Raw genomic sequence first — 57,508 nt, forward strand, 5'->3', positions numbered from 1 at the left:
CCCCCCCCCCCGACTGCCCGCTGGCCGGAGACAACCGGCACGAGCACATCGGAGGGCAGTACCTCGTTCAGGATTTCGACAAGAGCCAGCACACTCAGCGGCGTGTATTCGCTGGGCTTTACGACGACGGTGTTACCCATCCGCAGCGACGGCGCGATTTGCCAGATGGCGATCATCAACGGCCAGTTCCACGGACCGATCGCCGCGACGACACCGACGGCTCGGTAGGCCAGCACGGCGTAGTCGGTGCCGTCATCGATGAGCACCTGGGGTTCGAGCACCGTGGTCGCCGTGTCGCGCAGCCATGCCGCGCAAGCGCCTACTTCGAAGCGCGCGTTCGGGCCCGCGAGTGGCTTGCCTTGCTCGCGGGAGAGCAACCGCGCCAGCGCCTCGGAGTTCGCTTCGACGGCGTCGGCAGCGGCGAGCAGCAGTGCGGAGCGCTCCTCGTGACCTAGTTCTTCCCAGGCGGGCTGCGCCGCCTTCGCCCTGGCTACGGCCGTGTCGACATCGGCGACGGCATGCTCCGGGGCGTAACCGATAGTCTCGCCGGTGGCGGCGTCGGGGATGGCGCGGCCCGTCTCGGGCGTGGCCTGCACACGTGCGAGCAGGGCGTCGTCGGCGGTATGGACGTCGGGCATCACAATCTCCTTGGCTCCGCACGGTCTGTCGGCTGGGGCTATCGGCCGGCGCGTCACGATTCGTGACTGAGCGGACTGACAAGGAGAATGCAACAGGTCACGCGCGAATGAGTGTGACTATCGCGCACTCGGATATCACGGTCGCGCACGATTGTCGCGCCACTGTCCCGGCGTCATCCCGTAGGTGCGCTTGAAGACCCGTCCGAAGTAGCCCGCATCCAGAAAACCATATCGGCGCGCGACCTCGGCGACAGTCTGATCGATCCGAGCGGAGTCAGCGAGTTCGCTGCGCGTGTGTTCGAGCCGGCGCTGCCGGATCCAGTGACCGACACTCACGCCGGTCGGTTCGAACAGCTTGTGCAGGTACCGCACCGAGATGTGATGCGCTTCGGCGATTCGCGCCGGATCGAGCTCCGGATCGGCGAGATGATCATCGATGTAGCGCAAGATCATCATGGTGAGCGTGCTCAGGTCGGTGCGTGCCGGTCCGCTCCGCCGGTTCAGTTGCTCGCCGAGGAACGTGGTGACCAGCTCGAGGAACAGGCGGCTGACGCGCCCCGCGGACGGCCCGGCGAGCATATCGAGGTTGTCCGCGAGACTGTGCAAATAGGAGGCCACGAGTGGGGCGGTCCCCTCGCTCGAGGCGAGCGGGGCGCCCATAAGGTCGGCCGCGACGCCACCGGGCAATCCGAGCGCGCGCTTGGGGACCAGTGCGATCAGGAACCGGGTGTCGCCTTCGAAAACGAGGTCGTAGGGCTGCGCGAGGTCGTAGATCACGATCGATCCCGGCCGTAGCCGGGTCTCGTTGCCGGCCTGTCGCACGGACCCGCTACCTTCGAGTTGCACGTTGAGTTTGAAGAACTCGCCGTCCGAGGGGCGGCGGCCGATGGGGCGGCGCGCGACCTGGTGCGATGTGCCAGAGATTTCGGTGACCTGCAGGTCGGTAGTGCGGGCACCGCTGATCGTTCCAGCGAATCGGGTATCGAGCGCGTCGATCCGCAGCGGCGGAAAGAAGTCCTCGATCCCGGCGCGCCAAGCCAGGAGCGAGTCACCACCTCGATCGGGACCGCAGTCGTAGCGTACCGGCGCCAGATCTCTCGGGCTCATCCTGCACATCCTCGGGTGACAGCGCTCGGCGCGGCCGATGATCGAATAGCGAGTACGACATTTTACTATCGAGCGTCACCGCGCGTGTCGATAGGGGCAGAATGAATAGGAAGACGCGGCGGTAGCGCCCTGGCAAACCAGGGACACCTTTGAGCCGCGGTACCCGGCTGATCGAGATCCTCACCGCGGGCTGGAGCATGACGATCAACGACGGCTACCGAACAAGCCGTTCTCAGCCGGGTCGACACTCCCGCACGATTCGGCGCGTCGGTGTAGACGATGGCTTCGGGCGGCGGATCATGCACGGGGCCGCGGTGTCACTGTCCCGTCGGCGCGTTGTGTGCTGAAACGGGCTGCCCCAAGGCCTGAGCCTTCAGCTGTTCGAATTCCACGTCGGTGATGACACCGGAGTCGCGGAGTGCCTTGGCGTCGGCGATGTTCTCGGCGGGAGACTTGCCCGCGACCTGCCGGATGTACTGATCGGTGGCCTGCTTCGCCTCGGCCTGCGCCTGTTGGGTGCGCAGGGCCATGCCCCGCCCGCGGGCAATCAGGTACACCACCGCCGTCAGGTACGGCAACACCACCAGGGCGATCACCCACACGGCTTTGGCGACGCCGGAGACGGAGTGGTCGCGGAAGAGATCTACGATAATTTGGAACAGCACGATCAGGTACGCCACGAAGGCGAAGACGAGGATCGTGTACCACAGATAATCCCAGAACGTATTCATGTTGTGACCTCCTCGGGCGATGTTTCCCGTGTCATTGCCAGCCGTCGAGTCCGACTGCCGAGTGCAGCGGACTTCTGGTCGGCCCTTCGGCTGAAAACAAACCTTTGTTTTCTTGCGGTGCGACGATCCCGCTCACTTTTCGACCAAATGCTCAGAGGTGCGATTCAAAAATAAGCAAGCAACGCCGTCTACGCCAGGGCTCGACGAAAAATTGCCGAATGTGGTGCACGATATGCCCCGGGCTGAAACAGTGGGTTCATTCGCCGGGCCATGGTGACCGCGTCGACGTCGAGAACCCGGCCCAGCTCAGACCAGGAAGCGCTCAGCCGAGCTGCCGGGGCGTCGATGAGTTCGAACTCTTCCTCGGTTGGCAGTACGGCTGAATCCCGCGTTTGATACCGTTCTCGGCAGCGAAATTCTGCATATTCTTGTTCAGATATCGTCCTGAGTGCAGCCTCGTAGACGGGTCACCAAGCAGTCCCTTACGTCGAGAGGGTAGAGCTGTGGCATTCGCCGATTTCCAGAACGAGATCTACGTCGCCGGTCTGCTGGGGACCCAGCCGTCCTTGCCGATGAGTTTCGCCGGGTGGGAGGAGCGGGCGCAGCAGGCGCTGCCACCGTCGGTGTGGTCCTACGTCTCCAGCGCCGCCGGCGACGAGCGCACCCAGCGCGCTAATGTCGCCGCGTTCGAGCGGTGGGGGTTGGTGCCGCGGATGTTCGTCGGCGCGGCCGACCGTGACATGTCGATCGACCTGCTCGGGATGAGACTGCCCTCGCCGGTGTTCATGGCACCGGTGGGTGTCATCGGACTGTGCACCCAGGACGGTCACGGCGATCTGGCCACCGCGCGCGCTGCCGCCCGCACCGGCGTCCCGATGATCGCTTCCACCCTGAGTGTGGACCCCATGGAACAGGTTGCCGCCGAATTCGGTGACACCCCGGGGTTCTTCCAGCTCTACACCCCGACCGACCGCGACCTCGCCGCCAGCCTGGTGAACCGTGCCGAAAAGGCCGGGTTCAAGGGCATCGTCGTCACCCTCGACACCTGGATCACCGGCTGGCGGCCCCGCGAGCTGAACACCGGCAACTTCCCGCAGCTGCGGGGACACTGCCTGGCCAACTACACCTGCGACCCAGTCTTCCTGGCCGGCCTGGACCGCAGCCCCGAGCAGGACCCCCGCGCCGTCGCGCTTCGCTGGGCACAAGTCTTCGGTAACCCTCTGACCTGGAACGACTTGCCCTGGCTGCGGTCGCTCACCGACCTGCCCCTGATCGTGAAGGGCATCTGCCACCCCGACGACGCCCGCCGCGCCATAGATAACGGCGTCGACGCGATCTACTGCTCCAACCACGGCGGCCGCCAAGCCAACGGCGGCCAGCCCGCCCTCGACGCCCTCTGCGAGGTGGCCGCCGCCGCCGACGGCCTGCCGGTGCTGTTCGACTCCGGTATCCGCGGCGGCTCCGACATCATCAAAGCGCTCGCCCTCGGCGCCACCGCCGTCGGCATCGGTCGCCCCTACGCCTACGGCGCCGCACTCGCCGGTGCCGACGGCATCGTCCACGTACTGCGCTCCCTGCTCGCCGAAGCCGACCTCCTCATGGCCGTCGACGGCTACCCCACCCTTGCCGACCTCACCCCCGCCGCGCTGCGGCCCGTCCGATGAGTCACGCCTCCGAATTCATTCCGCGAATGCCCGTCCCGGATCGCGCACAGGAACAACTCGCCCCACCGCAGGTGAGATAGGTGTCGAGGCGGCGGACCGCGGCGCCCTACCAGCCTTTCGGCTGCTGGGTTGGGTTATCAGCATGATTGACATCACAATGCGAAGGCAATTAGTGTCTCGTTTCGTCATTGCGTTAACACCCGTGCTGGGCAGTCTGTTGTGGATTGTGTGCCATACGGCTGGAGAAAACGGCCGCCGGCCGGATTTCTATACGCACACGATGACAGCTTGCCCGAGGTGCCGGCGCCTGCCGGCGAAGGGAGCTGTTGAGCACCATGACCGAGAAATCGACCGTGCACAGCGTGACATACGATTTGTTGAGGTCGCTGCGGCTGACGACCGTCTTCGGTAATCCGGGCTCCACCGAGGAGACGTTCCTCAAGAACTTCCCTGACGACTTCACATATGTGCTGGGTCTGCAAGAAGCATCCGTTATCGCGATGGCGGATGCGTTCGCCCAGACCACCCGCCGCCCAGCGCTGGTGAACCTGCACTCGTCCGCGGGGGTCGGCAACAGCATCGGCAATCTGGTCGCGGCCTACCACGGGCACACTCCCCTGATCGTCACGGCTGGTCAGCAGCACCGCGAACTGCTGATCGGTGAGCCCTACCTGGGCAACCGCGACGCGGCGAACATGCCGAGGCCGTGGGTGAAGTGGTCCTACGAGCCCGCGCGCGCCGAGTCCGTGCCCGAAGCGTTCATGCGTGCCTACGCGATGGCCGTGCAACCGCCCGCCGGGCCGGTGTTTCTGTCCATTCCGCTCGACGACTGGAACCACCCGCTGGAAGGGCCCGCTGTCGTGCGCGATGTCAGCACGGTCTATGCGCCCGATCCCGAGCGCCTGCGGCGCTTCGCGGCGCGCATCACCGCGAGTCATCGGCCGGCCCTGATCTTGGGGCCGGACGTCGACCGCGCCCGTGGATGGCAGGCCGGCATCGCGCTGGCGGAGAAACTGAATGCCGCGGTCTACAGCCCGCCCCTTCCGGACCGCGCCTCGTTCCCCGAGGACCACCCCCTGTACCAGGGCTCGGTCGGCATGTCGGTCAAGACGGTCGGCGAGCGACTGGCCGGACACGATCTCGTCGTGGTTATCGGGGCCGAGGTCTTCCGCTACTACCCCTACGTGCCCGGCGACATCCTCCCCGCCGGGACGGAACTGCTGCAGATCACCGACGACCCAGCGGTCGCCGCAGCTGCCCGGGCCGGTGACAGCCTGCTCGGCGATGCCCGGCTGTCGATCGAACTGCTCACCGAATTGGTGGGTGACGGCAGCGGCCGCGTGCAGCCGAAGGCCTTGCCACGTCCCAGGGAATTGCCGGAAAACCCGAGCAGTCCGCTGACCCCGGCCGAGGTCTACGCGGCGCTGAACATGGCCCGGCCCGACCACGCCGTCTTCGTCAACGAGTCCACCTCGACGATGGCCCAACATGCCGAGTGGCTGCCCACCGTCGAGCCCGACTCGTTCTTCGCCACCGCCAGTGGTGGTATCGGCTGGGCCGTGCCTGCGGCCGTCGGCGTCGCGCTCGGCGACCGGGACCGTGGGGTGAGTCGTCCGGTGATCGGCTTGATCGGGGACGGGTCGTTCCAGTACTCGGTCCAGGCTCTGTGGACCGCAGTGCAGCAAAACCTGCCGATCGTGTATGTCGTGATGCGCAATCACGAATACTCGATCCTCAAATCCTTCGCCGACCTGGAACAGACGCCAGGTGTGCCCGGGCTGGACCTACCCGGGCTGGACATCGCCTCGGTGTCACGGGGGCTGGGCTGCCACGCCGTCGACGTCACCTCCACCGGAGACCTCGAAAAAGAGCTCGAGCTCGCACTGGAATCCGGCACCACCACAGTCATCGTGGTGACCACCCAACCGGAAAAGGCCACGCTTTGACATGCCCGTCTATACCTGCACCACTGCACAGGGAACGCTGATAGCTGAAGCCAAGGCCGCACTGGCCGCCGAGATCACCAGGATTCACGCGGCTGCCAATCGTGTGCCACCCGCCTATGTCAACGTGGTGTTCTCCGAGCTGCCGGTGGACTGCGTATTCGTCGGTGGGGAGCCGGGGGCGCCCCTGCTGATCAGCGGTTGGGCGCGACAAGGCCATCCGCAGCAGATGACAACCCAACTGGCGTTGAAACTTTCAGCGGCCGCCGCTGAGATTTCCGGGGTGGACCAGGAGCACGTTCTGGTAGTGATCCAGGACAGCCCGGCGCGGTCGGCCGTCGAAGGCGGTCGGGTACTGCCGGAGCCCGGTGCGGAGACACAGTGGCTGGACAAGAAGGGAAGGTGAGGCGCCCGAAATAGCGGATTTCGGTATGGCGCAGGACAAATCGGCTTGTGCGGCCGAGGTGCTGCGTGCCTTTCGTGTTCAGCTTCGGTTGTTGCCGGTATCGGCCGGCCAGCCGATGGCGTCGAAGACCGCCAGCGGGTCGAGGTAGTCGCGCCAGTGCACGATCTTGCGGTTGGCGATTGTCAACACCGAGATGTAGCGGTTGGCGTATGCGGCGCCGGTCGCGACGGTGTGGCCTTGGGATGCGTATTCGAGAACGACCACGCCGGTGTCCTTGTCGTGGTGGACGGCCAGGTCGTGGCAGCGGTCGAGGACGAATACCTCGCCGTAGGGTCGGTACAGATCGGCGACGGCTTGCCGGCCGACCACGCGGCGCGGATAACCCGGCACCGTGATCACGTATTCGATGACGATGTCGTCGGCGAGCATGTCGAAGAAGTGGTCACCGTCCACGAGGCCGGCCACCCCCTGCTCGATGATCCGGAAGAACGGGTCCAAGGCGCGGAAGTCACCGAGATCGCCGATCGGTGTCATCGGGCAGCCTCGGCAGCGGCTCGAGCGGCGGTGCGCACCGCGATCCCAGCCGCGCGCAGTCTGCTCGCGACGCGCGAGCCGGTCTTTTCGGTAGCACCCGGGACGAGCGTAAGAGTGGTCGAAGTCGTCATTCATTCATCCTTCCGCCGTAAACCGAGCCGATCAATGCGCGATAAGCTCTGGCCGCCCCTGCAGCGGGTCCGAAGTGGCCCCCACCAGACGGAGAGCGAATTCGCTGTACTGCCAAACGACGGCGTCCTCGCTGAGATCGCCGTCCGGCCGATACCACGCGGCAAGGCCCATGCCCAGATCGAGGATGGCGTAGGAAGCCAAGCGCGCCGAGACAACCTGGAACCGGCCCTGCTCGACTCCGGCGTCGATGAGGCCGCGGAAGCCGGTCTCGTACTTGTCGCGCAGCGACAAGACCCGGGTGCGATGCGGTTCGGCCAGGCTGCGCAGTTCACGGTTTCCGACGAAGGCCTCGAGCCGGTGCCGCGCGTGATAGCGCACGTGGGCCTCGGTGGCGCGGCGCAGACGTTCGGTGGTGTCGCCGGTGGTGGCGATGGCGCAGTCGTATCCAGCGAGCAATGCCCGCATGGTGTCGATCATGATATCGGCGAGCAGGTCCTGCTTCGACGCCACGTGTTTGTACAGGCTCGGACCGCGGATACCGACAGCGTCCCCGATGTCGGCCATGGTTGTGGCTTCGTAGCCCTGCTCGGTGAACAGGTTCAACGCTGCTGTCCGAATCTCGTCGAATCGACTCACTACTCCTCCAGTCCGGCTAGCGCATTGTAGCCGATTGATCCGAGAAATCCGATCTACAGATCAGATATTGCCTACTGCCAGCAAGGCCAGATATCGTCCTGGCTAATAGTCATTAGCCAATGAGGAGTTGTCATGGCAGTCGACCTGGCGCCGGATCCGGAGGTCGCCGAACTCGCCCAGCGCACCGCAGAGTTCGTTCGCACCGTGGTGGTCCCCGTCGAGAACCGCGAACGCGGCGTCGCCCCCTCCGAGCAAGTGCGGATCGACCTGCAGCGCGAGGCCAAACGCGCCGGCGTGTTCGCCCCACACGTCAGCGTGGAGTTCGGTGGGCACGGGCTGGATATGTGCGGCCGGGCCGCGGTGTTCGAGGAGGCCGGCTACTCGCTGTTGGGACCGCTCGCGCTCAACATCGCCGCACCGGACGAGGGCAACATGCACATGCTGGAAGCCATCGCCACCGACAAGCAGAAGCAGCGATACCTGCGCCCGCTCGCCCAGGGGGAGCTTCGCTCCTGCTTCGCGATGACCGAGCCGGCGCCGGGTGCCGGATCGGATCCCAGCGCGCTGAGCACCCGGGCGCAGCGGGTACCCGGCGGGTGGCGTATCGACGGCCGGAAGTGGTTCATCACCGGCGCCGACGGCGCCGGGTTCGCGATCTGCTTCGCGCGTACTGCCGGGGCGCCGGGCGACCCCGGCGGCGCGACCATGTTTCTGGTAGACGCCGACAATCCCGGTATGAAGACGGTTCGCCATATCGAGACCCTCGACGAGAGTCTGTACGGCGGACACATCGAGTTGCTGTTCGACAACTGTGTCGTTCCGGACGAGGCAGTACTCGGCGAGGTCGACCAGGGCTTCCGTTACGCCCAGGTCCGGCTGGGACCGGCCCGGATGACCCATTGCATGCGGTGGCTCGGGATCGCCCGCCGTGCGCAGGACATCGCCGTCGATCGTGCGGCGCAACGGCGCCTGTTCGGTTCCCGGCTGGGTGAGCTGGGCATGGCGCAACAGATGATCGCCGACAACGAGATCGACATCGCCGCCGCCCGCGGGCTCACCCTGCAGGCATGCTGGGAACTCGACCAGGGCCGCTCTGCGTCACAGGCGACGTCGATCGCCAAGACCTTCACCGCCGAGGCGGTCTGGCGGGTCGTCGACCGCTCCTTCCAGATCTGTGGAGCGCTCGGCGTATCCGGCGACATCCTGCTCGGCCGGTTCCTGCGTGAGGTGCGCCCGTTCCGGATTTACGACGGGCCCTCCGAGACGCACCGCTGGGCTATCGCACGCCGAGTGCTGCGCCGCCATGACGCACAGGCGAACCAATGAGCGCGGCGCAGGCCACAACCGATGGGCTGGACCTGCCCGCCCTGCAGCGTTTCTTCACGGAGCGAGTACCGGAATTCCGTGGCCGGCTCACTGCCGAATTGCTGCAGGGCGGCCGATCCAACCTGACTTACCGACTCTCCGACGGGCACAGCACCTGGGTGTTGCGCCGTCCACCACTCGGGAACCTCACCCCGTCGGCCCACGACATGCAACGCGAATACCGGGTGGTGGCCGCGCTGCAGGGCACCCATGTTCCGGTCGCGCGCGCCACCGCACTGGCGGACGCCGACGTGCTCGGTGTCCCATTCACGGTGATGGAGTTCGTCGCAGGCAAGGTGGTGCGTACGCTCGACGATCTGCACTCCCTGCCGCAGGCCGAGATCGACAGCTGTGCCTACAGCCTGATCGACGTGCTCGCCACGTTGCACGCGGTGAACCCCGTCGAGGTCGGGTTGACCGAATTCGGGCGTCCCGAGGGCTATCTGCGTCGGCAGGTGCAACGGTGGTACGACCAATGGCAGCGCGTTCGCACCCGCGAACTCGGCGATATCGACCGGCTGCACACGCGGCTCGCCGCCGAATGCCCAGCGGAACTGGGCAGTTCGATCGTGCACGGTGATTACCGCATCGACAATGCGATTCTGGACCCGAACGATGCGAGCCGAGTGCTGGCAGTGCTCGACTGGGAGATGGCGACCCTCGGCGACCCGCTCGCCGACCTCGGCCTGCACCTGGTCTACACCGATCCGACCTTCGCGCCGGTCCTGGCGGGCTCGGCCGCCTCGACCAGCCCGCGGCTGCCGAGCGTCACCGATCTCGCCGAGCGGTACGCCCGATCCAGCGGACGCGACCTGGACAATCTGCGGTTCTACCTCACACTCGGCTACTTCAAGATCGCCGTGATCGCCGAGGGCATCCACGCCCGCTTTCAGCAGGGGATGACCCGCGGCGACGGGTTCGACAAGGTCGGCGACGCCGTCGCGCCGCTCGCCGCCGCAGGACTGCGAACCCTGACGGGCACCCGATGACGGGAGATCCAGGGACGATGGCGGGTGGCGCCGACCGCGCCGATCCCGTCATCGTCCCGGCGAACCGCACGCTCATCCCCGTCGACTCTCAGCGGGGCAGCGGACTGTCCGATGCAGGGCCGGCTCTCAGTCGGCGAAGCCGGTCAGGGGCCATCCACCTGCGGCGAGTTTCGCGGCCACCTGCCGCAGTTCCTCTTCGCTCGGCTGGTTCTGGGTCACCATGATGATGGCGGCCTCGACATGGGCGCGGTCGACGGTGTCCGGGCGCTCGGCCAGCAATCGACCGATCACCTGGTGCAGTTCGTCATCGGTCAGCGACTTCTTCAGCAACGCCAACAGCGGGAAGTAGTCCTTCGGCGGCACGCCTTCGGGATAGCCTGCCCGCAGCCAGTCGAGGATCTGGGTCATGACGCTGTCGCTGTTGTTTCTCTGGTTCATCTGCGATCCTCTACTTCTCGACCAGAGTCGGATAAATGTGCTCGAAGCTGACTTTCATCCCGAAGCCCGACGCGACGATAATGGTGATTCCGAGGGCGATCGCGGCGATCACGACCAGGAACGAGACTGCCGCCAGCACATTGCCGAGCAGGTTCGGTTTGTGGACCACGCCGTCGGTGGATTCGTGGCCGTTACCGATCGCCAGGCCCCGCACGCCGATGGCGAACAGGGCGGGCAGACCGGCGCCGAGCACGAGCCCGACGAGCAGGATTTTCCAGACGGAATCCAGGACGAGCTTGATGGTTTCCATGTGCTAGACCTTCGCGATCGCGTCAGCCGGGGTGACAGCGTTGCTCTCGTCGTCCCATTCGGCATTGACATTGTTGTGGTCGACCTTCTGCTGCTGTGCGCGCCAGTACATGTAACCCGACAATCCGCACAGAATTGCGAACGCGACCAGCGGCCCGGCCAACGTCGGGATCTTGGCGGCAACGACCCACATGACTCCTCCCACCACGGCCGCGGCGGGCAATGTGATGACCCACGCCGCGACCATGCGCAACGCGATGCTCCAGCGAACCGTGGCACCAGGCTTGCCGACACCGGAACCGAGGATCGAACCGGTTGCCACATGTGTAGTGGACAACGCGAATCCGAGATGACTCGAAGCGAGGATGATCGTCGCCGAGGACGCCTCCGCAGCCATGCCCTGTGGTGAGCTGATCTCGATCAAACCCTTACCGAGGGTCCGGATGATGCGCCAACCCCCGATGTAGGTGCCCAGAGCGATGGCCGCCGCGCACGCGATCTTGACCCAGAGCGGCACGTTATGGGTGTCGTGCCAGGCGAAGATGCCGGTCGAATCCGGCGTGGCGGCGCTGTATCCGATAAGAGCCAGCGTGATGATGCCCATCGTCTTCTGTGCATCGTTGGTGCCGTGCGCGAGCGAAACCAGCGACGCCGTGCCGATCTGGCCCCACCGAAAGCCCGCCTCGGTGAATCGTTCTGCGACACCGGCAACGAACTTGAAGATGAGGAACGTACCGACCGCGGCGACGATGCCGGCGATCACCGGCGAGAACAGCGCGGGCATGATCACCTTGCCGACCACACCATCGATCTTGCCGTGTCCGATCCACACCACTCCGGCGCCGGAAACCAAGGCAGCCCCGATCATTCCGCCGAACAGGGCATGTGAGCTGGAACTCGGCAGGCCGAGCAGCCAGGTCAGCAGGTTCCAGATGATGCCGCCGATGAGACCGGCCATCACGATGATCAACAACGCTCGGCCGTGATCGGCGGTGAATTCGGGCTTGGGTGAGCCGTCCTTGTTCTGGATCTTGATCACCGCGTTGGTCACCGTCAACGCGACCTCGACCGACAAGAACGCGCCGACCAGATTCAGGACCGCGGAAAGAGCAACGGCCGTCTTGGGCTTCAGGGCACCCGTCGCGATGGACGTGGCCATCGCGTTGCCCGTGTCGTGGAAACCGTTGGTGAAATCGAAGGCGAGAGCCGTGACGATCACCAACAGCAAAATGATCAATTCGCTGTTCACCACGCAAGTGTGCGGCCCCGCTTCCCATCCGACAATCGGTTCGGGCTCGCCGAAACTTCAGGCGATCAGCGCGTTTTCCTGCAGGCAGGGATGAGTTCATCCATATTTCCAGGCGAACTCATCTGGTGGTCGGCGACTACGTCCTGGCGACGATCTGGATCAGGTTTCCGCAGGTGTCGTCGAAGACGGCGGTGACCACCGGCCCCATTTCGGTCGCGTCCTGGGTGAACTCGACGCCGAGCCCCCTGAGTCGCTCGGCCTCGGCGTACACATCGTCGACGGCGAACTGGGTGAACGGGATGCCGTCGGAGACCAGAGCCTTCTTGAACGCGACTGCCGCCGGGTGGCCGTCCGGCTCCAGCAGCAACTCGACGCCCTCCGGGGCGGCGGGGGAAACCACGGTGAGCCAACGGGCCTCGCCGACCGGCTGGTCGGTCTTCTTGATGAACCCCAGCTTCTCGGTGTAAAACGCAAGCGCCTTGGCCTGGTCGTCGACGAACACGCTGGTGATGTTGATGCGGATCACGGCTTTGGTTCCTCTCGGTCGATGGGCCACCGCTCGACGATCGAGCGCAGCGGGCTCGTGATGTCTCGAATCAGGGCGACATCCGCGGCGCGTATCCCCGTTGGGATCGGCGCCGGAACAATCGTCGGATATAGCTACCGACACGGGACGGTACGCCCTGTTCGGGAGCGCTTGTTTCGACAGCTTCCGGGTCTGACGTCGCCCGGGCGAATCGCACGTGTAGTTGTTCGCGGACCTGGTCGGGAGTATAGGCCCGGCGGCGGCGCTCGGCGCGCACCACCACGACACCAGTGGCGACCACACCGGCCGCACCCGCCAATCCCAATACCTTCCACCACCTCATAGCGCATAGGCTACGACCATGACGGGGACGGGCATAAGTCTCGACAAAGCGGTCGAGGTCACAAGAACAGGTGACATCTGGCTATTCCGGGGCCATTCGGCAGCCGACCGGGTGATCCGGATGACGACGAACAGCCCGGTGAACCATGTCGGGATGTCCGTGGTGATCGATGATCTGCCCGCGCTGATCTGGCACGCGGAGCTCGGACGATCCCTGCCCGACATGTGGTCGGGAACGACGCACCGCGGCGTTCAGCTGCACAACCTGCGCGATGCGGTGCTGGTGTGGGCGCACCGCTATGGCCAGCGGGTCTGGTTACGCCAGCTGGATCCTCCTGCTACCCGCGAGATGGAGGACAGTGTGCTGCGTACCATCGCCCGGCTCGACGGCACCCCGTTCCCCTCCACCGCCGGTCTCGCCGGGCGCTGGCTCCGCGGCCGCGCGCGCCTTCCGCGCCGAAAGCCGAGTCGGTCGGCTGCCCGGGAGCTGGAGAACGCGTACTGCGCCGAAATCGTCGCCGCGACATATCAGTCGATGGGACTGTTGCGGCAGCACCGTAGCCCCGACTGGTACGACCCGGGCCGATTCTGGAGCGGCGACAAATTGCGGCTTTCCGGCAACCACGAACTGAGTGGTGAAATCGCCGTCCGAATACCGGCGCAGACGAATCCCTGACCACCGGATTCCGCGATAGCGCGCCGGATCGGCGGGGGCGATTCTCGCGTTGAGCGCCAGGCCGCCAACGCCCGGACACCTGTTTCGCCTCGATCAGCTTCTCGAGGCAGCGAGATCCGCGCTCCTCATCTCCTGGCAGAGCTGGGGTCGGCAGGCGTTCGCGTGCGTCAGGAGCCGATGACGTCGCAGGCACGCCCCACCAGGAGTGGGTCGGCGGGGGTGACGATCTCGTGGTCCTTGTTCACGTAGTCGAAAAGACCGAGCACGTGGCGCATGGCGTTGAGGCGGGCGCGTTTCTTGTCGTTGCTCTTGACCACGATCCACGGGGCGTAGTCGGTGTCGGTGTGCTCGAAGCTCTCTTCTTTGGCGGCGGTGTAGTCGTCCCACTTGTCGAGCGACGCCAGATCCATCGGAGACAGCTTCCAGTGGCGGACCGGGTCGACTTGGCGGATGGCGAAGCGAGTGCGCTGTTCCAACGCGGACACCGAGAACCAGAATTTGACGAGGTCGATGCCGTCGTCGACCAGCATGCGCTCGAAAAGCGGGACCTGGGCCAGAAATCGCTGATGCTGTTCGGGGGTGCAGAAACCCATGACCCGTTCGACTCCGGCACGGTTGTACCAGGAGCGGTCGAACAGCACGATTTCGCCGCCCGCGGGTAGATGCTCGACGTAGCGCTGGAAGTACCACTGGGTGGACTCGCGAGTGGTCGGCTTCTCCAGCGCCACTACGCGTGCGCCGCGTGGGTTGAGGTGCTCCATGAACCGCTTGATCGTTCCGCCCTTACCGGCGGCATCACGGCCCTCGAACACGATCACCAGCCTGCGTCCGGTCGCCTTGACCCAGTTCTGCAGCTTGAGCAACTCGATCTGCAGCAGGCGTTTGTCGGCCTCGTAGCTGTCCCGGGCCAGGCGCTCGTCGTAGGGGTAGCCCTCGCGCCAGGTGTCGACGACGAAGCCGCCCCCGGCAGTGATCAGGATCGGGTCGTCATCGTCGACATCATCGACGAGGAAACCGGCAGTGTCGGACAGGTCGACCGCGGACTCGAGGTCGCCGATCTCGCTGAAGTCACGCAATAGCTGCCGTGTCGCGGTGTCGGTCATTCTCAGGACACTATCGACAGATTCTTTCCGAAAGGTGAACAGTCGAAAGCGCCAGAAGCCGACGAAGCCGGCCATCCTCGGCAACCGGCGCTGCGATGTGCAATCTCGGTTCGATACTCAGCCTGCCCGGGCTCCGCTCGACGGGGGGTCGTCCTCCTCGCCGCGCGTCATGTAGACCCGCTCGAGGAAGTCGCGGTGCGCGTCGTGTCGAATCGAGCAGTTCCCGCCAGGTACGACGATCGATGCGGGCGTCGCTGTCCAGTGACGACAATGAGGCCGGGCGCAGCTTGTCGATGTGGTCGACGATGAAAGTCAATCTGCGGCGCGGGAATTGCGTGCCGACGCGCGGATTATCGTTCAGAAAGCTGTCCAGGGCATAGAGGTAGTTGATCGCGCGGTTGTACTCCTCGTCGGTGAGGTGGTAGTTCATTCGTTTGATCTCCACGATCCACAGCTCACCGGAATCGTGCAGCAGTACCTTCGGCAGCCCCTTTCCAGCTACCCCGTAACACGATTCAACCCGCACAGTTCGACCAGGGCCTTAACGCGCGGCGGCGAGGTCATAACGGCATGATCCCGAAATGCGCTCTGATAGCCGACAGCCCTGCCTCGCTTACGGAATACTTCAGGACGATGCGGCGCTCAAAAATGCCACCGACCGACTGCATTCCGCATTTTCGCGAGACATATTGCGGCTCAGCCGAAAAACCGACCAGACAGTCGCACCGAGCAGCAGGCCGTTGCGCACCGTCAGAGCTATTACTCCCGGCCAGCTTCCGGTGGCTACCCGATCGTAGAGGAATGGGAATTCCACCTGGCTCATCAGCGCGGTCGCCAGCACCAGCACCAGCACGGGCCGTTGCGTGGTGCGTGGGTCGAGCGCGCAGACCGAGGCCACTGCCACCGCCCACACCAGGTACTGCGGGCTGAGTACCCGGCTGGTCACCAGGGCGAGCAGCACCGCGGCCAGTACCAGGTCCGGCGCCGGGGGCCGCGCGCGCCACCAGATGATCAGCAAAATCGCGCCGCCGACGGCCATGGCAACCACGCACCCTCGAGCCACGATGGCCACCGCGGGCCCCGATAGCTCCTCGGCCCCATAACGATGGACGATGCTCCAGCCGCCGGTCATCAGTCGAGCAATCAACAGCGGTGTGGCAGCAACAGATTCGAGCTGCAACCCACGCTTCGACTGGAACTCGAGGAAAGACCAGGAGCCTGGACCCAGCGCTGTCAATCCCACGGTGGCCGTCAGACCGATGCCGGCGGCCACCGCGCTGATCCGCCACAGTGCGCGCCGCCGCAACCCCAGCACAACCACCACCGGCCAGACTTTCAGCAACACACCCGCGGCAACGGCTGCGCCGGCCGCCACTGGTCGGCGCGCCGCCCACAGCAGCGCCGCGGCCGCGGTCGCCGCCACGATCAAATCGAAACGGCCGTAACAGACTCGGCCCAACAGTGCCACGCCCACCGTCCACACCCATGGGCCTGCCTGCGCCGTTTCCCAGCCGGCGCGCCGTGCCGCCCGGATCAGCAAACCCAGCACGGCGGCATCCGCCGCGGCGACCAGCGCGAAGAAAAACCAGTTGTAGCCGAGCCCGCCGCCGAGCAGCCAGGGCACCAGCAGCAGTGCGCCCGCTCCGGGCGGGTACTGCCAGCGCTCGTCCGTCAGCGGGAAAGCATTCTGGGACATGATCTGCTCGGCCCATCCGCGGTATAGCGTCAAATCCGCGGCCGAGGCATCCCAGACGCTGTGCGGCAGCACCGTCACACCGGTGAACACCACCATCACCGTCCGCGTTACCACCCACACCAACCACAACCTCGACACCGATGACAGCCCGCGCACAAGGCCGCAGCCTAATCACGGCAATTTGCGCCGGTTATCGCTGGGCGGCTGCGTGCAGTCGAGGGGGCTGGCGTTGGGCCGCAAGGGCGGCCTTGCGTCGCTGCGGTATCTGCTTGATCCCGGACAGATCGCGGCGCACCACATGGTTTCGGTCGGCGAGGGATCCCCGGCTGTAGCGTGACTGCAACCCGAACAGTTGAGTACGGGTTCGGGCGCTCCAGCGCCGGGCGGCGGCCGTGCGGGTGGTCTGGAAGGTGACCATGTATCCGCCCTCGTACAGCCGCAGCAGCGAGTAACCGGCCGGGTATTCCTTGATCGAGGCCACCTCCAGGAACTCCACCGCGATGGGGGTGTCCGGGCGTGTACGTCGATTGCGGTGCGTGTGCCCACTGTGGTGTAGGAATACCCCCGGGAAGCGGCCGTATAGGCGGTGCACCGCGGCCGCGTCGTGCCGGTTGAGCACGAAGCCGGGGCCGCCGAGGTTGCTCAGCCCCGACTCCCTGGTGACCGGGTGATGGCCGAAAACCAATGTCGGCTGGTCGGGTTCAGCGCGGAGCAGACTGCTGAGGCGAGACATCTGATCGGCGTCGATGCGGCCGCCGGAGCCGTCGAGATCCGTGGTGTCGAGACCGATCACGCGCAGCCCGTCCAGATCGTAGCTGAATAGTCGCTGCCGGGGCAGGAAGTGCGGGCCCCAACAGTCGTGGTGCGCGGTTCCGGGCACTTGCAGACCCGATCGCCAGTTCGCGCCGACTCGCGGCCGGTCGTGATTTCCCCGGCACACCAACAGATCTCGGCCGAACTCGCCCCACTTGTCGAGGCGCCCCCGCAGCGCGCGAGATTCGGTCGCGGTGCCGCAACTGGTGAGGTCGCCTGCCAGCACCACGTGGTCGACGTTGCGATCCGGCGCGCCCACGTCGCTCAGCAGCGCCTCCAGCATCACGGCCGGATACGGGGCCATCCCCGGCTCCTGCCGCACACCGGTCGGCAACGCGGCCAGGATCTGGCCACTGATCTCCTCCCCGAAGTGCACGTCGTTGGCCAGCGCTATAGTGCGCAGCAGTCGACCCGGCGGCGACGTCAGGGTGCGGAACTCATGTCTCTGCTCGTCATCCCACCAACGCCGCGTCGAGCCGGAGACCGCCCGCACGCCGCGTGAGCGGGCCTCCAGCCGATAGCGCCTGCCCGGTTCGAGCCCGGTGATTTCGACGTAATGGAAGGCGGTGGGTGTGTCGTCGGAGTAGACGACCGGGAGCGGCATGCTCGAATCCGCAGGACCGAGTGCGAGTTCGGTGTCCGCTGCGACCGGCCGCCAGCGGCCGAGCAGGTCAGCCGCAGCGGTCGTCCAACTGACCGCCACCGACTGATCACTCACCGTGATGAGCTCTAGGTCCCGGGCTGTCATCGAAAGAGATTGGGGCGCAAACAACGTGAACCCACTGACCGGAAAAGCCGCCGCCGCGGTCAGCGCGGTGAGCATCGTCCTGCGGGAAGGATCGTTGTGGCCCATCACAACCCCTGACGTAGGTCTCGTCGATGTACCGACGAGACGGACGTTATCGAGGCAACCGTGCCACCCCGTGAACACTGGTTGAGCTGTACCGGTCGGTTGGCCGCCGGTTACCTGAATAAACGTTGCCCGGATCAGCGGCGTTCACCCGGCGGCCAGAGCGGTGTCGGGTTTTGCCAGCTGCACCAACACTGCGCCGCCCAGGAGTAACACGCCCCCGGCCAGTTGCGTCAACCCGAGCGCCTGGCCGAGCAGCAACCACGCCAGCATAGCGGCAACCAGCGGCTCCACCAGGGCCAGCACGCTGGCCCAAGCCGAGGGGAGATCACGCAACGCCCGCAGCCCCGCAAGGTAGGGCAGCACGGTGCCGACCACCGCCAGCACCAGCAGCACCAGCCACACCGGGGCTTGGAGACCGCCGAGCACCGCAGGGGCAGTGAGGAGGCTCCGGGGCAGCGTCCACGGCGGGCTGACCACGACTACCACCACTGCGCCGATCGCCAGACCGGCCGCGGTAAGCCCGAACGAGTCGTGCCTGCGCGCGCCGTGCTCGCCGAGCAGAAAGTAACCCGCCGAGCAGATCGCCGCGCCCAGCCCGGCGGCTACACCGAGCAGATCCAGCCGGCTGCCTCGCCAGATCTCCACCACCAGCGCCAATCCGGCCATGGCCAGCCCGATACCCAGCCACACCAACCCGGGCAGCCGAGTGCGCCGCACCACCCGGATCCACAGTGCGACGAGCGCGGGCGCCAAGTTGACCAGCACCATCGCCATCCCGACCGGAACCCGGGCCACGGCAACAAAGAAGAACAGCTGCACCCCGGCCACGCCGAGCAGGCCATAGCTGAACAGCAGCCACAGGTCGGCACGGCGAAACCACAGAGCCCGCGGCCGAAGCACCGCGACCACCGGCACCAGCAGTGCCGCGGCCACCGCGATCCGCACCGACGTCACAGCGGCTGCGGACCAGCCCGCGTCCATCACGGCCTTTGCGAGCGAGCCGGAACCGGCGAACAACACCCATGAGGTCAGGCTCAGCCCGGATGCCCATGCCCTGCTCGACGCCCGCGCGTCCTTGTCGAGTACGGCCACGCCTGGCAGTGTGCCCGAGGGGCACAATCTCGACCAAGGGTTTTTCGGCGGCCGAACCCAGAGCGGAGGCAGAAGGCGGAGACCGCAACACGAGGCCGAGCACACTAACTTCGCGCGAACGAGTCACCTTGCGGCAAAGCTGTGCAAGGTGATTCGAGATTAGGAAGCCGATCATCACATGAGCGAAAATCAGGGTCTTACGCCACTGCGATACAACCAGAAGGGGCTGCGAGGAAGGCTGGCCCGGATCCTGGTCGCGGAACCCACCGATGAAATCGACTGGCCCGCAGATCTACCTCCCGGGACCGACACAGTGGTCATCCTCGATGATGAACCGAACCCCCACCACACACTGCGGGTGCATCCGCCGAACGACCCAACGACCATAGCCCTGGTCGTATTCGACCAGTTGGCGCTCTGCGCGGATTACTGATCAGTGGACCCGCGACGGATCGAACTCAACCGTCGGCGCAGCGGGGAGATCAGCCGATGCCGGTCTGGTGTAGCCGACTAGGCAACGTGTGTGAGGTGAGTGGCAATGGGTTCGGCGCCGCCACCCGCTCGCGTGATCAGGCGTCCGATGGCCTCGGCAACCTGGTTCGGCTGCTCGAGAATCACTGAGTGACCGGCGCCGTCGGCCGGCACGAAATCGCAGTACCCGATGGCGGCGGCCATCGCGACGGAATGCGACAGCGGTGTCATCAGGTCGGCGGAGCCGCACAGCACCAATGTGGGAACCTTCGAGAGAACTGCGAGCGCATCGGTTTGGTCATAGACCATGAAGGCGCTCAGGAAGCTCGCCATCGTCACGATCGGCGTCTGGTTGCGCATCGCGTTGGCCAGGCTGAGTACCCGAGGGCTGACATTGCGATCGCCGAATTCGGCGGTATGGATGATCGGGGCGAAGAGCGTGCAGGCCAGACGCTTCGCGCGGTGCATCAGGCCCGGCGCGTATCGGACGGCGGACTGGAATGCGGAAACAGCTGGGGTGCGCAGCAGGCGGCCGAAGCCGGCGTCGGCGAGCCCGCTGGCAGCGGTCGCGATGAGTCCGACGCCGACGATGCGACTGCCGATCTCGTGCGGGTTCTGGCTGGCGTAGGTCAGCGCGGTCATACCGCCCATCGAGTGGCCGACCAGGACGACCGGTCCGCTGGGGGCGACAGTGTCGAGAACATCCCCCAGGTCGTAGCCGAGCTGCTCGAGGTTGTAGGTGCGCCAGGACGCTTCGGCGGAATCGCCGTGGCCGCGGTGGTCGTAGCAGACGATCCGGGCGCCGGGGTATCGGCGCAGCAGCGCGTCGCGGACGTAGGTCCAGGACTCGGCGCGCAGGCAATGCCCGTGCAAGAAGACGACTGTGAGGTCCGCATCGCGGGGGCCGTATTCGCGAACCGCGAGTGCCACACCGTCTGCGGTCGAGACCGTGCGACGACGCTCTGCCGAGTTGGCGATGGTGCTGGAGATCGACATGGGAGGCTCCGGTCTGCTTGCGGTGACTCGTTCAACTCTCCGCTACCTTCGCCGCCGGGATCAGGCCCCCGAGTGCTGGGGCGAGGGCCCCGAGGGTGGGCAGATCACCACCAAGGTGACGTGTGCGGGCAAACGGGTCACGGTACGACTTCGGCGCGGACTCTTGACTCGTTCCAGAAAGCCGAGAAGACTTCGAGGCATGCCGACGGCCTCGGAGCTTCAGCAGATGCTGCGGGGAGTTTCACTGCGTGTGACCCGTCCCCGGGTCACGGTGCTGAGCGCTGTGCACGTCCACCCGCACGCCGACACGGATTCGATCATCCGCGCGGTGCGATCCGAGCTGCCCGAGGTGTCCCACCAGACGGTGTACGACTCGTTGAACGCGCTCACCGTCGCCGGCTTGGTCCGGCGTATTCAGCCGCCCGGTTCGGTGGCACGTTACGAGGCGCGGGTCGGCGACAATCACCACCACGTCGTATGCCGGTCATGCGGGGTGATCGCCGACCTCGACTGTGCCGTCGGCGCGGCCCCGTGCCTTACTGCCTCCGATGACCACGGATTCGCGATCGACGAAGCCGAGGTCGTCTACAGGGGCCTGTGTCCCGACTGCGTGGAATCGCAGGTTTCCCGATCACATCCGTGATCCCAGCCCACCCTCACTCTCTCAGGAAGGAATGCTGTGTCATCCGATAGCCGCCCACCCGATCCTGACACCAAGACTCAGAGCAACAGCGAGAGCGAGAATCCGGCGATACCGTCCCCGACTCCGAAGACGGATCATCGGCCCCGCAGTAACAAGGACTGGTGGCCGGAGCAGATTGATGTCTCGGTGCTCCACGCCCACTCGTCCAAGGCAAACCCGCTAGGTGAGGACTTCGACTACGCCAAAGAATTCCAGAAGCTGGACGTCGACGCCCTGAAGGCGGACGTCAGTGCAGTCTTGACCGATTCGCAAGACTGGTGGCCGGCCGACTACGGCAACTACGGCGGCCTGTTCATCCGGCTGAGCTGGCACGCGGCCGGTACGTACCGCATCGCCGACGGCCGCGGCGGCGGCGGTCAGGGCGCCCAGCGCTTCGCGCCGCTCAACAGCTGGCCGGACAACGCCAACCTGGACAAGGCTCGCCGACTGCTGTGGCCGGTCAAGCAGAAGTACGGGGACAAGATCTCATGGGCCGACCTGCTGGTGTTCGTCGGCAACGTGGCCCTGGAGGCGATGGGGTTCGAGACGTTCGGCTTCGGCTTCGGCCGCCCGGACATCTGGGAGCCGGAAGAGGTCTTCTGGGGCCCGGAGGACACCTGGCTCGGGGACGAGCGCTACAGCGGTGACCGCGAACTGTCGACTCCGCTCGGCGCCGTCCAGATGGGCCTGATCTACGTGAACCCGGAAGGGCCCAATGGCCAGCCGGACCCGGTGGCCGCGGCGCGGGATATCCGCGAGACCTTCCGGCGCATGGCGATGAACGACGAGGAGACCGCCGCGCTGATCGTCGGCGGTCACAGCTTCGGCAAGACGCATGGTGCGGGCGATGCCGACCTGGTCGGCGCCGAACCGGAAGGCTCCTCGATCGAGCAGCAGGGCCTGGGCTGGAAGAGCGCCCACGGCACGGGTAAGGGGAAGGACGCTATCACCAGCGGCCTGGAGGTTGTCTGGACTTCCACCCCGACCAAGTGGGGAAACGGCTTCCTGCAGAACCTGTACGGCTATGAGTGGGAGCTGACCAAGAGCCCCGCCGGGGCATGGCAGTGGAAGCCGCGGAACGACGCGGGTGCGGGCACCATCCCGGATCCGTTCGGTGGGCCTGCCCGTAATCCGAGCATGTTGACCACGGATCTGGCGCTGCGGGAGGACCCGATCTACCGGGAGATCACACGACGCTGGTTGGATCACCCCGAAGAGCTGTCCGAGGCGTTCGCCAAGGCGTGGTACAAGCTGCTGCATCGCGACATGGGGCCGATCAGCCGTTACCTCGGACCCTGGGTTCCCGAGCCGCAGCTGTGGCAGGATCCGGTTCCCGATGTCGATCATGAGTTGATCGGCGAGCAGGATATCGCGGCCCTCAAGAGCAAGGTCCTCGAGTCCAGCCTGTCCGTTGCTCAGCTGGTCAAGACCGCCTGGTCGGCGGCGGCAAGCTTCCGCAGCACCGACAAGCGCGGCGGCGCCAACGGCGCGCGGATTCGTTTGGCGCCGCAGAAGGACTGGGAGGTCAACGAGCCGGGCGAGTTGGCCGAGGTACTGCCGGTACTCGAGCAGATCCAGCAGGACTTCAACAGCTCGGCCTCCGGCGGCAAGCGGGTGTCGCTGGCCGACCTGATCGTTCTGGCCGGGTCCGCGGCGATCGAGAAGGCCGCCAGGGACGCGGGACATGACGTCACGGTGCCATTCGCGGCCGGGCGAACAGACGCCGCACAGGACGACACGGATGTGGAGTCCTTCGCAGTGCTCGAACCGCGTGCCGACGGATTCCGGAACTATGTGCGGACCGGCGAGAAAGCTCCCTTGGAGCGTCTGCTGCTCGACCGGGCGTACATGCTGGACGTGACCGCTCCGGAGCTGACGGTGCTGATCGGCGGCCTGCGCGTCTTGGGCGCCAACTACGGTGGCACCCAGCACGGTGTATTCACCGACCGGCCGGGCGTGTTGACGAACGACTTTTTCGTCAACCTTCTCGACCAGAACACGGAGTGGAAGGCGTCCGAGTCGGCGGAGAACGTCTACGAAGGTCTCGACCGGTCCTCCGGCCGGGCCAGGTGGACGGCCACAGCCAATGACCTCATCTTCGGGGCGCACTCGGTGCTGCGTGCGGTGGCCGAGGTATACGGCCAGCACGATAACGAACGGAAGTTCGTGGACGACTTTGTCGCCGCGTGGGTCAAGGTGGTCGACAACGATCGGTTCGACCTCGCCTGATCTGCATAGACGAATCCAGGCCGGCCCCCTGTGGGGTCGGCCTGGACTCGTTTTGCCATCCAGCTCCGGCGTGGTCGTTCTCGACCACGCATCCCAAGGCCGTCGCGACATGACAAACTGACTCCTTGTGTCACCGCCGCGCCAACTTGCAGTTTATGAAAATTTGCAGTTTGTGCTAAATTATTCGCCATGTCCCGCTCCGAGCATGCCGAGCCAACGATCGGCTTGCGTGAACAGAAGAAGCGACGGACGCAACTGGATCTCTGCATGGCCGCTCGGCGGCTGACGGTAGAGCATGGGCTCGATGCCACGACCGTCGAGGACATCGTGCGAGCCGTCGGCGTCTCGCCGCGCACGTTTTTCAACTACTACGAGACGAAGATCGACGCGGTGGTAGGTCCGGTCGGCGAGATCGGCACACCGCACTTGCGAGAACAGTTCGTCGCAGGCGGGCCGACCGGCGTCCTCATGCACGATCTCACTTGGCTTTTCGCCTCCGGGTTCGAATCCGAAAGTGAAGTGCGCGAAGGAATTTCGTTGGTAGCCGAGATAATCAAGACCGAGCCGCGGGTGCTCGCGGCTTTCGTCGCCTACGGCGTACGGCTGGAGACCAGCTTGGGCGAACTTCTCTCGGCGCGCCTGACCGACGATATAACGCCCGAATTCGTTTCGCTCGCAGCGGGAATCATGACGACCATCACCACGAGGGCGGCGAAGTCCTCGACGGGTGATCCGACCGTATCGCTGGCTGCGGCGATGCGCGAGCACTGTGCAATGGCCGCCCGGCTCTTCGAGCAGCCGGCGGGCCGGAAAGGAGACGTACCGACATGACCACGACAGCCGATTCGCCCGCCCCTATCGTCCTCACCCAGAGGCGGGTCGGGCTCATCTTCGCCGCACTGATCGCGGGCATGTTCTTGGCCAGCCTCGATCAGACGATCGTCGGCACCGCCATGCCGACCATCGTCGGCGATCTCGGCGGCATCTCGCACATGGCCTGGACCGCGACGTCATATCTGCTGGCGACCACCATCATGATGCCGATCTACGGAAAATTCGGTGATCTGTTCGGCCGGCGGTGGCCGTTCTTGTTCGCGATCACCATCTTTACCGTCGCGTCCGTCGGCGCCGCCGCCTCGACCAGCTTCTGGGAGTTCATCACCTTTCGCGGCCTGCAGGGCATGGGTGGTGGTGGCCTGATGATCCTGGCGCAAGCCATTATCGCCGACGTGGTGCCGGCGAAGGACCGCGGCAAGTACATGGCCCCGATGGGCGCCATCTTCGGCATTACGTCGGTAGCCGGTCCGCTTCTCGGCGGCCTTTTCGCCGATCACCTCGGCTGGCGCTGGTGTTTCTGGATCAACGTGCCGATCGGTATCGCCGCGCTGTTCATCGCGTTCCGCTATCTGAGCATTCCCAGCCACCGCCCCAAGACTCGGCCCGACTACCTCGGCGTCGTGCTCATGTCGGCCGCGACCACGCTGCTGATTCTGATCACCGACTGGGGTGGCAAACAGTACGCCTGGGGTTCGACGGTGATGCTGACGATGATCGCCGCATTCGTGGTGGTCGTGACCGCCTTCGTGATCACCGAGGCACGGGCCGAGGAGCCGATGCTGCCGTTGTGGTTGTTCCGCAATCGAACGTTCGTGTTGACCTCGGCGATCGGCTTCCTGGTCGGCCTGGTGATGTTCGCCGCGCTCGCCTTCATTCCCACCTACCTCCAAATGGCGACCGGTACTTCGGCTTCGGTTTCGGGTTTGTTGTTGATACCGATGATGGTCGGTCTGATGATCACCCTGATCGCGTCGATGACGAGGGTCACCAAGACCGGTCGCTACAAGGTCTATCCGCCGCTCGGCGCGGCGCTCATGTTCGTGGACCTGCTGTGGCTGACGCGACTGGATGCCGACACCCCGATGTGGGTGGTTTCGGCGATGCTGTTCGTGATGGGCGCGGGCCTCGGCCTGATGATGCAGATCATCGTCCTGGTCGTGCAGAACGCGGTGTCACCCAGTCAGATCGGCACCGCCACCAGCGCCAACAACTACTTCCGTGAGATGGGCGGCGCGCTCGGTGTCGCTGTCCTCGGCTCGATTTTCACCAACCGGTTGACCGATGGCCTCACCGAGGTGTTCCGGTCGCACGCTCCCGAGGCGGTTCAGGCGAAACTCGACCCGAGTGCGCTGGTGCCATCGGTGGTCAAGAACCTGCCCGAGGCCCTGCACGACGCGATCGTCGGGGCGTATGTCGACGCCCTGGTCCCCGGTTTCTGGTATTTGATTCCGGGCGTCGTGATCGCATTCGTGCTCGCGCTGTTCATTCCACACATGAAGCTTTCCGACGAGGCGGGCATGGTCGCCCGCGGCGAAGCGGTGATGGAGGAAGATGTTCAGCGGCAGAACCTCGATCCGGAACCGGAGCTCGTAGCCGAGCGCTGAAACGTGGCAGCCCGGCTTCGGCGAGGGACGGAAACGACTCCCTGGCATCGGTACACGAAACTGGCAGGTGCCGCCGCATATCGTCCCTCGCCGCCCCAACTAACGTCCGGCTAGCTCGGCGACCACCGGAGCGAACCTGTCGGCGAAGTCGGCGCCGAAGACGAAATAGGAGAAGCCGATCTCCTCGCGTCGCCGCTGGATTTCCTCGGCGGCGGCCGCCGGGTCATCCGGAAGTACGGTCACCGCGTCCGCCGCACGAAGCGCGGCAGGGTCGGTGTCGGGGGGCGCCATGTGCGGTGCGACAGTGTCACCGATGACCGGCACGGCGAGAGCGAGCTCGACGTCCCCGATGGTGCGGAACTCGCGTGCCAGCCGCTCGACTGCGCCCCGAGGCTGATCCCCGAGCGCGAAGGTGACTGTGTCTGCGACCTCGGCCGCCAGCGCCCGGGCCTTCGGGCCGAGTACGGCCATCGCCACCGGCGTGTGCCGGTCGGGGCCGTCGAGTTCTCGCAGCTTCCTGACGGTCGCACGTACCTGTGCCAGCCGCTCGTTCGGCGGCGGTACGCCGGGCAGTCCCTTGTCGCGGAGCTCGTCCTCGATTCCCGGCCTGCCGGTGCCGATGCCCATCTCGAAGCGACCCTCGGTCAGCAGCGACAGCGAGTGCGCTTCCCACGCCGTCAGCCAGGCCGGGCGTAGCGGAGAGGCGTACACCCAGGTGCCCACACGCAGGTCGGTCAGAGCCGCGACGGTGGCCAGCATGGGGCCGGGCGCCGGTTGCGTCTGCGGGAAGTCGGGCACCAGCAGCGTCGAGTAGCCGCTGTCGGCGATGCGGCGCACGCGATCTCGCCACGTCGCCACGTCGGTCCTGAGCGGGGTAACGACTCCGAATCGAAACGGTCGTGTCATGCCTGGACTCCTGTCCCTATTGCCTTCCCCGATTGAAGTGCAACGCGACCCCAGCGGCCCCCGCCACGGTCGCAATCCACGCGAGCCAGTGGACACCCGAACCAACTTCGACATCACGCCCGACAGGAGAACACACCAACTCGGCAACGCACATCGATACCGAGCCCGCCCGACTCCGGGCACCGATGGTTATCCTCGGCGCGGGCCCTGACACTCCCCTGGGCGCCGAGACCGCGAGTTACGCCGCGTCGATTGCCGAATTCTCCCTGATAGGAGCGACCAGTGAGGCTTCCGGTTTTCGCTGCGGCGCGGTGAATGTCGAGGCGGCACAAAGGATTGCGAGAGTGAAGCACGTCAGTGTGTACCAAAGGTTCCCGACCGGGTCTCCCCCGCTCGTGTAACCGTCTACGGCGCCGAAGAATTCGGGTAGAGCGGTGCCCCAGAGCAACCCCATGACACACAGGTACACCACGCTGAACCACTGGACGAAGCGGCTGGTGTATACGGGGACATCTGACGGTCCCCGGCGCAGCGACAACCATTGACGGGCCAGAATCGGAATCGCGACGAGCGTGACGACAGCCAGTTCCGCCACGTAGACGACCGCCCGGACCGTCGTGCCGCTTACGCCGAGGACCGTCGCCGGTAGCGGGAGGATGAACGTGCCCAGCGACGCCGAAATACCGATCGCCATTGTGCGCCACACCAACTGGAGACCGCAGAAGTGCCGGCCCTGGTCGACGTCGCGACCGACGAACAATTGGACACATAGTGCCAGCGACATCGGCCACAGAGCCGCGAAGACGACCAGGCTGCCCAGCGGGACCGAATCGAACAGGGGTTGGTTGATCGGGTTCGTGGTCGACCATTCCCACCATCGCAGCTGCGGTCCGAGGTGGTCGAAGATTTCGTAGAACACGTGGTGCACGAATCCTACGCAGGCCGCGCCGACGAGCACACCGTACCGCCGGAAGACGCCGAGCATTCTGACGATTTCGAACGCCAGTGTGGCCATCAACGGATAGATCGCGATGATGTACAGCGGGAGCCGGCCCCAGAGGAAGTCGACGGTGAACACGTTGTGCGCGAACATCGTGTCCACGTGGTCTCCGATGCCGAAGGCGGCGGGAAAGTAGAGCGGTGGTTCGATGATGAACAGGTATGCGGTAGCGCCGAACCACAGCACCAGGTTGGTGGGATCGCCATTCCGGCGCAGGCGCACGATGGCGAGCACGAGTGCGAGCGCCGAGCCGAGAATGATGGTGAACTCGAGGACCGGCAGCGTCCAGTTCTCCAATGCGAGCGGGTTACGGACCTCAACGAGTCCGCCGGCCTCCTGGCACGAAAAGCCCAGTGCGGTGGCGAGGTGCTCGAAGGTGGGTGAGCAGTGATCGGCCAACGGTTTGTCTCCTACAACGCGGCCGCGTCGGCGGTGTACCAGCGCGAGACGTCGTAGCCGGCCTCGTAGCGCTCGAACCATATGCCGGCCAGCGCGGGCAGCTTTTCGTGGGCTGGGTTGTGCTTCGGCAACTGGCTGCGGACAATTCCCGTCAATGCGATGAGCTGCTCCCCCAGCGGTAGGTGATCGAAAGCGCGCCCCATCGGGCCGTTGTCCGCGCCGCGAAGCAGCGGTAGTCGCTTGCACAGGTTCTGCTTATGCCGGTGGGATGCGAACATCGACAGCGCATCGATCTTCCGATCCTCCAGCGGGACATGCTTGTTGAAGCCGGCACAAGCCACCCTGATGACCTTCATGACGTGCCGGAAGATCGATGGGGACGTACGCATCCGGTAGACATCGCTTCCGACAACGGAATCGAAGATGATGAGCGCGGAACCTCGATGCTCGACTTCTTCGACGAAGTGCCAGATGAACAGTGAGGCGACGCGGTCGTCTCCGGGCCGGAACAGAGTCGAATCGTGGTCCAGCATCAGCTTGAACACCGGAGTGAAAGTCGCCTCCAGGTCGGCGGTATAGGCGAGCCGATAGTTCAGCGAGCGGTCTCTGGTGAGCCGGTCGAATTCGCCGATCACTTCGTCGAGCGTCTCCTGCAGCCCCGGATACCGTGTGATCAGGCCCTTGACATGTTGCCGGTGCGCGGCCGAGTGCTGTCCTTCTTGCCGCATGAACGCGTCCGCTTCCTCGGCAACCGCAGGATCGGTGATCAGCGGCTTGGTTTGCAGAATCGTCTTCACGATCATCTTTTCGAAGCCGATCGCCAGGAACGAGACCGCGTTGGCCATGCTCGAAAAGGCCGGATTCGCTTCGTTCCAGAGGAAGGGCACAGCGTAGTCCGCGAACGCGAAGCTCATTTTTCGGACGTGGAGATCGGTCACTTTGCGGCACCTCGTCGTGCGGGAATGAGCTGGTCCGGCGGCCCGTTCGGATGGCACCGAAGCCATGGTGCACTAATCATACAGAAAGCGGAACAAGTGTATGGTCATATTCGTCGTTACCGCCCGAATCGCGCGACAAGCGAGCGGAGGCCCCGTGGTACCGTCAGGGACCCTGATCCGGATTGTCGGCGGACTTTCCCACATGGAGGACTTCGTCGACCGACACGGTTCGAGCCGAGGAAGCGGGCAGTGGCAGGAAGGCGCGGGTGGGGCGGCAGACCACCGGACAACGACGAGGAAGCGTCCCGTCGGATAGTCGCCGCTGCGGTCGATCTGATCGGACGAACGGGTTCGGAAATCAGCATCGCGGACGTCGCGGAGTCCCTGGGCGTCATCCGTCAGACGGTGTACCGATACTTTCCCAGTGCCGACGCCCTGATGAAGGCTGCGGCGATTGCGTCGGTCGACGGATTTCTCGATCGATTGACACAGCATGTGAGCGGTATCGAAGATGCTGTCGATGCGATGACAGAGGGCGTGGTCTACACACTGACCGAGGTGCGCCGAACCCCCCATCTGGGCATTTTGCTCACCGGCAGCTACTCGAACGCCCACCCCGATGGCCTCACCTCCGAAGAGGCGCGAACTTTCGGAATGACGATGGTCAGGCGCTTCGACGTCGACTGGGAGCACTACGGATACGACGACGCATCGTTGCGTGAGCTCGTCGAATACGTCCTGCGAACGATGCAGTCGTTCTTCATTTCCCCGGGCAATCCACCACGCGGCGACGATGATCTGCGCCAATATCTTCGGCGCTGGATGGGGGCCGCGATCATCGCCCAAATGCAGCCATCGGCGAACATTTAGCGGCTAGTAGCCCCGCAGCCGCGCTCCGACTCTCGCGCACGCGCCCCCACGCCGTCGAACTGCGTCACCCGTGCTGCTGACTGCATGTATTCCGCACCCACCGTGCAGCGACAAATGAGTGCCCCCGCGTTCGAATGGATCTGCGGGCCGCTCCGCTCCGGCACGGCCCACAGATCTCGGCTGAGCCTATTGCGCGGTGGTCTGCCGCTTCGGCAACCTCCAACCAGGCCGCGGAAAGTGGCAGGTATAGCCGTCCGGGTAGCGCTGCAGGTAATCCTGATGCTCGGGCTCGGCCGCCCAGAAGTCACTCGCCGGGGTGACTTCGGTGACCACCGTGCCGGGCCACAGGCCCGAGGCGTTCACATCGGCGATCGTATCCAGCGCGCTGCGCTTCTGGTCCTCATCGAGATAGAAGATCGCCGAACGGTAGCTGGTACCGATGTCGTTGCCCTGGCGGTCCTTCGTCGTCGGATCGTGGATCTGGAAGAAGAACTCCAGCAGCGCACGGTAATCCGTCTGCACCGGGTCGTAGACGATCTCGATGGCCTCCGCGTGGCCCGGGTGATTGCGATACGTGGGGTGCTCGTTTCGCCCGCCGGTGTAGCCGACCCGCGTCGACAGTACTCCCGGCTGTCTACGGATCAAGTCCTGCATGCCCCAGAAACATCCGCCGGCCAGAATTGCCTTCCGGCCGGTGAAAGCCGGCTCCGTCCGGTCCTCCTGAGTGGCGGGGTGCTGCTCAGGCGACAGGGAATGGACCGTCGCGGGATTCAAGTTGTACTCGCGTGCCACATGACCTCCTCATACCGTCCCCCCTATAACCCGGGCTCCGGCCCGGAAAGTCCCACCCGCCCCGCCTTCGCAGACTACGGCTCGCGCCCTCCTCGAGCGTGACGGCGTAATCCTCGATGCGCTCGCTCTCGACCGCTTGTCCGTGCGTGTGGCACGATCGCGCAGGTGACCAGTAGATCCGCCAGGGACAAGCACCTGGACGACCTTGCGCGACTGCGCCGCGTCCGCGACCGGATCGACCGGGAATACGCGCAGCCGCTGGACGTCGAGGCGCTCGCGCGCGACGCGCACATGTCGGCCGGGCACCTGAGCCGCCAGTTCCGGCTCGCCTACGGGGAGTCGCCGTACTCCTATCTGATGACGCGGCGGATCGAGCGCGCGATGGCGCTGCTCCGTCGTGGCGACCTCAGTGTCACCGAGGTCTGTTTCGCGGTCGGTTGCTCGTCGCTGGGCACCTTCAGCACTCGCTTCACCGAGTTGGTCGGTGTGCCGCCCAGCGTCTACCGGCGGGAGGCCGCGCAGGCGATCGCCGGCATGCCGCCGTGCGTCGCCAAACAGGTGACCAGACCGATCAGGAATCGAGAAGCGCAGGCTACCGAGTCGCAACTAGCGTGATCGCCATGGACATCACCATCAACTCGAGCTTCCTCCCGCACAACGGCGCGGACGCAGCACTGGCCTTCTACCGCGACACCCTGGGCTTCGAGCTCCGCAAGGACGTGGGATACGAGGGCATGCGCTGGCTCACGGTCGGACCCGTGAACCAGCCCGAAACCGCCATCGTCCTGTTTCCGCCGGACGCTACGCCCGGCCTCACCGACGACGAGCGCCGCACCATCGCCGAAATGATGGCCAAGGGCACCTATGGCAGCATCCTTCTGGCAACCAAAGACCTCGACGGCACTTTCGAGCGGGTGCAGGCAGGTGACGCCGAGGTTGTCCAGGAGCCGACCGAGCAGCCCTACGGCGTTCGCGACTGCGCCTTCCGCGATCCCGCGGGCAACATGGTCCGCATCCAGGAGCTGCCGTGAGCCATCCGGGTATCGCGGCTTCGATCTGCACAGACATCCTTTGAAGGACCCACGCACGACGCCGGTGGCCGCCGCCTGGTAACCACCGGCTCATGCGGCAAAGACGATGATCGCCGCGCCGCTGATGACCGATCGCGAACTGATGCGCGATGGCTGCGCAGCGACGAGCGAGAACCAGACGTTGCACTCGAAGCTTGGTTGGATCGAGACAGGCGACGCCGACGGAGACCGCGAAGGCGGCCCCGCGTAGCCAGATGGAGACACGATGAGCATGGCCACGAAGACGGACGCGCACCCGCCCGCGCCGCACCCTGCCGACAGCCACGATGTGATCCGCGTGCACGGCGCGCGCGTGAACAATCTGAAGGACATCAGCATCGAAATCCCGAAGCGCCGGCTGACGGTGTTCACCGGCGTCTCCGGCTCCGGCAAGAGCTCACTGGTGTTCGACACGATCGCCGCGGAGTCGCAGCGGCTGATCAACGAGACCTACAGCGCCTTCGTGCAGGGCTTCATGCCGACACTGTCGCGGCCGGAAGTCGACGTCCTCAACGGGCTGACGACCGCGATCATCGTCGACCAGCAGCGGATGGGCGCCGACCCCCGCTCCACAGTCGGCACCGCCACCGACGCCAACGCGATGCTGCGCATTCTCTTCAGCCGACTGGGCAAGCCACACATCGGCTCGCCGCAGGCGTTCTCCTTCAACGTCGCCTCGATCAGTGGTGCGGGCGCGGTCACCGTGGAGCGCGCCGGACGGACCATGAAGGAGCGTCGCAGCTTCAGCATCACCGGGGGCATGTGTCCCCGCTGTGAGGGCCGCGGCTCGGTCAACGACATCGACCTGACCCAGCTGTACGACGACAGCAAGTCGCTCAACGAGGGTGCGCTCACGATCCCCGGCTACAGCATGGACGGCTGGTTCGGCCGCATCTTCAACGGCTGCGGCTTCTTCGACCCGGACAAGCCGATCCGCAAGTACAACAAGAGAGAGCTGCACGACCTGCTCCACAAGGAGCCGACGAAGATCAAGGTCGACGGCATCAATCTCACCTACGAGGGGCTGATCCCGAAAATCCAGAAGTCGATGCTGTCCAAGGACCTCGACGCGCTGCAGCCGCATGTCCGGGCGTTCGTCCAGCGGGCGGTGACGTTCACCGTCTGCCCCGAGTGCGGCGGCACCCGGCTCAGCGAGGCGGCTCGGTCATCGAAGATCAAGGGCATCAACATCGCCGACGCCTGCGCGATGCAGATCAGCGACCTGGCCGAATGGGTCAGCGGCCTCGATGAGCCGTCGGTAGCGCCGCTGCTCATGTCCCTGCGCCACACCCTCGACTCGTTCGTGGAGATCGGGCTGGGCTATCTCTCGCTCGACCGGCCCTCGGGCACGCTGTCCGGTGGCGAGGCGCAGCGCGTCAAGATGATCCGCCACCTCGGTTCCTCGCTGACCGACGTCACCTACGTCTTCGACGAGCCCACAGCGGGCCTGCACCCGCATGACATCCAGCGAATGAACTCGCTGTTGCTGCGGCTGCGGGACAAGGGCAACACCGTACTCGTCGTGGAACACAAACCGGAGACGATCGCGATCGCCGACCATGTCGTCGACCTGGGCCCGGGCGCCGGTACGGCAGGCGGCAGCGTCTGCTTCGAGGGCACCGTCGACGAGCTGGGGGCCAGCGGCACCATCACCGGCCGCCATTTCGATGACCGGACCACCTTGAAGAAGACGCTGCGCAAGCCCGACGGCGCATTGGCGATTCGCGGCGCGACGACGAACAACCTGCGCAATATTGATGTCGACATTCCGTTGGGGGTGCTCGTCGTCATCACCGGGGTGGCCGGGTCCGGCAAGAGTTCGCTCGTGCACGGATCGATCCCCGCGGGCGCGGATGTGGTTTCGGTCGACCAAGGCGCGATCCGCGGCTCGCGCCGGAGCAACCCGGCGACCTACACCGGGCTGCTCGACCCGGTCCGCAAGGCGTTCGCGAAGGCCAACGGCGTGAAGCCGGCGCTGTTCAGTGCCAACTCCGAGGGCGCCTGCCCCACCTGCAACGGAGCCGGTGTCATCTACACCGACCTGGCGATGATGGCCGGCGTCGCCACCACCTGCGAGGAGTGCGCGGGGAAGCGATTCCAGGCGGCGGTGCTGGATTATCACCTCGGCGGCCGCGACATCAGCGAGGTGCTCGCGATGTCGGTGGCCGAAGCCCAGGAATTCTTCGATGCCGGCGAGGCGCGCACCCCGGCCGCGCAGAAGATTCTCGACCGGCTCGCCGACGTCGGGCTCGGCTACCTCACCCTCGGCCAGCCGCTCACCACGCTGTCCGGCGGCGAACGGCAGCGGCTCAAGCTGGCCACCCACATGGCGGACAGGGGCGGCATCTACGTCCTCGACGAGCCGACCAATGGCCTCCATCTCGCCGATGTCGAGCAGTTGCTCGCCCTGCTCGACCGGCTCGTCGACTCCGGCAAGTCGGTCATCGTCATCGAGCACCACCAAGCGGTCATGGCGCACGCCGACTGGATCATCGACCTCGGCCCCGGCGCCGGCCATGACGGCGGCCGGATCGTCTTCGAGGGCACCCCCACCAACCTCGTCGGCGCCCGTTCCACCCGCACCGGTGAACACCTCGCGGCCTACGTCGGCGCTTGAGCGGATTCGTCTTCGTCATCCCACGGCGACGATTCCGCTCGGCTGCCACAGCTTCCGATGGCCTGCCACTGGATTGTGTCCCGCTTTGCGGAGGCCATGGCATGCCGGTCGCGGGGCTGAAAGTCGGTAGTCGCGTTCGGCGGGAGCGTCGAGCCGTATCGGGTGGCGGCGGGCGCGGGTTGTTGTCGATTCTCAGAAGGTGAACTGGTCGCCGTAGGCGGTAGTCTGCACCAGCCCCTGTGCGGTATTCAACGTGGTGGTGATGAAGGGAACGGCCGACACCGGCGAAGCGCATTGGGCGACGTTCAACGCGGCGTTGTTGAACGTGATATGGAACGGGAACGCGGTGTTGTTGGTCAGGGGCGCCGTCGCCGTTGTCGCCGTGGTGACCTGGCCGGGCCCCAAGGTAGCCGTCAAGACTTCTGTCATGCCCAGCGTCCCGCCGACGCTGGGTCCGAGGCTGGCACTGGGCGGGCTGACGCTGGGTGGAGTGATCGAGGCGCTCGGCGGGCTGATCGTGGTGGTGGGCGTAGGCAGCTCGGGTGTGAGCGTGACGCTCGCCGGGCTGGTCGAGGGGCTCGCCGGGCCGGCTGAAGCGGTGGCAGGGCTCGCCGCGCTCGCTGACGTGGCGCCCGGGCCGGCCGAAGGGCGCGCCGAAGTGGTGGCAGGGCTCGTCGAAGGGCTCGCCAAGCTGAGCGAAGTACTCGCCGGGCCGGCCGAAGCACTTGCGGGGCCGAGCGAAGCGCTCGCGGGGTTGAGCGAAACGCTCGGCGGGCTGAGTGTAGGCGAAATACTCCAGTCCAGCGCCTGACCAGGCTCGATTCCGACGGTGACACCGCCGGCCACACTGATCCCGCAGCCGAGGATGAACCCTGCGGCGGCCTGACCGGACGTGATCGGGTCACCCTCCACATCGACCGAGTAATTTCCGGACATCTGCGCGGCATGCGAGAACGACATGAGGAAGTTCGGAGCCCGGTCACCTGGCGGATTCACCCCGATATAGTCGACCGATGCCGTCAGATGAACTCCCGATCCGGACACATCCGCGCCGGGCGGCTGAGCTCGGCCTTCGGCATCCCAGGCCCGTACGCCAAGGATGGCCAGGGTAGCCGAGGCCGTGCCCGCCACGGCGATGAGGAGCGGACGTCGCATACCCGGATCCTGTTCTCGAAGATGTGCACCAGCGTGTCTTCGACAGCTCGATATCGCCGGACAGCAGCTGTAGCTATCGACTGGCAATCATAACGGAGCTATCAGGCGGGGCAGCTTATGCGACAGCAGGGCGTGTCGACCCAGGCGTACCTGCCCGTCACCTACTTCATGAGCCTCAGTAAGCCGAGATTTGGTTCGAGTGCGCCGTCCTGGCCGAGCGCCAAGAAGTCTGCCTCGACGGCCGAGTACGCGAGTTTCCCAGCGCGTACCGCGCGGTAGCGCACGAACGACCAGAGGAAGACATCGAGGTTGTCGAAGCGGGTGCCACCTTCGAGCACCTCCTCCTCGTGAAACCACACGGCCACTTGACCGCTGGCGAGCACGACATACAGATTGCCGCCCCCGTCCGCACCGATCGAGTAGACATCGTCGTCGGTCAGCTCTGTCGTGTAATCCGAATCGACTATGCCGCAGTCGTTTCCGGCGAATTCGAACCCGTAGGACCAGTCGAAGATGTCCAAGAACTGCGGCAGCCGGCCTGAGCGCACCCGGCGGTCGAACGCGGCCAGTGCCGCCGCATCCGCGGGAGCCAGTCGCGCGAGAAGCGGCGCCACCGGCCGGGTCTGCCCGGAAAGGTGGACGGGTTCGGCAGCGGGAAACCAACGCGCCAGGTCGGCGTCGAGGTCGCGATCGGTGTAGCCGACCAGGTCGGCGAGGGTGAGCGTCACGCGGGGATCGTAGACGTTGCGGCGCTGCGACAGACGAGAACCCATGCGGCGCAAAGCAGCCGGAACTGCCGCATACCGAACAGCTGCGGACGCGCTGCCTCGGGTCACAAACGGTGCTGAAAACCAGCTACCCCGACCGCGATCCGGCCGCTCGATTGCCGACCGGTGCCGCAAGATCTTTCCGACACCCACCGCTGCAGGTCCTGGTCGACGAGCATGATCTACGCCTGTGCGACCAACCGGTGCACGACTTCTGTGGCCCAGCGGGCGATCATCCCCGACTACAGCCGTGGTTCGCTGTGCACCCGGGATTCATTCAGCAACGAATTCCGCCTCGCGCTCCACCGCCTCGATGGTCTGTTGTGGTACCTGGATCGGACCGGGGGTGTAGGTAATCGCGCGCAGGTCACCGGTGTAGCGGAAGGTGCCGCGGCGCTCGCGCAGATCCCACGAGACCGGGCCGCGGGCGTCGACGCCGACGGAGATACCGGTCCACGGCGACATGCCGACCAACTGGACCTGGTCGAGTAGCTGCGCGATCTGGACGCCGTCGATCTCGATGGCGAAATCCCACCGCAGTCGTGGTCGCACTGTGGCGCGAACTGTGATGTGCTGTGCGCCGATCGCGAGAAGTCCGGTCGTGACCGTGTTGTCGAGGCCGTAGCTGTTGAGACCGAATGTCACCCGGCCGTTCTCGATATAGAGCACATAGCCGCCCAACGGATCGCCATGCGCGACAAGGACACCTTCGTCACCAGGCTGGTAGTCGCCGAGTTCGGCCTCGATGGCGAAATACCGGTACGCGATCAGGCGCTGTGAGCGATAGCGTTCCAGGGTGGGCGTGCCGAACAAGAGGCGGACGGGAGCCGAGAAACGCGACTCCTCCGGCCGCCGCCGCGCCAGATCCTGGCGCGTGACCAGCGGAAAAACCGTATTGGCCCAGGCTGATTCGTCCCAGGCAGCGGCCAGTTCCGCGACCTTCTCGGGAAACTGCGCGGACAAGTCGTGCAGCTCTGTCGGGTCGGTACGGACGTCGAACAGCTGCCACGTCGGCCGGTCGACATCGGTCTCCGGGTCATACAGCGACAAGAGCTTCCAGCCGTCGCGGTAGAAGCCGCGGTTGCCTACCATCTCCGAGTATTGCTCGGTGTGCTTGGACAGCGCTCGCGGATCGCGCAACGTATCGACTGCTGAAACACCGTCGAATTCCTTGGCGGGCAGACCTTTGCGCACACCGGGGTGACGCAATCCGGCCAGCTCCAGCAGCGTCGGTGCGAGATCGGTGACATAGGTGTACTCGTGCCGGATACCGTTGTCATTCGCGGTGCGCGGCAGCCCCTTCGGCCAGGAGAGCAGGAACGGCACACGGACGCCACCCGCGAAGGTCTGGCCCTTGTAGAAGCGGAACGGCGTATTGGACGCCTGGCCCCAGCCGCGCGGATAGTGCACGCCGAGCTTCGCGGTGCCGATCAGCTCCTCGTCGTGTGGCACATCGCCGACCCAATCCGGATCGGTGATCTGCGCGAACTGCGCGAAATAGGTGCGGGTGCCTTCCGGTCCGCCCTCGGCGGTGCCGCCGTTGTCGGAGGTGAACACCACGATGGTGTTGTCGAGCTCGCCGAGTTGCTCGAGCGTGTCGAGAATGCGTGCGAGGCTCTGGTCGATGCTATCGACCATGCCCGCGTATACCTCCATGTAGCGGGCGAATCGTCGCTGATCGGCAGGAGTCAGCGAATCCCATTCCGCCGCTTCGTATCCTGGCTCCGTGTTGCGCGGCTTCTGCTGCGTGCCCGCGGGGAACAAACCCTGGGCGAGCTGGTTGGCGAACCGGCTCCGACGTAGTTCATCCCAGCCCTCGGCGTAACGGCCTCGGTATTTGGCCAGATCCGCCGGCTTGGCCTGCAGTGGTCCGTGCATGGCGACATGGGCGAAGTACAGGAAGAACGGCTTGGTGGCGTCGTGCGCGCGCAGATCCTTGAGGTAGCCGATGGCCTTGTCGGTCAGATCGTCGGTGAGGTAGTAGCCGTCCGGGTATTCCTCGATGTCGACCACCGATGAGTCCGAGACCAGCTGGTTCGGATAGTAGAAGGAGTTGAGCCCCTCCAACGATCCGTAGTACCGGTCGAAACCGCGCTGGGTCGGCCACGAATTTCGGTTCGCGGCCGGGTTCATCGTGGCGTCGCGTACCAGGTGCCATTTGCCCACCGCATACGTCGCATACCCATTGTCGCGCAGGATCTCCGGCAGGGTCAGGACGTCGTCCGCGAGTTCCAAGCGAAGGCCTGGATATCCAGGATCGGCATTGGCGACGAATCCGAAACCTGCTCGGTGAGCGTTGATTCCGGTGAGCAGCGACGCACGTGACGGCGAGCAGAGCGGGGTGGTGTGGTAGTTGGTCAGCCGCAGACCGGTGGCGGCAAGCCTGTCCAGCGTCGGCGTCTCGATCTCGGAGCCGAACGGGCCGATGTCGCTATATCCCATATCGTCGATCAGCACCACGACAATGTTCGGAGCTTCCGCGGGTGCGGTAGGCGGATAGGCCCACTCTGGGGTCGATTCGACCGTGGTGCGACCGATACGGCCACCGAAATCTTCGTAGCCGCGAGCGTAGGATGGAGCAGGCATTATTCCAGTCAAACCGCCCGCTCCCCGGATCGCGACCCTTTCGCGCACGGTGCGCCGAAGTGGTGACCGGGCGGTCTATTATTCACAGCTGCACCATCAGGTCCCACAAGCCGCCGGGTCCGCCGGCGCCGGCCGGTTCGTCGGACAGTGCGATCAGCGGCATGACAGGACGTCCCGATTGCGGACCACTTGATAGCGTCGACAGCAGCGACCTGGCCTCGGAAGCCAGTCGGAGAGTTGGAGGGCACGGATGAATACGGCCCAGCGCTACGAGTTATTCGCCGAGTACGAGGTACGCGGGCATTCACCGTGTTACGACGAGTGGTGTCGTGGAATCGCTTCTGACACTGATGTTGTCGATTTGATCGAACAGCTTCCGCCGGACAAGCGGCAACCGAACCTGGTCCTGGGCGCGGCCCGTTATGTCGGCGTCGAACCATCGGACTATCCGGGTTTCAAAGCCTGGCTGACGGAGCATTGGGTCCAGGTTGCCGAGGTGGCATCGGTCCGGCGCACACAGACCAACGAACCCGGTCGTGCGGCGGTCTTGCTGCCGGTGCTGGCGCGTATTCCGGGCCCACTGTCGCTGATCGAGGTGGGCGCCTCAGCCGGGTTGTGTCTGTATCCCGACCGGTACAGCTACCGCTACGACGACCGGGTAGCGCTCGATCCGGGCGACGAAGTGTCGTCGGTCGTGCTCTCTTGTGCGACGTCGGGGAATCCGCCGCTGCCTTCCGGCCTGCCAACGGTGACAGCACGGACAGGGGTGGATCTGAATCCGCTGGATGTCAACGACACCGACGATGTGCGCTCGCTCGAATGTCTGATCTGGCCCGAGCAGCAGCATCGGCTGCGGCGATTGCGCGCCGCGGTCGGCGTCGCTCGGACGGACCCGCCTCGACTGGTCGCCGGTGACCTGCTCGATACCGTCGCGGATCTGGTCGACGCGACTTCCTCGGATACCACCGCGGTGGTCTTCGGCAGCGCAGTACTCGGCTATCTCGACACCGACTCCCGCCGCGCGTTCGAGGCGATGGTACGGGATCTTCGGTGCCGTTGGATCGCCAACGAGGGTGCCGGCGTGCTCGATGCGGTTGCGGCACGACTTCCCGAGCCGCCCACTGCGAATCGGGGCAGTTTCGTCGTCAGCCTCGATGGGCAACCGCTTGCCTACGCGGGCGCGCACGGGCAGTCATTGGACTGGATCGACGGCGCCGCCGCGCACGGATTTTGATCGGTATCACCGGACGGGCCGGTGGCCAGGGGGCAAACGAGGGTGGCGCGGACTCGTAGCAGCGGCACGAGCCGGCTGCCGCGAAGGCAGGCACCGCAGGCCGGCTCACCGAGGACCTCGCCGCCATTGCGGCAGCTGCTGCGCCCGACCAGGTCGCGGGACCCGTTCCGACGCGACCGGATTCACCTTCGTCAAAGGGTGAGTTTGCCGGGCGCCGCCCATACCGCGCCCGGCTGGACTGATGCTGGATCAGGATTCCTGCCGCTGCGGCAGCCTCTCAGTACACGGTCAGTGGCGGGGACTGGGGAAAGTAGACCGGCATTGCCGTCATCGCCCGGTGGAACGGACCGGGCCGCCAGACCAGCTGGTCCGCCGGCACCGCGAGCTCCATTTCGGGGAGCGCATCGAGCAGCTGATCGATCGCGTTCTGCACAGTCGGGTACGCGACGAACTTCGCCGGGCAGGTATGCGGGCCCGTACTCCACGCCAGATGCGAGCGATTGCCGATCCGGCTCCCGCCGGGCTCGTCGGTGCCACGGATCTCCGGGTCGTTGTTGCACGCGGCGAGGCTGATGAGGACCGGCTGGTCCGCCGGCAACCAGACGTCGTCGATCATGATCGGCTGCCGCGGGTACGTCGTGCAGAAGTTCGCCATCGGCGGGTCGTTGAACAGCACCTCGTCGAGTGCGTGTTCGGTGGACAGGTTCCTGCCAAGGCCGTCGCTTCCGTACCGGAACCGGTCGTCGGTGAGCATCAGCAGCAAGGTATTGGTGATGAGATTGCGCTGCGCTTCGAAACCCGCGCCGTAAAAGCTCATCAGTTGGGCGAATATTTCCACGTCGTCGAGATCGGCCGGGTGCTGCGCCAGCCGCGAGGTGGCGTCGTTGCCGGGCTGTTGCCGCTTGAGCTGGATCAGCTCCATCAGCGCGTCTTTGAGCATTTTCATGCCTTCGGTGGGATCGACCGAATCGAACCGCGCGGCCATCCCGGTCGCGACCCGCCGCCCGATCTCAGCCGGACAGCCGACCACCTGGTTCAGGAACTCGAGGACCAGCGGAAACGCATACTGGCTCACCAAGTCGGCGGAACCGAACTCGCAGAATGTGTTGATCAGCGGGACAGCGATTTTCTCGACGGTGGGACGCAGGGTGTGCGTATCGATCCCGTCGATGCTCGCGACGGACGCTTGCCGATAGCGAGCATGCACCGCACCGGTGTTGTATCGCGCGGCCGGTAACCACTCCATCATCGCCCGAACCGGAGAGTCCTCGGGGATGGTCTTCTGCCAGGTCCTTGGATCGGATGGAAAGTGATTGGGGTCGTTGAGGATTCGCACCGCAGTCCGGTAGCCGATCACCAAGGTCGCCGGCACGCCCGGTGCCAACTCGATCGGAACGAGCGTGCCGTACTTGCGACGCATCTCGTGATAAGCGTGATGCGGGTCGGCGACGAACTCCGGCGTATACAGCGGAACTCGGCTGTCATCGATACCGATGAGTGGTCCGTGCGGGACGGGGCAAGTTCCGGTCGCAGCGGTGTGCGGTGCGGGTATTGGGGACGGGGTGGTCAAAGACGTGACTCCAGATGGTGAACAGGGATTCGACGAGAGTGCAGTGAGTGCGGACGCGCGCCTCGATGACGTGCATCGAGCGAGGTCAGTGGTGCGTCGGGTGCCAGATCAACCACGACCGCCACGGCACTCAGCATCGTGAGGGGTCAGAACCATGAAAACACCACGGCGATATCTTGATTCATCAGTCCTCTCGTCGTTGACGGGTTCGAAACTACTACAAGCTTCCGCTACCTGTCGTCCGGCACGTGGCGACCAGCCCACGCTAGCAACCTCGCGACGAAGTTCGATGCCGGGGCTCGCGATCAGTCCCGTGCCGGTGCAATCGCCGCGCTGGCGGATCACGCGGACTGGCCGGCCCACGAACGGGTGCGCGGCCCACTGACCGCACCGCACGAACTCGCCTGAGTAAGTCCCGTGCTATCCAAGGGAGGTCGGTCGGTCCCGGACCGGCTCGTCGTCCCAGTGCAGATCGCGGTCAGCAGTATGCGCGTGATCCGGCGGAACAACGTTGGGATTGAAGGATTCCCGGATATAGCAAAGCGGCCGATCGACGAGCACGATGACGTAGGCCTTCGCGGCGCAGAGACGGCCATCCGGCCATCTGGTCAAGCCCGCGCGCAGTATGTCACGCCGCTGGGATACACCTCGAGAAATCAAGTTGTGGCCGATCGGCATCCGGACATCGTCCACGCCATATTCGGCTGCGGGTCCGCCGACGAAGACGACGTAATTCACTGATACGGTCACCAGGTCGGAGTCGACCAGCGATGAGCGGCGGACGACGACGCGGTCGGTACCGGATACCCGCAACGCCTCGGAGACGCTGCTGGGCAGGCGACTGGCCACCATATCGTCCTGCCGGAGCACACGAACCTGGAGTTCCGTCCCGAGCATCGCCTCGAGCACCGGCATGGTGGCACCATCTCCGGCCAGCAGCATCCTGGTGAGCGGATGACCGAACCGCCCGATCACGTCTCTGTTCATCCGGAAACCCGAACCACCGGCCGAGGGAAGGCCCGGCGGTTCGGGGACGGATCGAATGATCGTCACAACTGTCGGCTCCGTGCAGTGATTTGCACTGGAAATCCGTGCCGGAAAGCCGGGCTAAGCAGTGGCGGCATCCGCATCCTTCGGCGGAATGAATGGGCGAACGATGCCATCCATTTCGTCGGCGGTGCGAGGTCGACTGGTCAGGCCGAGTACTGGCTCGGTCGTAATTCGTACCTCACCCATCACAGTGTCCGCACCCAATGGATCGCGCCAGATATTCCAGACCGGGGACATATCCAAGTGCCCCATGTACTTGATATTCACCTCGGCAGGATCCTCGTCGAGAAGTTCGGCTTCGGTGACGATGGCGTCGGTATCGGTGCGCTCTTGTTCTCCCGATGACTCGTCCACGTCGGTCAGGCCCGCGATGATCCGGGTAAACGACTCTTGTGGGGTGTCGCCGATATGTGCCTCGGTGAGGCTGCTGGCATGCGTGAAATATTCTTCCGAACCGACGTACTGCTCGTACATACGCGAAACCAAGACCAGGAATCGCCAGTACGCCCGCCGATAGGTGTAGTCGAAGAAGCCGAGCGCCTCGGACTCGCTCATCTCACCGCGCAAGGCGGTCGCGATCGCCGCCGACGCGGTCAGCGCTCCGTACGTCGCCAAATGTACGCCGGTGGACAACAGCGGATCGAGGAAACATGCCGCGTCCCCGACAATGGCATAACCGGGACCATAGAACCGGTCGGAGACATAGGAATAATCCTGCTCGGCCCGGACCTCGTCGACCTGCTGTGCTCCCTCGAGCAACGCACTCAATGGCGCACTGTTACGGATGACATCGAGGTAATAAGAGTCCAGCGACTCGTGCTCACTGCGTTTCGCGACAAACTGACGTTTGGAGATCACATAGCCGACGCTGAAGCGGCCGTCCGCCAAGGGAATGTGCCAGATCCAACCCCCCTCCGGGGTCGAGATGACGTTGATCGCGCCTTCCGGACTGTCCGGATGCAGGCGGGCTCCGGTCCAGTAGGACCAGATCGCGGTGTTCCGAAAGGCCTTGTGCTGCTTGCGCATATCGAAATGCCGCTTGGCCAGCAAACCCGCGCGGCCCGAGGCGTCGACAAGGAAGTCGAATTCCGTGGTTCGGGTCTGATCGTCGTCCGGCCCGGTCCATTCGACAGCCCTCGGACGGTCGCCGTCGAACAGCACCTTGGTCACAGTGGCCTGTTCGATCACTTCGGCACCCTGCTTGGCGGCATTACGGAGCAGGATGTCGTCGAACGCGGCGCGGTCGACCTGCCATGACCAAGCGTCCGCGTCCACGAGCCTGGACCAGTCCAATAGCCAAGTATCCTTCTGCCATAGAAAGACTCCGCCGCGCTTGACCTGAAAACCGTGCGCAGCGATCGCGTCGTAGGCGCCGGACAGGCGCAGTGTCGACAAGCACGACGCCAGCAGCGACTCCCCGATGTGATATCGCGGGAATCTCTCTTTTTCCAGAAGGGTCACTCGAATGCCCGCTCGCGCGAGCAAGGCTGCCGTAGTCGAACCGGCTGGGCCTCCTCCGATTACCAGAACATGCGGATTGTACCCCATAGCAAACTCCCTGGAAGTGCTGATAACGGATGGTGCGCCCGCACCGAAAACCGAACCAACTCCGGGCCCACGACCTTGCGTAAACCCGGATCACGTGTTGTCTCTGGTTAGCTGGACCAGAGCGCACACGATTTTCATCGTAGCAAAAGATACCGACCCGTGCGGGATATTAGCTGAAATACGTTGCCTGCCAGCAATATAACCGCAGGCTGAGCGGGTTTCGCTGATACTTGCGCCATTTCGATGGGCCGATTTGCGGACACGCAAAATCTATTCCCGGGCGCAGTCCGACCGATCACAGGTCGATGAACATGCATACACCTTGCGCCGGGCCAGGAAAACTGTCTATTCCATTGCCCGCGAATTATTTCACCAGAACTCAACCATGCGTTTCCCCGATGCGGGCTAAGGCGACGGTGGTCGCGGCCGCCTGTTCCGCGGCGTCGACGGTGCATCGGCCCAGCCCGCAGGCAGCGGCGACGCCGTAAGCGGTTCGGGCAGCAGCCTGCTCGAAAAGCGACAGCGCCTGTGCGCTGTCCGCCGCGGAGTCCGGTGACACAACACCGGCGATCAACCGCCAGTCCGGGTCGAGCTTGCGCAAGGGTGCATAGAAGTTGGCGTCCAGCGGCGCGGGCTCGGCACCGTGAGCGCACGGAATATGCACCGGGGGCAGTGGACTCCCCTGCTTGCTCAGCAATCGTGCGCTCGTATTGAGCAGCTTCACCGCGGGTGCGAGGGTGGGTGGGCTCAGCAGGCTCTTGTGGCTATAGTCGCCGTAGCACAGGTGCACCGTTGTCTCCGCCCCGAGTTCGTGCATCCGACCGAGAATGCCGGCGAGTTGCCGCGCGACCACGGAGACAAGCGCCCACTGCATATGCAATTGCTCGGCTTTGACCATACTCAGCAGCGCGATGGGCGACTCCAGTTGCCAGACGACACGGTCGCCGTACCGATCGTTGACCTCGGCCACCTCCTGCAGCACCGCTTCGGTGAACACCGGCAGATGCCGGAGCGCATCGACCACGAGATTGCGGCGGCGCAATGCCTGGCCGACGGGGAGACCGGCGGAAACCGCTGCGCCCGCGAACACGAACATGGCGAGATCCAGCGGATTCGGTTGGCTTATCTGGACTTTCGTCTCGGCCAGCTCCGGTCGGCTGCGCTGGAGCGCTTCGAATTCCGCGACGACCGCACCGATTCGCTCGACCCGATCCATCGACACATGCTGCGGCTGCAACGTGCGGCCGGGCCGGATACCGTAGCTGGGGAAGTCGCTGTAATCGGCCCACGCACCCGCCCGCACCAACTCGAAGACGTCGTCATGCTTCTTGCGCGTGCGCAGATAGTCGAGGATCCAGTCCGGGTCGAGATCGCAGGGCACGGCGGTGACCGGCGATCCGTTGCTACGGTCGGCAAACCACTGCATGACGCCGCGATCGCCGGTCGTCAGTTCCGCGGGCAGGCTGCCGACATAGTGCGCGTATCTGGTCATACCTGGCTCTTCCGTTGTCTGGACGTCGGTACGTGGTTCGAGCAACTTCGGATCACCGTTCGGTAACAGAGCTTACACGAACGGCATTCGTGGCGGTTTCCAATCCCGGAGTCCCGCAGTAGATTACGAGGTGACGACCGGTTCAGTGGGTTCCGGCAAGGCGATCGACCTCGGTGCGCGATCGCGGTCCGGCACCCGGATGCCACCGTCAGCGCTGCCGGCGAGCCGGGAAGGACCAAGCATCGGGCCACGCCGTCCTACTGCACGGCCCCAGGCGAGCGACGTTCCGCAAGAGCGGCGTCATTCGACAACTGTGTCGCATCGTCACCGGACCCAGCTCCCGCGAAGATGAAGCGGCACGCGATTCGTCGCCGTCGCGGCGCGTATTGCCAAGCCCAGGCCAACGACGTCACCGCGTACGACCAAGTCGGCGGCGACAGCTTCGACGTGGTGTGCTCGCACCTATAAAATCAGGTAGATGGACCCGCCATCGACGCAGCGGGAGTTCTCCGCGTACGGGCCGTCACACTTGGTGGTGCTGGCCGTATTCGCGGTCGGGGCGGCGGTGGTCATCCGCGTCGGGCGCACACACTCCAGCCCCTCCAGCGCACGCCGATTCGGGCGGGCCTCGGGTGCCTCGATAATGATGTTGTATCTGGCGATCTACGTCTCCACGATGGTCCCCCCGAGCCTCGGCCGCTCGGTTCCGCTGCGGCTCACCGATCTCGCGACGGTGGTGGCCGCGTACGCGCTATGGTCGCACCAGCGCTGGGCTTATGCGCTGACCTATTACTGGTGTCTCACGTTGAGCACGCAGGCACTTGTGTCGCCCGCGCTGCACAGCCCCGACTTCCCGCATTACGAATTCCTGGCCTTCTGGGCGGTCCACTTGGTGGTGGTGTGGGCGGCTGTCTACCTGACCTGGGGCATCGGCATGCACCCGGACTGGCGAAGCTACTGGACTGCCGTCACGGTCACCGTAGCCTGGGCCGCGGTCACCTTTGTCTTCAACTCTGCCGCCGAGACCAACTATGGATTCGTCAACGGGAAACCCACGACCGCATCACTGCTCGATGTTCTCGGCCCCTGGCCCTGGTACCTGGTTACCGTGACCATTCTCCTACTCGCCGTCTGGGCCCTCATGACCTGGCCCTGGACCGCTGCCGCTGCACGCCGAGATCGACCGGCCCCGACAGCGCGCCGATCGTGAAGGACGGCGAATCGGGAATGTCGAATCTACTTCCCCGCCGCCCGCCGGCGTTACCTGCGGTTGTGTAATAGAGCGTCGCGGCGGTGCCGAAGGCCGCCTGTGGACATCCGCAGCGCGAACTGGCGTAGAGCGAGGCTCCACCGGTGGGGCAAAGAGGAGCTCTCTGGCATCGGGATGTGGTGATCACCAGATCGCTGGCCTGCCCCACGCGCGATGATGGAACCGAACCGACAGAGATTCATCCGGAGGATCCACGATGGACGGCCCGAAACGTTGTCTGGTGGCGGTCCTCGTCCTCGCGAGTGCGCTCGCCGGATGCGGGAGCCCCGAGCACGGGACGCCACCGGAACGGGGCGACATCGTGTCGACCACTCCCCTGTTGGGTCTGCCGGCCGAACAGACTGCGGTGCTGCTGTCCGATGGCGGGATCAACACTCCCGTCCGCAACGGCGTCGACGCATTTCGCGTGGACTACCGAACGATCGGCCCACAAGGCGAACCGACCACTGCCAGTGGGCTTGTCGTGCTTCCGCGCAGCGATTCGCGTCGACTGCGGGTGGTCGGCTATGAGCACGGGACCATGGTGCTGAAGAGTGACGCGCCATCGGTCGACACCCGCAACCTACCCGACCGGCTGCGCACGGTGATGTTCGCGGCGGCGGGCTACGCGGCGATCGCCCCGGACTACCTAGGACTCGGCAACGGCCCAGGGCGGCACCCCTATACCCACGCGCCATCCGAAATCAGCGCCTCCGCCGACCTGCTGCGCGCCGCTGCTGCGCTGGCCGCGCGGCACCATCGCGAATTGGACCCGAACGTGCTGGTGACCGGTTTCTCCCAGGGTGGCCAGGCCGCGATGGCACTGGCCGAGGCACTGCAGGCCGGCGCGGTTCCGGGCTTCGGCGTGGCCGCGCTTGCCCCGGTCAGCGGTCCCTTCGACCTGCGGCAGGTCCAGCTACCCGCCGCGCTCGACGGGCGCGTCACCCCAGGCGCCGGGGTCCTGTTCCTGGCCTACTGGATCACCTCGATGAATCGGATCCACCACCTCTACGACAATCCCGCTGAGGCCTTCCAGCAGCCCTACGCCGACCGGGTCGAGCAGCTCTTCGACGGCACCCACAGTGAGATCACGATCGTGACCGCACTGGCGATCACGCCTGCGGGACTGCTGACTCCCCGCTTCCTTGCGTGGGCCGCCGATCCGACGGGAGCCGCCGCGAAGGCGCTGGCCGACAGCGAGGACACCTGTGACTGGACGCCACGCGTACCCGTCCGCCTCTACGCCGCCACCGGAGACCGCGCTGTCCCCTACGCCAATGCCGAGCACTGCCTCCAGGCCCTGCACAGCGACACTGCCACGTTGCACAATTTGGGCGACCTGGACCACTCCGGCACGGCCCGGGTTGCCCTTCCAGAGATCCTCAGCTGGTTCCAGCAACAGTTCGCACCCAGCTGACCGGCACCGGCAACCGCTTCTCCCACGTTCCGAGGTGGTGAAACCCCAGCCGCCATACGCCACCGGCGGATCTTGCCATTGCCGATGCCTCTGTCGAAGACGTTGGGCCGCAAAAGATCCTGGGGCGTCCGCGGCGTTGCTCGCCGTGGACGCCCCAGGATCGTTGTTGACGCTCACCTGCCGCAATCGCGAGCCGGCTAGGCTAGCTCGCCAACGGCTCGGATGCGACCGTTAGTTCGACGTCCTCGGGCCGGCACCAGTGGTGGTCGGCGCCGCGGGTTCCGTTGTCGTGGTCGTTGTCTCCGTGGTCCTGGCCGGCGCGGCGACCGAAGTCGCAGGCGGTGAGGTTGTCACCTGCGGTGTGATTGTCGTGCTCGGGGTCTGGGACGGCGTCGCTGACGTCGTCGGCACCGGCGCGCTGCTGACACCGGTCTTCGTGGGGACAGCACTGGTGGTCGGTGACGCCGAACGGTCCTTGGCCGGTTCACTGGTCGGCGCCGCCGACGAGGTAGCCGGCGACGACGTCGCTGCCGAGGACGTCGCCGCCGCCTTGTACGCCGCGGCGAGGTCCGCCGCTTCCGGTTTGGCGGTCGCGTCGACCCGCTCGCCCGCCTGCGCCTGCTTCGCCAGGTGGGTGAGCCAGGCCGCCGCATACTCGGCGGAGGTCAGCGGCTTGCCGTCGGACGGACTGGCGTCGTGCCAGTAGTCGAAATGGTGACCCGTGTGGTCCGGGCCCAAGGTGAGCTGGTACGGGTCGCTCATGATCACCGGGATCGTGTTCTGGTTCGTCAGGATGAGACCGACGATCTCGTTCAGCACCTCCTGCGGCAGATAGGCCAGCGGCGACATCTCGCTGGTCGAGATCGACTCCGCCTTCGCCGGAGTTCTCGGCGTCTCACCCGGCTTGTAGGCCGGATCCGACACCCTCAGCAGGACCTGGAGAAACGTTTCATCGCTTTGCATCCAGTTCGGCTGCGACTGGATATCCGCGAACGCCGCAAGCGCGATACGGCCGAGTACGACAGCGACGTCCTGCCCGGTCGCCGGGGTGAGCCCATCACGTTCGAGTGCGTCGACGTTCAACTGCCTGCCCACGTTGACCACCAACTGCAGCAGGGAAATGTTTTCCGGCGCCGAACAGGTGAGGTCGCCGTCGGAGCAGAACGACGCGATCTTGCCGTTCAGCGCACCGAAGTCACCGCTGGTGCCCTGCACTGCACCCCGGCCTGGCACTGGTGTCGTGCCGTTCTGGTACCGCTGGTCGAAACCGTCAGGATTGCCGAACGGGTCCTTCGCGCCGGGGAACGGCCCGTCTCCCGCCGTGCGACCCGAGTCGGCGAGGATGACCACACCGACGACATCAGCCGGATCGACGATCCCGTATGCACCGTCCCGGTCGGCCTGCTGATGTCCGATCGTCATCGCGACGCGGCGGACGACATCGGCGCCTTCGCTGTATCCGACGATCGAGAACTTGGTGTCCGGGCATGCCTGCGAGATTTCCCGCATCACCTGTTCGGTATTCGCGGCACCGGCAGTGACTGCGTCTTCATAGGTCGCCATGTTCGCCGGGTATGCGATGTAGACCGCGGCATATGAACCGGGATCGACAGCGTCGGCCGGTGCATTGACCACTGGATCCACCCACTCGCTGCTGTGGTCACCGGACAACGCGGCGGGCAATTCCGCACCGTTGGCATCGACCAGCATCTTCGTGGTCCCCGCCACAGGTGTGTCGTTGCGACCGGCCACCGAGATGGTGACCATATCGTGGCACTCCGTTACAGATGCCTTGAGCCGCGTATCCGCGGTGTGCGGCGCCGATGTCAGTGCCCACGAGGCGGCGACGACCGCCGTTACCCCCAGTATTGCCGGCGCGACAACAGCCGAAGCGATTCGATGTCGCGCGAAGAACTCGCGAAGAGCCACGTCCTGATCCCCATTCCATCACCAATAAACGGACGGACAGGCCCCCCGACGAAGCCATGTGCCACCAAGAACGTCGTGGTGGGTCGAATGAGCGTTACCGGGGAGATTGTTGATCCATATCACGCGCACACGTTTGTCGTCGGCCACCGATCGCCACCCGCGCTGGTGAGCGACCATGCGGGCGACCGATGCTGAAGACTGCCCATGCAGACCACACACGCGCTCGCCCCTTGGCGCCCAGGCGTGACATCCCCGAATACAGCCCGGCGGGGAAGCGCCACGGTCCGAGACCACGTTCCCGGATTCTCGAGCGTCGGGCGATAGATCGTCGGCGCCTGCCACCAATGTTTGCCGCCGGTTTGCCGGCCGCGCAGGCCCGCCCGTGGCCTATTCGCCACCGCTACGACCGGTGCGCGAGTACCGCACTCTGACCGATTTCGCCGGCGAATGAGTACTGGTGCCAGTATGAGCGAGCGAACAACAAGCATCGGCGCGGAGAAGATGGTCGAGCAGGCCCGCGCACAGCTGGATCGGGTCACTCCACAGCAAGCGGCGGAGTTGCTCACCGACGGCGCGCTGATAGTGGACATTCGACCACACGCGAACCGGCTGGCCGAGGGGGAGATCGCCGGCGCCGTCGTGGTCGAGCGAATCGTGCTGGAGTGGCGCCTCGACCCGTTCGGTGAGCACCGGCTCGCGAGCATCGACGCAGACACCCCGGTCGTCATCATGTGTAACGAAGGCTATGCGTCCAGTCTCGCCGCAGCCGACGCGCGGCGCCTCGGGTTGCGCCACGTCACCGATCTCATCGGAGGCTTCCGAGCATGGCTGGCGGCCGGGTTGCCAGTGGTGCCGGGCGGAACGCCGGCGGTGCCGTAACTGCCGCGGTGCGGCCGCCCCCGGCGAACGAAAAATACTTCGATGAACACAACCCGAACCTCCACGCGCACCGAGAAATTCACCACATCGAAATAGCGCACACAGGGCGACCGGGCGACTACCAGGCGCTCACACCTATCCCTCTGGCGCGATACTTGTGATCGCAAATCGGACGACCATTGCGCGGATAGATTTCCTTTGTTCATGCCATGTTAACTAAAAAGACAATGAGACCGTACAGACTCCGGACTTCGCTGTTCCGAACAACAACATGGAGTAATTGTGGAAATCCTGACGGTTCTCGCCAACCTATTGACGTCCGTGCTACAGGCCGCAAGCGGCAGCGCGAGCTGACCGAAGCCGGCTCGCGCCCCGGTAGCCCGGGGAAGGCTGGTCTGCCCGCCAGGATCGAGGATGAACGCAGGCAGCCAGGTCCGTTGTACCGCGGAAGCGGTCCCGAACCCGGACGCTCGCAATCAGATACTGCGGACACGCATCGAGCGACGACCGGAACACCGCGCCGACTTGCCGGGCGATGCCGTTATCCGTGGTGAAATTTTCTGCGGACCATCAATTGATTTCGGGTACGTCCGCACCGGTCGAGCGCCGGCATCTCCCGCCCGCCGCGGCCTCGAATCGCGATGATCCGCGCTTCGAGCGGATCGCCCGACACAGCTGATCGTCGCTTAATTCGGCAATGTGGTCAAAGCGCGTGTCTCGGAGCGGTTTCCGTTCGAAAGCCCGTTCACGCGCTGAATAATTTCGAGCCGAAGCTCGCCGCGCTTGCGTGGCTTCCTGTACATGCCTTCGCAATTGCGTATTATGACCATGCCCGGTGGACGTGGCGGCGTCCGCCCGGGAACGGGGAAGTGACCCGCCCGACGCCACAGCGGCGTCGGGCGGGTCGCGCATTTTCTCGGTGCATGCCTCGCCTCCCGATGCGGGGGTCTGCATCGCTTGCCAGGTGGCGGGCGGCGGTTGTCCGTCACGCATGCGACCGCGATGTCCGCGTTCTGCGAGCGAATCCGGACGGACCGGAAAGTCATGCGGCATGTGGATTTCCGAGCTCCCCCTCGGCGTGCAGCAGGTAGTACTGTTCGCGAGAGGATGTGCCGAGGCGGCACGGTGATCAGGTCGCACACCTCGACCAACTCGCCCGGAGGATCTCGGTCGGCCAGCGCGGCGAACTGTGCCGGCACTACCGAGAGTGCCTAGCGAGCCAAGGCGAGCACGGCGACCGGCCGCCGCTCATCACCGACAACATGCTGCCCACCGCGCTCCGGCGCCGGGCGCTCGGCGAGTCCGTCGAGCAGATCCCGCCTCCACGCTTCTCGCGATGACGTCGCATCGAGCTGATCATGCTGTCAGCAGCGGGTGAAGTCGACATCCCGGCCGAGAACGGCGGAGGGCTGCCATCGACTCCGAGCCGGCGAGGATCGACTTGTTCCAATAATTTTACCCGCCAGACTCTTGATTGATTCCAGAAAACCCGGCAGACTTCGACTGTGCCCACGAATTCGGAGTTCGAACGGATGCTGCGTGGGGCGGCCCTGCGAGTGACAGCACCACGGTTGGCGGTGCTGACCACAGTGCACAACCACCCCCACTCCGATACCGACTCCATCCTCGCCCGCGTGCGCCAGACCCTCGGCGCGGTGTCCCACCAGGCCGTGTATGACGTGCTGCGTGCGCTGACGGCCGCGGGGCTGCTGCGACGCATCCAGCCGATGGGGTCCGTGGCGCGCTATGAGACGCGGGTCGGAGACAACCACCACCACGTCGTGTGCCGGTCGTGCGGCGTCATCGCCGATGTCGATTGCGCTGTCGGCGATACCCCCTGCTTGACCGCTTCCGACCACAACGGTTTCGTTCTCGAAGAGGCCGAAGTCATCTACTGGGGCTTCTGCCCCGACTGCTCGACCTCGGAGACATCCCGGTCACACCTGTGATCACGGCTCGATTCACCCATTCCCGAAAGGAACGCCCGTGTCCGTAGAACATCCGCCGATCGCCGAGGCCCAAACGGAGCCCGGTCAGACCGGGTGCCCCGTGGTGCACGGTCGCCTCAAGTACCCGACCGAGGGTGGAGGCAACCGTGACTGGTGGCCGAACCAGATCAACCTGAAGATCCTGCAGAAGAATCCCGCTGTCGCGAATCCTATGGACGAGGATTTCGACTATGCCGCGGAATTCAAGACCCTCGATCTGGCCGCGGTGAAGCGGGATATCGAGGAAGTCATGACGACCTCGCAGGAGTGGTGGCCCGCCGACTACGGCCACTACGGGCCGTTCTTCGTACGGATGGCGTGGCATGCCGCGGGTACCTACCGCATCAACGATGGCCGTGGCGGCGCCGGGGCCGGTATGCAGCGGTTCGCGCCGCTGAACAGCTGGCCCGACAACGCGAGCCTCGACAAGGCACGCCGCCTGCTGTGGCCGGTCAAGAAGAAGTACGGCAAGAAACTCTCGTGGGCCGACCTGATCGTGTACGCAGGCAATGTCGCGCTGGAGTCGATGGGCTTCGAGACTTTCGGCTTCGGCGGCGGCCGCGTCGACCAGTGGGAGCCCGAGGAGGACGTCTACTGGGGTCCGGAGCAGACCTGGCTCGCTGACGAGCGGTACACCGGCGAGCGGAACCTCGAAAAGCCGCTGGCCGCAGTCCAGATGGGTCTGATCTACGTGAATCCGGAGGGGCCCAATGGCAACCCGGACCCGCTTGCCGCGGCAGTCGATATCCGGGAAACGTTCCGCCGCATGGCCATGGACGATGTCGAGACCGCGGCGCTGATCGTCGGCGGCCACACCTTCGGCAAGACGCACGGCGCCGGGCCCGCCGACCATGTCGGTCCCGAGCCCGAGGCGGCCCCACTGGAGGAACAGGGCCTCGGCTGGAAGAGCTCCTTCGGCACCGGCGTCGGTAAGGACGCGATCACCAGCGGCCTCGAGGGCGCCTGGACGCCCACTCCGACGAAGTGGGACAACAGCTTCCTCGAGACGCTTTACGGCTACGAGTGGGAGAAGACCAAGAGCCCGGCCGGAGCATGGCAGTACGTGCCGAAGGACGGCGCCGGTGCGGGCACTGTGCCCGATGCCCACGACTCGTCCAAGACGCACACCCCGGTGATGCTGACGACGGACCTCTCGATGCGGTTCGACCCCATCTATGAGCAGATCACCCGCCGCTGGCTCGACCACCCCGACGAGCTCGCGGAGGCGTTCGCCAAGGCGTGGTACAAGCTGACTCACCGCGACATGGGGCCGATCGTCCGCTACCTCGGCCCGCTGGTCCCGGAAGAGACGCTGCTGTGGCAGGACCCCGTTCCGCCGGTAACGCACGAACTCATCGGCTCGGCCGACATCGCGACCCTCAAGGGCCGGATCCTGGGCTCGGGTCTGACCATCGCACAGCTGGTTTCCACCGCGTGGGCGGCCGCGTCGTCGTTCCGCGGCAGCGACAAGCGCGGCGGCGCCAACGGTGGGCGTATTCGGCTCGAGCCGCAGAGCAGCTGGGAGGTGAACAACCCCGACGAGCTGGCGAAGGTGGTGCGCACCCTGGAAGAGATCCAGGAGGGCTTCAACTCCACCCAGACCGGGAACACGCGGGTGTCGTTCGCCGATCTCGTCGTGCTGGCCGGCTCCGCGGCCGTTGAGCAGGCCGCCAAGAACGCCGGATTCGATGTCGAGGTGCCGTTCACGCCGGGACGTACGGACGCCACGCAGGAGCAGACCGATGTGGAGTCCTTCTCCGCGCTCGAGCCGAGTGCCGACGGCTTCCGTAACTATCTCGGGAAGGGCAACCGGCTTTCGGCCGAGTACCTGCTGATCGACAAGGCGAATCTGCTGAGCCTGAGCGGTCCCGAGCTGACGGTGCTCATCGGTGGCCTGCGCGTGCTGGGCGCGAACTACAAGCAGTCGCCGCTGGGCGTGTTCACCGCGTCCCCGGAGTCGTTGACCAACGACTTCTTCGTGAACCTGCTCGACATGGGCACGAAGTGGGAGCCGTCGTCGGCCGACGACGGGACCTACGTGGGCAAGGACCGCACCACCGGTGAAACCCGGTGGACCGGCAGCCGCGTGGACCTGGTCTTCGGGTCGAACTCGCAACTGCGGGCTCTCGCGGAGGTTTACGCGGCCGACGACTCGAAGCAGAAGTTCGTCCAGGACTTCATCGCCGCGTGGGACAAGGTGATGAACCTCGACCGGTTCGAGCTGGCCTGATCGTGCTGCCGCACCCCTCGAGCCGAATCGGCTCGCGGGGTGCGGCACAGTGCTCGACACCGCCATGTTCCTGCACAGCAGTGTCGATCAACAATCTGACGGGCCTCGGCGCGCAAGGCCCACAACGTTTCCGAAGATCGGGCGCGTCGTCACACCGTGGTGCGGGCGGTCAGGTCATCGAGCAGGATCATGACTTCGCCTTCCCGCTTGACGACCTCGGTGAGCCGGATCTTCAGGGCGAGGATATCGGGATCGGTCATCGGGTCGGTCAGCTCATACGCGAGGCGCTGCCATTCGCCGCTGGCAGAGACGTTCCCCAGCAACAGTTCTCGCTCGCCCTGTTCGGTGCTGCCGAGACGGGCGGAAATCTTGATGGTCGCGTGGGGCGAGCGTGCCCACAGGTTCACGCCGCGCAACTGCCCGGCAATCGCGAACGAATGGCCCGGTTTCGCGACGAGATCGACCTCGAGTTCGGCGGTGGCCGAACGGATCAACAAGACGAGTGCCCGGTGATCGGCGCCGGCGGCGCCATCGGCATAGACGCCGGGCTTCTTGCTCGGCGCGCCCTCTGCGAACGTCGTGAGGTGCGTCCGGTTCACCCCCTCCCCGGCGACTTCCCATTTGTCCTTGTTCTCGAAGTCGTCCAGGAGCACCTCGACCGATGCGTCCGACATCCCCGCTGTCCCTTCGCCACGCGCCCACCGGACATTCCGGCTCACCTCGAACCCTACAAGTCGCCGAAAGCCCTTGCCGCACTGGAACGAAGCATCCGCGAGCGGTGGCGGACGAAGCCGGACGATAACGCGAGTCGCACCTGATCGGATGCGCCGACTTCGGTCATCAGATGCCTTCCCGGGTTCAGGTACCCGTCGGTCGGATCGAGCCGACGTTTCATTCGCAAGGGATGAAGCACTCCTCGAGCGCGGTGCATAGGCTGGTTCCGTTCTGCGTAACCGTCATAGATTCCTGGTGCGCCGAGCGCCCGGGATCTCAGCGAACCGAGGACTACCTGCGCTCTATGAACCCGAGGTGTGCTCGGTCCACGCCGTGAAAGGTGGGAACCATGAAGCTCGCGGTTATCGGCGGTACGGGGCGGATCGGCTCGCAGGTGGTTCAGAAACTCATCGCCGCCGGACATGAGGCTGTCCCCGCGGCACCCTCCACCGGTGTCGACCTGATCACGGGAAAAGGTCTGGACCAAGCGCTCGAGGGCGCCGATGTCGTCGTCAACGTGGCGAACTCCCCCACCTTCGACGAGGCATCGGTGGACTTCTTCCGCACCTCCATGAGCAACCTGCTCGCCGCGGGCGAGCGTGCCGGTGTCCGGCACCAGGTCATCCTGTCAATCGTCGGAGTCGACCAGGTCCCCGAACTGGACTATTACCGGGCAAAGGCTTTGCAGGAGGACCTGCTGCGGCAAGGCCCGGCACCGTACTCCATCGTGCGCGCCACCCAGTTCTTCGAATTCATGGACGCGGTCTTGTCCTCGACCTCCGACAGCGACACCGTGCGGCTGCCCGCCACCCACCTCCAGCCGATCGCCGCCGCCGACGTCGTCGACGCGGTGGTCGAGGTATCCACCGGCGCCCCGCTGCAAGGGATCCGCAATATTGCCGGCCCGGACGTCTTTCCCCTCGACGAACTCGGCAGGATCACCCTGGCGGCAGAGCACGACAACCGCGCCGTCATCACCGACGACCAGGCCGGCATGTTCGCAGCCGTCCCCGGCGACGTACTCACCGCTGGACCGGACACACGCCT

53 protein-coding genes and 1 pseudogene (1 of these 54 cut by a window edge) are annotated in these 57,508 nt (G+C 65.3%); 24 read left to right on the plus strand and 30 right to left on the minus strand.

Going from position 1 to position 57,508, the window contains the following annotated elements; genetic code table 11:
- From ACT86A_RS24375 to ACT86A_RS24385, 3 genes are all read right to left on the minus strand, one after another.
- Positions 1-638: aldehyde dehydrogenase family protein (locus ACT86A_RS24375; RefSeq protein WP_445094535.1), on the minus strand; the 638-nt coding region annotated here is incomplete at its 3' end.
- A gap of 135 nt (positions 639-773) precedes the next feature.
- Complete coding sequence (locus ACT86A_RS24380; protein ID WP_445094536.1) at positions 774-1,745, minus strand: AraC-like ligand-binding domain-containing protein; 972 nt, start codon at positions 1,743-1,745, stop codon at positions 774-776.
- Between the two features lie 317 nt (positions 1,746-2,062).
- On the minus strand, positions 2,063-2,476 hold the full coding sequence (locus tag ACT86A_RS24385) for an SHOCT domain-containing protein (protein ID WP_445094537.1): 414 nt from the start codon (positions 2,474-2,476) through the stop codon (positions 2,063-2,065).
- A 503-nt stretch (positions 2,477-2,979) separates the two neighbouring features.
- Between ACT86A_RS24385 and ACT86A_RS24390 the strand changes: the two genes are divergently transcribed.
- From ACT86A_RS24390 to ACT86A_RS24400, 3 genes are all read left to right on the plus strand, one after another.
- On the plus strand, positions 2,980-4,140 hold the full coding sequence (locus ACT86A_RS24390) for an alpha-hydroxy-acid oxidizing protein (RefSeq protein WP_445094538.1): 1,161 nt from the start codon (positions 2,980-2,982) through the stop codon (positions 4,138-4,140).
- A 335-nt stretch (positions 4,141-4,475) separates the two neighbouring features.
- Positions 4,476-6,086 (plus strand): benzoylformate decarboxylase, encoded by a 1,611-nt coding sequence (mdlC, locus tag ACT86A_RS24395; protein WP_445094539.1) that lies wholly within the window; start codon positions 4,476-4,478, stop codon positions 6,084-6,086.
- A gap of 1 nt (position 6,087) precedes the next feature.
- The gene (locus tag ACT86A_RS24400; RefSeq protein WP_445094540.1) at positions 6,088-6,489 is read left to right on the plus strand and encodes a tautomerase family protein; all 402 of its coding nucleotides are present in this window, start codon (positions 6,088-6,090) and stop codon (positions 6,487-6,489) included.
- Positions 6,490-6,567: 78 nt separating this feature from the next.
- Here ACT86A_RS24400 and ACT86A_RS24405 read toward each other — a convergent pair whose 3' ends face one another.
- The 3 genes from ACT86A_RS24405 to ACT86A_RS24415 are packed head-to-tail and all read right to left on the minus strand — an operon-like array spanning position 6,568 to position 7,791.
- Positions 6,568-7,023 carry a nuclear transport factor 2 family protein gene (locus tag ACT86A_RS24405; protein ID WP_445094541.1) on the minus strand — a complete coding sequence of 152 codons (456 nt, stop codon included), beginning with the start codon at positions 7,021-7,023 and terminating at the stop codon, positions 6,568-6,570.
- Positions 7,020-7,154, minus strand: a complete 135-nt coding sequence (locus ACT86A_RS24410; protein WP_445094542.1) for a hypothetical protein — start codon at positions 7,152-7,154, stop codon at positions 7,020-7,022. The genes ACT86A_RS24405 and ACT86A_RS24410 overlap by 4 nt, the downstream gene beginning before the upstream one ends.
- A gap of 31 nt (positions 7,155-7,185) precedes the next feature.
- Entirely contained in the window at positions 7,186-7,791 is a 606-nt protein-coding gene (locus ACT86A_RS24415) for a TetR/AcrR family transcriptional regulator (protein ID WP_445094543.1), read from the minus strand.
- A gap of 132 nt (positions 7,792-7,923) precedes the next feature.
- Between ACT86A_RS24415 and ACT86A_RS24420 the strand changes: the two genes are divergently transcribed.
- Together ACT86A_RS24420 and ACT86A_RS24425 are read left to right on the plus strand one after the other, a co-directional pair.
- Positions 7,924-9,117, plus strand: a complete 1,194-nt coding sequence (locus ACT86A_RS24420) for an acyl-CoA dehydrogenase family protein (RefSeq protein WP_445094544.1) — start codon at positions 7,924-7,926, stop codon at positions 9,115-9,117.
- Positions 9,114-10,145, plus strand: coding sequence for a phosphotransferase family protein (locus tag ACT86A_RS24425; protein WP_445094545.1), 1,032 nt, complete (start codon positions 9,114-9,116; stop codon positions 10,143-10,145). Before ACT86A_RS24420 ends, ACT86A_RS24425 begins: the two co-directional genes overlap by 4 nt.
- A gap of 126 nt (positions 10,146-10,271) precedes the next feature.
- On the opposite strand, the gene ACT86A_RS24430 is transcribed toward ACT86A_RS24425, so the two are convergent.
- From ACT86A_RS24430 to ACT86A_RS24445, 4 genes are all read right to left on the minus strand, one after another.
- Positions 10,272-10,583: a DUF3349 domain-containing protein gene (locus tag ACT86A_RS24430; RefSeq protein ID WP_445094546.1), complete on the minus strand. Its 312-nt coding sequence runs from the start codon at positions 10,581-10,583 to the stop codon at positions 10,272-10,274.
- 10 nt (positions 10,584-10,593) lie between these two features.
- Positions 10,594-10,893, minus strand: coding sequence for a hypothetical protein (locus ACT86A_RS24435; RefSeq protein WP_445094547.1), 300 nt, complete (start codon positions 10,891-10,893; stop codon positions 10,594-10,596).
- A 3-nt stretch (positions 10,894-10,896) separates the two neighbouring features.
- Positions 10,897-12,141 carry an inorganic phosphate transporter gene (locus ACT86A_RS24440; RefSeq protein ID WP_445094548.1) on the minus strand — a complete coding sequence of 415 codons (1,245 nt, stop codon included), beginning with the start codon at positions 12,139-12,141 and terminating at the stop codon, positions 10,897-10,899.
- A gap of 136 nt (positions 12,142-12,277) precedes the next feature.
- Positions 12,278-12,664, minus strand: a complete 387-nt coding sequence (locus tag ACT86A_RS24445; RefSeq protein ID WP_445094593.1) for a VOC family protein — start codon at positions 12,662-12,664, stop codon at positions 12,278-12,280.
- A 364-nt stretch (positions 12,665-13,028) separates the two neighbouring features.
- Here ACT86A_RS24445 and ACT86A_RS24450 point away from each other — a divergent pair, with 364 nt between their 5' ends.
- Complete coding sequence (locus ACT86A_RS24450) at positions 13,029-13,685, plus strand: hypothetical protein (RefSeq protein WP_445094549.1); 657 nt, start codon at positions 13,029-13,031, stop codon at positions 13,683-13,685.
- Between the two features lie 167 nt (positions 13,686-13,852).
- Here the strand turns inward: ACT86A_RS24450 and ppk2 are convergent, their stop codons facing one another.
- The 5 genes from ppk2 to ACT86A_RS24475 form a co-directional block, all read right to left on the minus strand.
- On the minus strand, positions 13,853-14,788 hold the full coding sequence (gene ppk2 / locus ACT86A_RS24455; RefSeq protein WP_445094550.1) for a polyphosphate kinase 2: 936 nt from the start codon (positions 14,786-14,788) through the stop codon (positions 13,853-13,855).
- A gap of 10 nt (positions 14,789-14,798) precedes the next feature.
- Positions 14,799-15,233: a hypothetical protein gene (locus ACT86A_RS24460; RefSeq protein WP_445094551.1), complete on the minus strand. Its 435-nt coding sequence runs from the start codon at positions 15,231-15,233 to the stop codon at positions 14,799-14,801.
- 180 nt (positions 15,234-15,413) lie between these two features.
- Positions 15,414-16,604 (minus strand): glycosyltransferase 87 family protein, encoded by a 1,191-nt coding sequence (locus ACT86A_RS24465; protein WP_445094552.1) that lies wholly within the window; start codon positions 16,602-16,604, stop codon positions 15,414-15,416.
- A 70-nt stretch (positions 16,605-16,674) separates the two neighbouring features.
- Positions 16,675-18,015 carry a metallophosphoesterase family protein gene (locus ACT86A_RS24470; protein WP_445094553.1) on the minus strand — a complete coding sequence of 447 codons (1,341 nt, stop codon included), beginning with the start codon at positions 18,013-18,015 and terminating at the stop codon, positions 16,675-16,677.
- A gap of 279 nt (positions 18,016-18,294) precedes the next feature.
- The gene (locus ACT86A_RS24475; protein WP_445094554.1) at positions 18,295-19,242 is read right to left on the minus strand and encodes an EamA family transporter; all 948 of its coding nucleotides are present in this window, start codon (positions 19,240-19,242) and stop codon (positions 18,295-18,297) included.
- Between the two features lie 178 nt (positions 19,243-19,420).
- Here ACT86A_RS24475 and ACT86A_RS24480 point away from each other — a divergent pair, with 178 nt between their 5' ends.
- Complete coding sequence (locus ACT86A_RS24480; RefSeq protein WP_445094555.1) at positions 19,421-19,675, plus strand: DUF7161 family protein; 255 nt, start codon at positions 19,421-19,423, stop codon at positions 19,673-19,675.
- Positions 19,676-19,752: 77 nt separating this feature from the next.
- Here the strand turns inward: ACT86A_RS24480 and ACT86A_RS24485 are convergent, their stop codons facing one another.
- Complete coding sequence (locus ACT86A_RS24485) at positions 19,753-20,709, minus strand: alpha/beta fold hydrolase (protein WP_445094556.1); 957 nt, start codon at positions 20,707-20,709, stop codon at positions 19,753-19,755.
- A 199-nt stretch (positions 20,710-20,908) separates the two neighbouring features.
- Between ACT86A_RS24485 and ACT86A_RS24490 the strand changes: the two genes are divergently transcribed.
- The 4 genes from ACT86A_RS24490 to ACT86A_RS24505 all read left to right on the plus strand — a co-directional run bounded on the left by ACT86A_RS24490 (position 20,909) and on the right by ACT86A_RS24505 (position 26,061).
- Positions 20,909-21,352, plus strand: coding sequence for a Fur family transcriptional regulator (locus tag ACT86A_RS24490; protein WP_445094557.1), 444 nt, complete (start codon positions 20,909-20,911; stop codon positions 21,350-21,352).
- Positions 21,353-21,388: 36 nt separating this feature from the next.
- Positions 21,389-23,620, plus strand: a complete 2,232-nt coding sequence (gene katG, locus ACT86A_RS24495) for a catalase/peroxidase HPI (RefSeq protein ID WP_445094558.1) — start codon at positions 21,389-21,391, stop codon at positions 23,618-23,620.
- A 189-nt stretch (positions 23,621-23,809) separates the two neighbouring features.
- Positions 23,810-24,451 (plus strand): TetR/AcrR family transcriptional regulator, encoded by a 642-nt coding sequence (locus ACT86A_RS24500; RefSeq protein WP_445094559.1) that lies wholly within the window; start codon positions 23,810-23,812, stop codon positions 24,449-24,451.
- Positions 24,448-26,061, plus strand: coding sequence for an MDR family MFS transporter (locus ACT86A_RS24505; RefSeq protein WP_445094560.1), 1,614 nt, complete (start codon positions 24,448-24,450; stop codon positions 26,059-26,061). The genes ACT86A_RS24500 and ACT86A_RS24505 overlap by 4 nt, the downstream gene beginning before the upstream one ends.
- A gap of 99 nt (positions 26,062-26,160) precedes the next feature.
- Here ACT86A_RS24505 and ACT86A_RS24510 read toward each other — a convergent pair whose 3' ends face one another.
- From ACT86A_RS24510 to ACT86A_RS24520, 3 genes are all read right to left on the minus strand, one after another.
- Positions 26,161-26,967: an LLM class flavin-dependent oxidoreductase gene (locus ACT86A_RS24510; RefSeq protein WP_445094561.1), complete on the minus strand. Its 807-nt coding sequence runs from the start codon at positions 26,965-26,967 to the stop codon at positions 26,161-26,163.
- A 238-nt stretch (positions 26,968-27,205) separates the two neighbouring features.
- Positions 27,206-28,366, minus strand: a complete 1,161-nt coding sequence (locus tag ACT86A_RS24515) for a hypothetical protein (protein ID WP_445094562.1) — start codon at positions 28,364-28,366, stop codon at positions 27,206-27,208.
- 11 nt (positions 28,367-28,377) lie between these two features.
- Positions 28,378-29,304, minus strand: a complete 927-nt coding sequence (locus ACT86A_RS24520) for a metal-dependent hydrolase (RefSeq protein ID WP_445094563.1) — start codon at positions 29,302-29,304, stop codon at positions 28,378-28,380.
- Positions 29,305-29,553: 249 nt separating this feature from the next.
- Between ACT86A_RS24520 and ACT86A_RS24525 the strand changes: the two genes are divergently transcribed.
- Positions 29,554-30,174, plus strand: a complete 621-nt coding sequence (locus tag ACT86A_RS24525) for a TetR/AcrR family transcriptional regulator (protein ID WP_445094564.1) — start codon at positions 29,554-29,556, stop codon at positions 30,172-30,174.
- Between the two features lie 186 nt (positions 30,175-30,360).
- On the opposite strand, the gene msrA is transcribed toward ACT86A_RS24525, so the two are convergent.
- Positions 30,361-30,828 (minus strand): peptide-methionine (S)-S-oxide reductase MsrA, encoded by a 468-nt coding sequence (gene msrA, locus ACT86A_RS24530; protein ID WP_445094594.1) that lies wholly within the window; start codon positions 30,826-30,828, stop codon positions 30,361-30,363.
- 303 nt (positions 30,829-31,131) lie between these two features.
- On the opposite strand from msrA, the gene ACT86A_RS24535 reads away from it, so the two are divergent.
- From ACT86A_RS24535 to ACT86A_RS24550, 4 genes are all read left to right on the plus strand, one after another.
- Entirely contained in the window at positions 31,132-31,581 is a 450-nt protein-coding gene (locus tag ACT86A_RS24535) for a helix-turn-helix transcriptional regulator (protein ID WP_445094565.1), read from the plus strand.
- A gap of 5 nt (positions 31,582-31,586) precedes the next feature.
- Positions 31,587-31,997 carry a VOC family protein gene (locus ACT86A_RS24540; protein WP_445094566.1) on the plus strand — a complete coding sequence of 137 codons (411 nt, stop codon included), beginning with the start codon at positions 31,587-31,589 and terminating at the stop codon, positions 31,995-31,997.
- Between the two features lie 106 nt (positions 31,998-32,103).
- Complete coding sequence (locus ACT86A_RS24545) at positions 32,104-32,247, plus strand: hypothetical protein (protein ID WP_445094567.1); 144 nt, start codon at positions 32,104-32,106, stop codon at positions 32,245-32,247.
- Positions 32,248-32,262: 15 nt separating this feature from the next.
- Positions 32,263-34,653 (plus strand): ATP-binding cassette domain-containing protein, encoded by a 2,391-nt coding sequence (locus ACT86A_RS24550; protein WP_445094568.1) that lies wholly within the window; start codon positions 32,263-32,265, stop codon positions 34,651-34,653.
- Positions 34,654-34,845: 192 nt separating this feature from the next.
- On the opposite strand, the gene ACT86A_RS24555 is transcribed toward ACT86A_RS24550, so the two are convergent.
- Positions 34,846-35,082, minus strand: a complete 237-nt coding sequence (locus ACT86A_RS24555) for an MspA family porin (protein ID WP_445094595.1) — start codon at positions 35,080-35,082, stop codon at positions 34,846-34,848.
- On the opposite strand from ACT86A_RS24555, the gene ACT86A_RS24560 reads away from it, so the two are divergent.
- On the plus strand, positions 35,081-35,464 hold the full coding sequence (locus tag ACT86A_RS24560) for a hypothetical protein (protein ID WP_445094598.1): 384 nt from the start codon (positions 35,081-35,083) through the stop codon (positions 35,462-35,464). The genes ACT86A_RS24555 and ACT86A_RS24560 overlap by 2 nt on opposite strands.
- On the opposite strand, the pseudogene ACT86A_RS24565 reads toward ACT86A_RS24560, so the two are convergent.
- From ACT86A_RS24565 to ACT86A_RS24575, 3 genes and pseudogenes are all read right to left on the minus strand, one after another.
- Positions 35,422-35,808 (minus strand): annotated as a pseudogene (locus tag ACT86A_RS24565) (MspA family porin); the annotation flags it as partial. The gene ACT86A_RS24560 and the pseudogene ACT86A_RS24565 sit on opposite strands and share 43 nt — an antisense overlap.
- Positions 35,809-35,969: 161 nt before the next feature.
- Positions 35,970-36,581: a hypothetical protein gene (locus ACT86A_RS24570; protein ID WP_445094569.1), complete on the minus strand. Its 612-nt coding sequence runs from the start codon at positions 36,579-36,581 to the stop codon at positions 35,970-35,972.
- A 267-nt stretch (positions 36,582-36,848) separates the two neighbouring features.
- Positions 36,849-39,161 carry an arylsulfatase gene (locus tag ACT86A_RS24575; protein ID WP_445094570.1) on the minus strand — a complete coding sequence of 771 codons (2,313 nt, stop codon included), beginning with the start codon at positions 39,159-39,161 and terminating at the stop codon, positions 36,849-36,851.
- A gap of 250 nt (positions 39,162-39,411) precedes the next feature.
- Here ACT86A_RS24575 and ACT86A_RS24580 point away from each other — a divergent pair, with 250 nt between their 5' ends.
- Positions 39,412-40,395, plus strand: a complete 984-nt coding sequence (locus ACT86A_RS24580) for a DUF2332 domain-containing protein (protein WP_445094571.1) — start codon at positions 39,412-39,414, stop codon at positions 40,393-40,395.
- 277 nt (positions 40,396-40,672) lie between these two features.
- Here ACT86A_RS24580 and ACT86A_RS24585 read toward each other — a convergent pair whose 3' ends face one another.
- The 4 genes from ACT86A_RS24585 to ACT86A_RS24600 all read right to left on the minus strand — a co-directional run bounded on the left by ACT86A_RS24585 (position 40,673) and on the right by ACT86A_RS24600 (position 46,055).
- On the minus strand, positions 40,673-41,965 hold the full coding sequence (locus tag ACT86A_RS24585) for a cytochrome P450 family protein (protein ID WP_445094572.1): 1,293 nt from the start codon (positions 41,963-41,965) through the stop codon (positions 40,673-40,675).
- A 420-nt stretch (positions 41,966-42,385) separates the two neighbouring features.
- Positions 42,386-42,952, minus strand: a complete 567-nt coding sequence (locus ACT86A_RS24590; RefSeq protein WP_445094573.1) for a hypothetical protein — start codon at positions 42,950-42,952, stop codon at positions 42,386-42,388.
- Positions 42,953-43,072: 120 nt separating this feature from the next.
- Complete coding sequence (qhpG, locus tag ACT86A_RS24595) at positions 43,073-44,563, minus strand: flavin-dependent monooxygenase QhpG (protein WP_445094574.1); 1,491 nt, start codon at positions 44,561-44,563, stop codon at positions 43,073-43,075.
- Between the two features lie 379 nt (positions 44,564-44,942).
- The gene (locus ACT86A_RS24600; protein ID WP_445094575.1) at positions 44,943-46,055 is read right to left on the minus strand and encodes a hypothetical protein; all 1,113 of its coding nucleotides are present in this window, start codon (positions 46,053-46,055) and stop codon (positions 44,943-44,945) included.
- Positions 46,056-46,533: 478 nt separating this feature from the next.
- On the opposite strand from ACT86A_RS24600, the gene ACT86A_RS24605 reads away from it, so the two are divergent.
- Both ACT86A_RS24605 and ACT86A_RS24610 read left to right on the plus strand, forming a co-directional pair.
- Positions 46,534-47,265 carry a YwaF family protein gene (locus ACT86A_RS24605; protein WP_445094576.1) on the plus strand — a complete coding sequence of 244 codons (732 nt, stop codon included), beginning with the start codon at positions 46,534-46,536 and terminating at the stop codon, positions 47,263-47,265.
- A 256-nt stretch (positions 47,266-47,521) separates the two neighbouring features.
- Positions 47,522-48,721 carry a lipase family protein gene (locus ACT86A_RS24610; protein WP_445094577.1) on the plus strand — a complete coding sequence of 400 codons (1,200 nt, stop codon included), beginning with the start codon at positions 47,522-47,524 and terminating at the stop codon, positions 48,719-48,721.
- 231 nt (positions 48,722-48,952) lie between these two features.
- Here ACT86A_RS24610 and ACT86A_RS24615 read toward each other — a convergent pair whose 3' ends face one another.
- Positions 48,953-50,650 (minus strand): cutinase family protein, encoded by a 1,698-nt coding sequence (locus ACT86A_RS24615; RefSeq protein ID WP_445094578.1) that lies wholly within the window; start codon positions 50,648-50,650, stop codon positions 48,953-48,955.
- Between the two features lie 465 nt (positions 50,651-51,115).
- On the opposite strand from ACT86A_RS24615, the gene ACT86A_RS24620 reads away from it, so the two are divergent.
- The 3 genes from ACT86A_RS24620 to katG (ACT86A_RS24630) all read left to right on the plus strand — a co-directional run bounded on the left by ACT86A_RS24620 (position 51,116) and on the right by katG (ACT86A_RS24630) (position 55,747).
- Complete coding sequence (locus tag ACT86A_RS24620) at positions 51,116-51,529, plus strand: rhodanese-like domain-containing protein (protein ID WP_445094579.1); 414 nt, start codon at positions 51,116-51,118, stop codon at positions 51,527-51,529.
- 1,532 nt (positions 51,530-53,061) lie between these two features.
- Positions 53,062-53,478, plus strand: a complete 417-nt coding sequence (locus ACT86A_RS24625) for a Fur family transcriptional regulator (RefSeq protein WP_445094596.1) — start codon at positions 53,062-53,064, stop codon at positions 53,476-53,478.
- Positions 53,479-53,515: 37 nt separating this feature from the next.
- A complete protein-coding gene (gene katG, locus ACT86A_RS24630; protein WP_445094580.1) occupies positions 53,516-55,747 on the plus strand; it encodes a catalase/peroxidase HPI in 2,232 nt (743 codons plus the stop codon).
- A 149-nt stretch (positions 55,748-55,896) separates the two neighbouring features.
- Here the strand turns inward: katG (ACT86A_RS24630) and ACT86A_RS24635 are convergent, their stop codons facing one another.
- On the minus strand, positions 55,897-56,421 hold the full coding sequence (locus ACT86A_RS24635) for a hypothetical protein (RefSeq protein ID WP_445094581.1): 525 nt from the start codon (positions 56,419-56,421) through the stop codon (positions 55,897-55,899).
- Positions 56,422-56,810: 389 nt separating this feature from the next.
- Between ACT86A_RS24635 and ACT86A_RS24640 the strand changes: the two genes are divergently transcribed.
- A protein-coding gene (locus ACT86A_RS24640) for an SDR family oxidoreductase (protein WP_445094582.1) crosses the window boundary here: on the plus strand, positions 56,811-57,508 show its 5' portion. 43 nt of this gene lie beyond the right edge of the window; 698 of the gene's 741 nt are visible here — the first part of the coding sequence; its start codon is at positions 56,811-56,813; its stop codon lies off the right edge, out of view.

This window comes from Nocardia glycosmidis (assembly GCF_052545115.1).

Coding starts and splice junctions, on each gene's coding strand:
- ACT86A_RS24450 (WP_445094549.1), top strand. CDS start 13,029: ATGACGGGGACGGGCATAAGTCTCGACAAAGCGGTCGAGGTCACAAGA.
- ACT86A_RS24590 (WP_445094573.1), bottom strand. CDS start 42,952: ATGAACAGAGACGTGATCGGGCGGTTCGGTCATCCGCTCACCAGGATG.
- ACT86A_RS24480 (WP_445094555.1), top strand. CDS start 19,421: ATGAGCGAAAATCAGGGTCTTACGCCACTGCGATACAACCAGAAGGGG.
- ACT86A_RS24420 (WP_445094544.1), top strand. CDS start 7,924: ATGGCAGTCGACCTGGCGCCGGATCCGGAGGTCGCCGAACTCGCCCAG.
- ACT86A_RS24405 (WP_445094541.1), bottom strand. CDS start 7,023: ATGACACCGATCGGCGATCTCGGTGACTTCCGCGCCTTGGACCCGTTC.
- ACT86A_RS24540 (WP_445094566.1), top strand. CDS start 31,587: ATGGACATCACCATCAACTCGAGCTTCCTCCCGCACAACGGCGCGGAC.
- ACT86A_RS24605 (WP_445094576.1), top strand. CDS start 46,534: ATGGACCCGCCATCGACGCAGCGGGAGTTCTCCGCGTACGGGCCGTCA.
- ACT86A_RS24505 (WP_445094560.1), top strand. CDS start 24,448: ATGACCACGACAGCCGATTCGCCCGCCCCTATCGTCCTCACCCAGAGG.
- ACT86A_RS24435 (WP_445094547.1), bottom strand. CDS start 10,893: ATGGAAACCATCAAGCTCGTCCTGGATTCCGTCTGGAAAATCCTGCTC.
- ACT86A_RS24550 (WP_445094568.1), top strand. CDS start 32,263: ATGAGCATGGCCACGAAGACGGACGCGCACCCGCCCGCGCCGCACCCT.
- ACT86A_RS24570 (WP_445094569.1), bottom strand. CDS start 36,581: ATGGGTTCTCGTCTGTCGCAGCGCCGCAACGTCTACGATCCCCGCGTG.
- ACT86A_RS24555 (WP_445094595.1), bottom strand. CDS start 35,082: ATGACAGAAGTCTTGACGGCTACCTTGGGGCCCGGCCAGGTCACCACG.
- ACT86A_RS24600 (WP_445094575.1), bottom strand. CDS start 46,055: ATGACCAGATACGCGCACTATGTCGGCAGCCTGCCCGCGGAACTGACG.
- ACT86A_RS24410 (WP_445094542.1), bottom strand. CDS start 7,154: ATGACGACTTCGACCACTCTTACGCTCGTCCCGGGTGCTACCGAAAAG.
- ppk2 (WP_445094550.1), bottom strand. CDS start 14,788: ATGACCGACACCGCGACACGGCAGCTATTGCGTGACTTCAGCGAGATC.
- ACT86A_RS24635 (WP_445094581.1), bottom strand. CDS start 56,421: ATGTCGGACGCATCGGTCGAGGTGCTCCTGGACGACTTCGAGAACAAG.
- ACT86A_RS24425 (WP_445094545.1), top strand. CDS start 9,114: ATGAGCGCGGCGCAGGCCACAACCGATGGGCTGGACCTGCCCGCCCTG.
- mdlC (WP_445094539.1), top strand. CDS start 4,476: ATGACCGAGAAATCGACCGTGCACAGCGTGACATACGATTTGTTGAGG.
- qhpG (WP_445094574.1), bottom strand. CDS start 44,563: ATGGGGTACAATCCGCATGTTCTGGTAATCGGAGGAGGCCCAGCCGGT.
- ACT86A_RS24485 (WP_445094556.1), bottom strand. CDS start 20,709: ATGTCGATCTCCAGCACCATCGCCAACTCGGCAGAGCGTCGTCGCACG.
- ACT86A_RS24380 (WP_445094536.1), bottom strand. CDS start 1,745: ATGAGCCCGAGAGATCTGGCGCCGGTACGCTACGACTGCGGTCCCGAT.
- ACT86A_RS24620 (WP_445094579.1), top strand. CDS start 51,116: ATGAGCGAGCGAACAACAAGCATCGGCGCGGAGAAGATGGTCGAGCAG.
- ACT86A_RS24400 (WP_445094540.1), top strand. CDS start 6,088: ATGCCCGTCTATACCTGCACCACTGCACAGGGAACGCTGATAGCTGAA.
- ACT86A_RS24575 (WP_445094570.1), bottom strand. CDS start 39,161: ATGCCTGCTCCATCCTACGCTCGCGGCTACGAAGATTTCGGTGGCCGT.
- ACT86A_RS24430 (WP_445094546.1), bottom strand. CDS start 10,583: ATGAACCAGAGAAACAACAGCGACAGCGTCATGACCCAGATCCTCGAC.
- ACT86A_RS24610 (WP_445094577.1), top strand. CDS start 47,522: ATGGACGGCCCGAAACGTTGTCTGGTGGCGGTCCTCGTCCTCGCGAGT.
- ACT86A_RS24545 (WP_445094567.1), top strand. CDS start 32,104: ATGATCGCCGCGCCGCTGATGACCGATCGCGAACTGATGCGCGATGGC.
- ACT86A_RS24510 (WP_445094561.1), bottom strand. CDS start 26,967: ATGACACGACCGTTTCGATTCGGAGTCGTTACCCCGCTCAGGACCGAC.
- ACT86A_RS24560 (WP_445094598.1), top strand. CDS start 35,081: ATGCCCAGCGTCCCGCCGACGCTGGGTCCGAGGCTGGCACTGGGCGGG.
- ACT86A_RS24500 (WP_445094559.1), top strand. CDS start 23,810: ATGTCCCGCTCCGAGCATGCCGAGCCAACGATCGGCTTGCGTGAACAG.
- ACT86A_RS24490 (WP_445094557.1), top strand. CDS start 20,909: ATGCCGACGGCCTCGGAGCTTCAGCAGATGCTGCGGGGAGTTTCACTG.
- ACT86A_RS24580 (WP_445094571.1), top strand. CDS start 39,412: ATGAATACGGCCCAGCGCTACGAGTTATTCGCCGAGTACGAGGTACGC.
- ACT86A_RS24385 (WP_445094537.1), bottom strand. CDS start 2,476: ATGAATACGTTCTGGGATTATCTGTGGTACACGATCCTCGTCTTCGCC.
- msrA (WP_445094594.1), bottom strand. CDS start 30,828: ATGCAGGACTTGATCCGTAGACAGCCGGGAGTACTGTCGACGCGGGTC.
- ACT86A_RS24625 (WP_445094596.1), top strand. CDS start 53,062: ATGCTGCGTGGGGCGGCCCTGCGAGTGACAGCACCACGGTTGGCGGTG.